Raw genomic sequence first — 55,651 nt, forward strand, 5'->3', positions numbered from 1 at the left:
GGTCGGCCGCCGGCCAACTCGCCTGCGATCTGCTGATCTGTCCGCCGACCACACTTTTGATCCCGCTTGGAGAGGCGCTTGCCGGGAGCCCGATCGCACTGGGCGGCCAGGACTGCCACTGGGCCGAGAAGGGCGCCCACACAGGTGATGTCAGCGCCGCCATGCTGGCCGATGCCGGCTGTCGTTTCGTCATAGTCGGCCATTCCGAGCGGCGCGCCGATCATGGCGAAACCGATGCCGCCGTGCGCGACAAGGCCCGTGCCGCCCTGGCCGCCGGCCTCACGGCTATTATCTGTCTGGGCGAGATCGAGGCCGCCCGCGAGCGCGGCGAGACGCTGGCCGTCGTTGAAGGGCAGTTGAACGACTCCCTGCCGGAGCAGGCCTCGGCGGCGAACACCGTCATCGCCTACGAGCCGGTCTGGGCGATCGGCAGCGGCCGGACGCCGACGGTGGAGGAGATCGCGCGGGTTCATGGCCATCTGCGGCGCAAGCTTCAGGACCGGATGTCGGACGGCGATCGGGTCCGCATCCTCTATGGCGGGTCGGTCAAGGCGGCGAACGCGGCCGAAATTCTCGCGATCGACGAGGTGGACGGCGCGTTGATCGGCGGCGCCAGCCTCAAAGCCGACGAGTTTTGGGCGATCGCCCAAAGTTGCGGCTAGCGAAACCGGGCCAAAGACAGTACATAACCGCCGGATCCCAATTCGATGTGTTGCAACCGCTAGCTTGGCGGACGCGCCGGAGCGGAAGAAAGAGTATGGAAACAATTCTCCTAGTCATCCATTTGGTGCTGGCCGTCGCGCTGATCGGTGTCGTGCTGCTGCAGAAGAGCGAGGGCGGCGGCCTCGGCATTGGCGGCGGGGGCGGCGGGGGCGGCATGTCCGGCTTCATGTCCGGACGTGGCTCGGCCAACCTGCTGACCCGCGCCACCGCGATCCTGGCCGCCTGCTTCATGGTCACCAGCCTCGGCCTAGCTTGGCTCGTCAGCGGTCCCCGCGAGCCGGCGTCGATCTTCGATACGCCCGCAGCCGTCACTGAGGAACCAGCTGAAGCGCAGCCGCTGCAGGAGCCGGTGGCGCCGGTCGAGCCCGCGGAACCGCAATCGAGCGACCCGAGCGTCCCGCTCGGCCAGTAGCACATTCCGTGCATCAGAAGTTTTTTCGGGTCGGCGAGGATCAGGGCTTGCCGATGACCGTCAGTTCGTATGATAAGTGAGGTCCATGACGCGGTTCATTTTCATTACCGGCGGCGTGGTCTCCTCACTCGGCAAAGGTCTTTCGGCGGCGGCCCTCGGGGCGCTGCTGCAGGCGCGCGGGTTCAAGGTCAGGCTGCGGAAGCTCGATCCCTATCTGAACGTCGATCCGGGCACCATGAGCCCGTACCAGCATGGCGAGGTCTACGTCACCGACGACGGTGCGGAAACCGACCTCGACCTCGGCCATTACGAGCGCTTCACCGGTGTCGCGTCGCGGCGCAGCGACAATGTGACGGCGGGCCGGATCTATTCCACCGTTCTCGCGAAGGAGCGGCGGGGTGACTATCTGGGCGGCACGGTTCAGGTCATTCCGCACGTCACCGACGCGATCAAGGAGTTCATCCGCGCCGACATCGTCGACGAGGATTTTGTGCTGTGCGAGATCGGCGGCACCGTCGGCGATATCGAAAGCTTGCCGTTCCTCGAGGCCATTCGCCAGCTCGGCAACGAGCTCGGGCGCGAGCGCGCGCTGTTCCTTCATCTGACGCTCGTTCCCTGGATTCCCTCGGCGGGCGAGCTCAAGACCAAGCCGACGCAGCATTCCGTCAAGGAGCTGCTTGGCGTCGGAATTCAGCCCGACATCCTGCTGTGCCGCTGCGATCGGGAGATTCCGCCCGACGCGCGGCGCAAGATCGCGCTCTTCTGCAACCTGCGGCCGGAAGCCGTCATCCAGGCACTCGACGTCGATACGATCTATCAGGTCCCGGTCGCCTATCACAGCCAGGGATTCGATCGCGAGGTCTGCCGGCATTTCGGCATCGAGCCGCCGGCGCCGGACCTCGGAGGCTGGCATCGGGTCGTCGAGCGGGTCCGGGCGCCGGAGGGCGAGGTCTCGATCGCCGTAGTCGGGAAATATACCTCGCTGCCGGATTCCTATAAATCGCTGGCGGAAGCGCTTGCCCATGGCGGCATCGCCAACAATGCCCGGGTCAAGCTGGACTGGATCGATTCGGAGATCTTCGAGTCAGGCGACGCGATCCAGCGGCTCGAGAATGTCAACGGCATCCTGGTGCCCGGCGGCTTCGGCGAGCGGGGCACCGAGGGCAAGGTGATGGCGGCGCGTTTCGCCCGCGAGCGCAATGTGCCCTATTTCGGGATCTGCTTCGGAATGCAGATGGCGGTGATCGAAGCGGCGCGCAATCTGGCCGATATTCCGAACGCGGGGTCGACCGAGTTCGGGGCCAATGCGGACCCGGTCGTCGGGCTGATGACCGAATGGATGCGCGGCAATGTGCTGGAGCGTCGGAGCGACGCGAGCGATCTTGGCGGGACCATGCGTCTCGGTGCATATGACTGCGTCCTGCAGCCGGGCAGCCTCGTTCACAAGATTTACGGGGCAGACCGGATCAGCGAGCGTCACCGTCACCGCTACGAGGTGAACATCCATTACAAGGATCGGCTGGAAGCAGCCGGCCTGTTGTTCTCCGGGCTCTCGCCGGATGGGGTGCTGCCGGAGATCGTCGAGCTTCCCGGCCATCGCTGGTTCGTCGGCGTGCAGTTCCATCCGGAGCTGAAGTCGCGGCCGTTCGAACCGCATCCTCTGTTCACCTCATTCATCGAGGCGGCGCTTGCGCAGTCGCGTCTCGTGTAACGGAAGGCGGGTACGACGCTCATGACCGAACCGCATCACGTCCAAGTCGGCCCCCTTTCCATCGGCAACGACCGGCCGCTGGTGCTGATCGCCGGCCCATGCGCCCTGGAATCCAGAGCCCACGCGCAGGAGATGTGCCACGCTTTGACCGAGCTGACGGGCAAGCTGGGTATCGGTCTGATCTACAAAACCTCCTTCGACAAGGCGAACCGGACGAGCCTGTCCGGCGCGCGCGGCGTCGGCATGGCGAAGGGGCTGCCGATCCTCGCGGAGTTGCGCGAAAGCTTCGGCTGTCCGGTGCTGACCGACGTGCATGCAGCCGATCAATGCGCGCCGGTCGCGGAGGCGGTCGACGTCCTGCAGATTCCGGCCTTTCTCTGCCGGCAGACCGACCTGCTTGTCGCCGCGGCGGAAACCGGCCGGGCGATCAACGTCAAGAAGGGGCAGTTCCTGGCGCCCTGGGACATGAAGCAGGTCGCCGCCAAGATGGCGCAAGCCGGCAACCAAAAAATTCTGCTGTGCGAGCGCGGCGCCAGCTTCGGCTACAATACGCTGATCACCGATATGCGCAGCCTGCCGATCCTTGCCGATACGGGCTATCCGGTCGTGTTCGACGCGACGCATTCGGTGCAGCAGCCGGGCGGGCAGGGCAGCTCGAGCGGCGGGCAGCGCGAGTTCGTGCCGGTCCTAGCGCGCGCCGCCGTCGCCGTCGGCGTCGCCGCGGTGTTCATGGAAACGCATGAGGATCCGGACCGCGCGCCGAGCGACGGCCCCAACATGATGCCGCTGAAACAGATGCCGGCGCTGCTGCAGACCTTGCTGGAATTCGACAGGTTGGCGAAGGCAAACCCAGTCTAGCTCCGCCGACCAACCGGGGAGGCCGTCGATGATCGAGCAGTTCCGCGCCATGGCGCGCAACAATGTCTGGTCGAACCACCGGCTGCTGAATGCGTGCGCGAAGCTCTCCGATACGGAGTATCGGGCGAAGCGGGTCAGCTTCTTTCCCTCCATTCACCTGACCTTGAACCATATCCTGATTATCGACTGGTATTACATCGACGCGCTTACCCGCGGCGGGAAAGGGCCGGCGCTCTACGCGGACCAGGAGCCCTTTGCGCAGTTCGCGGATCTCGCCGAGGCGCAGCGTGATTCCGACCTGCGCCTCGTCGGCTTCTGCGACGGGCTGGACGATGCGGCGGTCGGCGGCACGGTCGAGCTGGTCCGCTCCGAGGGGCGGCGCTATGTCGAGACGACGGACCGCGTGCTCTGTCATCTCTTCACCCACCAGACCCATCACCGGGGGCAGGTGCATGCGATGCTGTCCGGCACCAGCATTGCGCCGCCGCAACTCGATGAGTTCTTCCTGGCCCAGGACGCCGGGCTGCGCGCCGAAGAAATGCGCGCTCTCGACTTCATCGAACCCACATTGTGACTGAAAGAGGGACACCATGACCGCGATCATCGACATTCACGGGCGGGAAATTCTCGACAGCCGAGGCAATCCGACCGTCGAGGTGGATGTGACGCTGGAGAGCGGCGCCTTCGGACGGGCCGCCGTGCCGTCCGGTGCCTCGACCGGTGCCCATGAGGCGGTCGAGCTGCGCGACGGTGACAAGGCGCGCTATGGCGGCAAGGGTGTCATGCAGGCGGTCGATGCCGTCAACGGCGAGATTTTCGACCTGCTGTCGGGCATGGATGTCGAGGATCAGGTGCATCTGGATGAGCTGATGATCCGGCTCGACGGCACGCCGAACAAGTCGCGGTTGGGCGCGAATGCCATCCTCGGCGTCAGCCTGGCGGCGGCGAAGGCGGCGGCGGAGGAGGCGGGGCTGCCGCTCTTCCGTTATGTCGGCGGCACTCAGGCCCGCACACTGCCGGTGCCGATGATGAACATCATCAATGGCGGCGCCCATGCGGACAATCCAATCGACATCCAGGAGTTCATGGTCATGCCGGTGGCCGCCGACAGCATGGCGGACGCGGTGCGCATGGGCGCGGAGGTGTTCCATGCGCTCAAGAGCCGCCTCAAGGACGCCGGGCACAACACCAATGTTGGCGACGAGGGCGGCTTCGCGCCCAATCTGGCGAGCAGCCAGGAAGCCCTCGATTTCATCATGCAGGCGATCGAGCGGGCCGGCTACAAGCCGGGCGAACAGGTCGCCCTGGCGCTCGACGCCGCCTCGACCGAGTTCTTCAAGGACGGCAAATACAATCTTGCCGGCGAAAGCAAGACCCTCGATGCCGACGGCATGGTGCGGTTCTACGAGGATCTCGTCGGCCGTTATCCGATCGTCTCGATCGAGGACGGCATGGCCGAAGACGACTGGCAGGGCTGGGCGGCATTGACGCACACGATCGGCGATCGGGTCCAACTCGTCGGCGACGACGTCTTCGTCACGAACCCGGCGCGCCTGCGCGACGGGATCGCACAGAACGTCGCCAACGCGATTCTCGTGAAAGTGAACCAGATCGGGACGCTGACGGAGACGCTGGAGGCGGTGGAGACCGCGCATAAGGCCGGATATCGGGCCGTCCTCTCCCACCGCTCGGGCGAGACGGAGGATGCGACCATCGCCGACCTTGCGGTTGCCACGAATTGCGGTCAGATCAAGACCGGCTCGCTGTCGCGCTCTGATCGATTGGCGAAATACAATCAACTCCTGCGGATCGAGGAACAGCTTGGGGCCGCCGCGCGCTATGCGGGTATGGCCACTCTCCGCCGCAATTCATGAAAATCGTGCTGTCTCAGCGGGCTGGCGGCTCGCCGAGACCGCTTTACGCTTGACGGCAGTGATTCGGTCATGATTCGCTGATCCGCGATGGTCATCATCCAAGAGCTTCGCCAACGCGCGCGGCTGATCGCCTTACCGGTGGTCGCCGCCTGCTTTGTTGCTTACTTCCTCTATCACGCCGTGCAGGGCGATCGCGGAATCATTGCCTGGATCGTGCTTAGCCAGCAGATCCGCGATGCGGAGGCGACGCTTGCGGATATCGCGGCGGAGCGGAGGGTCCTCGAGCGCCGGGTCGAGCTACTTCGACCGGAGAGCCTCGATCCGGACCTCCTGGAGGAGCGCGCAAGGGCCGTACTGAATTTCGCGCGTCCCAACGAGTTGATCATTCTACTCGACGACGATACCTCGCCGTAAAGCTGCCGGCCAATCCGGCAGATCAACCCAATCCGTCAATTAACTATAATCAAGTTAATTTGGCTTTTCCGTATTGTTTTCAAAGTTTTAACTCAACTTTAAGCATACTTGCCTTTGTTATCGCCACGTACTAGTTATGAGCAAAGACGCGCCGTACGGGATTTACGCCCTCACGTGAGGGGGCAAGACGGACGCCGACGGGAGGATTCATGGCTGCGACCGCCAAGCGCAAAACCAAATCGACGCCTAAAACTGCCGATTCCGGTCAGCTGCTGAAGTATTACCACGACATGCTGCTGATCCGGCGGTTCGAGGAGAAGGCGGGGCAGCTCTACGGCATGGGCCTGATCGGCGGTTTCTGCCACCTCTATATCGGCCAGGAAGCGGTCGTCGTCGGAATGCAGGCTGCCATCACCGAGAACGACACCGTCATTACCAGCTATCGCGACCATGGGCATATGCTGGCCTGCGGCATGGACCCGAAAGGGGTGATGGCGGAGCTGACCGGCCGGCGCGGCGGCTATTCGAAAGGCAAGGGCGGCTCCATGCACATGTTCAGCCGCGAGAGGAATTTCTTCGGCGGCCACGGCATCGTCGGCGCGCAGGTGCCGATCGGCACCGGTCTCGCCTTCGCCCATCGCTATCTGGAGAACGGGAATGTCTGCCTGACCTATCTCGGCGACGGCGCGGTGAATCAGGGGCAGGTCCACGAATCCTTCAATATGGCGGCGCTTTGGAAGTTGCCCGTCATCTACGTCATCGAGAACAACAAGTACGGCATGGGAACGAGCGTCGCGCGTTCCTCGGCGCAGCAGGATCTCTACCGGCACGGCCAGGCCTATGGAATTCCGGGCGAGCAGGTCGACGGCATGGACGTGCTGGCCGTGAACGCGGCCGGCGACAAGGCCGTGGCGCATGTCCGAGCCGGCAAGGGCCCTTATATCCTCGAAATGCTGACCTACCGGTATCGCGGGCACTCGATGTCCGACCCGGCGAAGTACCGGACCAAGGAGGAGGTCAGCAAGATGCGCCAGGAGCACGATCCGATCGATACGCTGCGCAAGCATCTGCTCGAGGGCCAGCATTCCGACGAAGCGGGTTTGAAGAACATCGACCGGGAGATCCGAGAAGTGATCTCCGCGGCGACCGAGTTCGCGCAGAACAGTCCCGAACCCGACCCGTCCGAGCTCTATACCGATGTCCTCGCGGAAGCGTGACGTGCGGAAGAGCCGCCGCATGACGCCGCCGTCGCGTCTCGTTTTTCTGCAAGGGGAGTAAGATGCCGATCAAGGTTCTGATGCCGGCTTTGTCGCCGACGATGACGGAAGGCAATCTGGCGAAGTGGCACAAGCAGGAAGGCGACGCGGTTCAGCCGGGCGACGTGATCGCCGAGATCGAGACCGACAAGGCGACGATGGAGGTCGAGGCGGTCGACGAGGGCAAGCTCGGCAAGATCCTGGTGCCGGAGGGCAGCGAGGGGGTGAAGGTGAACGCGGTCATCGCCCTGCTGCTCGAAGAGGGCGAGGAGGAAAGCGCCCTCAAGGACGGTGGGAGCCAGAATGGCGCCAGTCAGTCGGGGCCGGTGGTTTCGACGACGGCGCCTGAGAGGCCCGCCAGCGACGAGGGGCAGCCCGGCCCGGATCGCCCCGTCGACGCGCAGCCGCCTCAGGTCAGGCCCGCCTCGCCACTCGCCAACCGGCTGGCCGAGGTTGGTACGGAGGAAGAGCCGTTCCGCGGCGAGACCGTCACCACGACGGTCCGTGAGGCGCTGCGCGACGCCATGGTCGAGGAGATGCGGCGCGACCCCTCGGTGCTCCTGATGGGCGAGGAAGTCGCGGAGTATCAGGGCGCCTATAAGGTGAGCCAGGGACTGCTCGAAGAATTTGGCCCGAAGCGGGTGGTCGACACGCCGATTACGGAACATGGCTTTACTGGGCTGGCCGTCGGCGCCGCCTATTACGGCCTGCGGCCGATCGTCGAGTTCATGACCTTCAACTTCGCCATGCAGGCGATGGATCAGATCATCAATTCGGCGGCGAAGACCCGTTATATGTCCGGCGGTCAGATGGGCTGCCCGATCGTCTTCCGCGGTCCGAACGGTGCCGCGGCGCGGGTCGGGGCGCAGCACTCCCAGGAATATTCGAGTTGGTACGCCCACGTCCCGGGCCTGATCGTGGTTGCCCCCTATTCGGCGGCGGATGCCAAGGGCCTGCTGAAATCCGCCATCCGCAATCCCAATCCGGTGATCTTCCTGGAGAACGAGATTCTCTACGGCCAGAGCTTCGAGGTGCCGAAGGACCCCGACTTCACGGTTCCGATCGGCCGGGCCAAGGTCGTTCGCTCTGGCGCCGATGTGACGATCACGGCCTTTTCCATCCAGGTCGGCCAGGCGATAGCGGCGGCCGAGCGGCTTGCCGAGGAAGGCATCGATGCCGAGGTGATCGACCTGCGAACCATCCGTCCGATGGATACCGCCACCATCGTCGAATCGGTCAAGAAGACGAACCGGCTGGTGAGCGTTGAGGAGGGATGGGCCTTCGCCGGAATCGGCGCGGAGCTTGCCGCCGTGATGATGGAGCAGGCGTTCGACTGGCTCGACGCCCCGGTAGCGCGAGTTACGGGGGCCGACGTGCCGCTGCCCTACGCCGCCAATCTGGAGAAGCTGGCGCTGCCGCAACCCGACGATATCGTCAAGGCGGCGCGCGCCGTCTGCTACCGGTCCTGACGCCGGCGAGCCCATCCGCGAACCCACCCGGGGAGCCCACAAGGGGAAAGAAATGCCGATCAAGGTTCTGATGCCGGCTTTGTCGCCGACGATGACGGAAGGCAATCTGGCGAAGTGGCACAAGCAGGAAGGCGACGCGGTTCAGCCGGGCGACGTGATCGCCGAGATCGAGACCGACAAGGCGACGATGGAGGTCGAGGCGGTCGACGAGGGCAAGCTCGGCAAGATCCTGGTGCCGGAGGGCAGCGAGGGGGTGAAGGTGAACGCGGTCATCGCCCTGCTGCTCGAAGAGGGCGAGGAGGAAAGCGCCCTCAAGGACGGTGGGGGCGTGGCGGCGCCCGTCGAAACGCCGAAAGCCGCACCGCCCGAAGAACCGAAGCCGTCGCCCGAACCAGCGAAAGCGGAGGCCCCGGCGCCAGCCCCAGCCCCAGCTAAAGCAGGTGCACCGGAGAGTGCCCCGGCTCCGAGGCATGATGGTGAAGACCGTGTCTTCGCGAGCCCGCTCGCCCGCCGCATGGCCGCCCAGGCCGGGCTGGACCTGACCGGTGTAACCGGCAGTGGACCGAATGGCCGAATCGTCAAGACGGATATCGACGCGGCCCTAAGTCGGCCAGAGACCCGCGCAGAAGCGCGCCCCGAGCCGGCCCCGGCGGAGGCTCCGGCCGCCGCACGCGAGGCGGGGCTGCCGGCATTCACCGAACAGCCGAACAGCAACATGCGCAAGGTGATCGCCCGCCGGCTGAGCGAGGCGAAGCGCGAGGCGCCGCATTTCTATCTGACCATCGATTGCGAGATCGATGCGCTGCTGAAGATTCGCCAGGATCTCAACGGCCGCGCCGACGGGAAGTACAAGCTGTCGGTGAACGATTTCGTGATCCGCGCCTCGGCGCTCGCGCTCCGCCAGGTTCCGGCGGCGAACGCCTCCTGGACCGAGGCGGCGATCCGCCTTTACCAGTCGGCCGACATCTCGGTCGCCGTCGCGATCCCGAACGGGCTGATTACGCCCGTCGTCCGCAACGCCGACGCCAAGGGTCTCGCCGAGATCGCGAACGAGATGAAGGACCTGGCCGGCCGCGCCCGTGAGGGCAAGCTGAAGCCCGAGGAGTATCAAGGGGGGACCTTCAGCGTCTCGAATCTCGGGATGTACGGAATCCGCGAGTTCTCGGCCGTCATCAATCCGCCGCAGGGGGCGATCCTCGCGGTCGGCGCCGGCGAGCAGCGGCCGATCGTCCGCGACGGTTCGCTGGCCGTCGCGACGGTCATGAGCTGTACCCTCTCCGTCGATCACCGGGTCGTCGACGGGGCGACCGGCGCCGAGTTTCTCGCCGCCTTCAAGAGGTTGATCGAAGATCCCCTGACGATGCTGCTGTAGGAGTTGCGTGCGATGGCCGATACGTCCTTTGACCTCATCGTGGTCGGCGGCGGCCCCGGCGGCTATGTCGCCGCCATCCGCGCCGCCCAGCTCGGCATGAAGACGGCGGTGGTGGAGCGCGAGCATCTCGGCGGCATCTGCCTGAACTGGGGTTGCATCCCGACCAAGGCGCTGCTCCGCACCTCGGAGATCTCGCACCTGCTGCATCATCTCGACGAATATGGCTTCAGCGCGAAGGACATCGCCTTCGACATGTCAAAGATCGTCAAGCGCAGCCGCAAGGTCGCCGGGCAGTTGGCGAACGGGGTCAAGCATCTTCTGAAGAAGAACAAAGTCACGGTGTTCGACGGCCATGGCCGGCTGAACGGTCCCGGCAAGCTGGCGGTGACCAAGGACGGGAAGCCGGTCGCCGATTTGACGGCCAAGCATATCATCCTGGCGACCGGCGCGCGGGCCCGGACCATGCCCGGGCTCGAGCCCGACGGCAAGCGGATCTGGACCTATAAGGAGGCGATGGTCCCCGATCGCATGCCGAAATCGCTGCTGGTGGTCGGCAGCGGTGCCATCGGCATGGAGTTCGCCAGCTTTTATCGCGATCTCGGCGCCGAGGTGACGGTGATTGAAGTGATCGACCGCATCCTTCCCGCCGAAGACGAGGAAATCTCGGCCTTCGCCCGCAAGGCCTTCGAGAAGCAGGGCATGAAGATCATCACCGGCGCGATGGTGAAGGGAATGAAGGCGTCCGGCGACTCGGTGACGGCGACGATCGCCCACGGCGATAAGACGAGCGATGTCACCGTCGAGCGCGTCATTCTCGCCATCGGCATCGTCGCCAATGTCGAGGAACTCGGCCTCGAGGGCACGAAGGTCCAGGTCGACAAGGGCCGCATCCTCGTCGACGAGTGGTGCCGCACGGGCGAGCCCGGCGTCTACGCGATCGGCGACGTGGTCGGCCCGCCCTGGCTGGCGCACAAGGCGAGCCACGAGGGCGTGCTCTGCGTCGAGCGGATCGCCGGAATCGAGGGGGTGCATCCGCTGGATCGGACGAAAATCCCCGGCTGCACCTATTGTCGGCCGCAGATCGCCAGCGTCGGCCTGACTGAGGCGGCTGCGAAGGCGGCGGGCCACGAACTCAAGATCGGCCACTTCCCGTTCGTCGGCAATGGCAAGGCGATCGCGCTGGGCGAGCCCGAGGGAATGGTCAAGACCGTATTCGACGCGAAGACCGGAGAACTGCTCGGCGCCCATATGATCGGCGCGGAAGTCACCGAGCTGATCCAGGGCTTCACCATCGCGCGGACGCTCGAATCTACCGAGGCCGAGTTGATGCACACGATCTTCCCGCATCCGACGCTCTCGGAAATGATGCATGAGAGCGTGCTTGACGCCTATGGACGCGCGATCCACTTCTAGCTCCATGGAAGGCCTATCCGCATGAGTGCGCTCGACCCGAGGGCCAAGCTCCGCCACCCTGAGAAGGCGGACCGGCCCGCCACGCCGATCCCGCGGAAGCCGGACTGGATCCGCGTCAAGGCGCCGACCTCGCACGAGTATCACGAAACCCGGCAGCTGATGCGGCGGCTCGGTCTGAATACCGTCTGCGAGGAGGCGGCCTGTCCGAATATCGGCGAATGCTGGAAGCAGAAGCATGCGACGGTAATGATCCTCGGCAGCGTCTGCACCCGCGCCTGTGCCTTCTGCAATGTCGCGACCGGCCGGCCGGACCAGCTCGACCCGCATGAGCCGGCGCATGTCGCCGAGGCGGTCGGCGCATTGGCCTTGAGCCATGTCGTGATCACCTCGGTCGATCGCGACGACCTGCCGGACGGCGGGGCAGGGCATTTCGCCGAGGTCATCCGGCGCATTCGCGAGAGCGCGCCAGGTACGACGATCGAGGTGCTGACTCCCGATTTCCTGCGCAAGCCGGGCGCGATCGAAACCGTCGTCGAGGCCCGGCCGGACGTCTTCAATCACAATCTGGAGACCGTGCCGCGGCTCTATCGGCCGGTGCGTCCGGGCGCCCGCTACTTCCAGTCGCTGAAGCTCCTGTCCCATGTGAAGGAGATCGACCCGGCGATGTTCACCAAATCGGGGCTCATGGTCGGCCTCGGCGAGGAGAAGGAGGAAGTGCTCCAGGTGATGGACGATCTGCGCACGGCCGATGTCGATTTCCTGACGATCGGGCAGTATCTGCAGCCGACGCCGCGCCATCATCCGGTCGCCCGCTTCGTCACGCCGGAGGAGTTCGGGCAGTATCGCACGCTGGCTCTTGGCAAGGGCTTCCTACTCGCGGCCGCATCGCCATTGACCCGCTCCTCCTACCACGCCGGCAGCGATTTCGAGAAACTACGCGCTGCGCGAAAAGCCCGGCTGCACGAGCAAACCGCCGCCGAATAGGTCAATTTTCATGCCGACTCACGCGGAACAGCGGCTGCTGCCCTACAAGCCAGAAGATCTCTTCAATCTCGTCGCCGACGTCGAGAGCTATCCGGAGTTCCTTCCCTGGTGTCTCGCCGCGCGCGTCCGCAAGCGTGAAGGCGACACGGTCGAGGCCGACCTGGTGATCGGCTTCAAGATGGTGCGCGAGCGGTTCACCAGCCGGGTTCATCTGAACCGCCCGGAGATGCGGATCGACGTCGCCTATACCAAGGGGCCGTTCCGGTATCTGAACAACCACTGGAAGTTCGACCCGGGGCCGGATGGAGGCTGCCTCCTCGATTTCTATGTCGATTTCGAGTTCCGCTCGGCGCTGCTGCAGAAGATCATCGGCACCTTGTTCAACGAGGCGGTGCGCCGGATGGTCGCGGCCTTCGAGGCGCGCGCACGCCAGCTCTATGGCCCGCCGGCCGGCAACCCGGTGTCACGGCCCGCCTGAACAGCCCCCTTCACAGTTCCCGTCGCCGCGAAATACACCCGGCCCTCGACGCGCTCAAGTTGGCTGGGCCGGTGGCTCTCGGCCGAGAGGGCGGCAGCCTGCCCTGTCGCGACCGCGGCGATTACGCTGTCGAGGGCATCGCCCCCGGGATCGTCGAGTACCCGCTCTTCCAACTTCGCCGCCAGGGGCATTAGGGCGCCGCGAGCGACGAGTTCGTCCAGAATGCGCTGACGGGCCTCTCGGAGCAGGGGATCCCGCCCCTTGTAGGAGGGATAAAAGCGCATCGCTTTCAGCGTCGAGGCCGGGCAGATTTCGAAGAGCCAGGGCTTGCCTTCGATCGGCGCCTGCATTGGTAAGATGCAGGCGGATTCCTCCTGGACCAGCGGTGCCAGAAGATCGCGGATACCGTAGTAGGTTTGGCGATAGAGGCGCAGATTGTAGGCGGCGAAAGGCACCCGGGATACGCGATCCGTCGCGCGCTTCAGCTCGCGGCCGCCCGCGACTCCGCGACAGGCTTGGCGAAACGCGTCGGCCGTCGGGTAGCGCATGGCAAAGTTCCTGACATAGTCCTCCCAGCGCATTCCCCCGATGAACGGCGCCGCCAGGCTGAACGGGAAGTCGAGCCCGAAGGCTGCATTCTTCTGCTGGGCGATGAACCGGGCGAGGGCGGCGAGGCAGACCGCCCGCCCGACGCCCGATCCGGGAAGCTCCGCTCCCGGCCGGCAGCTCTCGATGTAAAGACTGTCATACTCGAAGCGGCCGGCGGCGACCCAGATCGCCCGACCGGCAGCTTCGGCGCCGCTGAAATCTACACCGAAAATTTCCATGCCGATCCCGGCAGTTCCGTTCATTGCCTCAGTTGGGCCTCAGCTGGCAGCGCAGAAGCGCGAACGCTGCTTCGACCGAAGCCAAGCGCACCGCTTGGCGGTCGCCGGTGAAGTGATGGCGCTCGACCATCGTCGGAACGCCACCGCGGGCGCAGCCGAGGAACACCAGCCCGACCGACTTCTCCGGCGTGGCGCCGCCAGGACCGGCGATCCCGGTGACCGCCACGGATACATCAGCCCGGGCGTTGCGCAGTGCGCCGTCGGCCATGGCGCGGGCGACTTCGGCGCTGACGGCGCCGTGTGCCTTCAGCAGATCCACCGGAACGCCGAGAAGATCGGTTTTCGCCTCGTTCGAGTAAGTGACGAAGCCGCGCTCGACCACGTCGGAGGATCCGGCAATCTCGGTCAGGATGGCAGCGACCAAGCCGCCGGTGCAGGATTCGGCCGTCGCCACGCGCAGACCCGCCTGCCGGTATGCGGTGAGCAGCGCCTCCGCGTCACCAATCAGGCTCTCCGGAACATCCATCCTAGAGCACCCAGTTATCGAGCAGCAGTAGAACGGCTCCGGCATAGAGCGCAGCGAAGATATCATCCATCATCACGCCCCAGGGCCCGGCCACGCTCCGGTCTGCCCAGCGCGCCGGCCAAGGCTTCAGGATATCGGCGATGCGGAACAAGATGAAGGCGAGAACGTAGAACAGCGGATTCAAGGGCACGACCGCGAGAGTCAGCCACTGGCCGGCCACCTCATCGATCACCACCTGCCCCGGATCGTCGATGCCGCTGCGCTCGATATAGATGCCCGAGGCCCAGAGACCGGCCGTAAAGGCCGCGATCGCCGCAATCACGAGGCCAACCCAACCCGCATGGAGATGGATCGCCCAGCCGATGGGCAGGGCGACGGCCGACGCGAACGTCGCCGGCGTGTATGGCATGAACCCGCTGCCGAACCAGGTCGCGGCCAGGCATGCCGGATGCCAGAAGCTCAGGTTTTCCGGCGGCGACGTCAGGCGCATGATAATCTTTCGGATCAGGTGGCGGCGGGCAGGGTGACGGTCGCGACGGCCTGGGCCGCGATTCCTTCGCCGCGGCCGGTGAAGCCCAGGCCTTCGGTCGTTGTTGCCTTGACGCTGACCTGCCGGGACGGAAGCGCGAGAATGCCGGCAATCCGGTCGACCATCGCCTGGCGATGCGGCGCCACCTTCGGCCGCTCGCAGATCAGCGTCACGTCGAGGTGAACGATCCGGCCGCCGAGGGCGGCGACCTGCTCGCTCGCGAAGGCGAGAAATTGGGCCGAGTCCGCGCCGCGCCAACGCGGGTCGCTGGGCGAAAAATGCTGCCCGATGTCGCCTGCACCTACGGCGCCCAGAATCGCGTCGGTCAGGGCGTGCAGCCCGACATCCGCGTCCGAATGCCCCTCGAGACCGCGGTCATGGGGAACTCGAACGCCGCAGAGCGTGACGCCGGTGCCCGACCCGAACCGGTGCACGTCGAATCCCGTGCCTGTACGAAACTCCATAGCCGCGCCCGTCAATAGCCGTTCGGCGCGCAATAGATCGTCCGTCGTCGTAATCTTCAAGTTTTCTTCGGCCCCATGGACCAGCGCAACCGGCAGCCCGGCGGCTTCCGCCACCGCGGCATCGTCCGTCAGCCCTGCGCCTGCCTGGGACCGGTGCGCCGCCAGGATCTCGGCATAGCGAAAGCCCTGGGGCGTCTGGGCGCGCCAGAGCTGTCTCCGGTCCAGGGTCTCTGCCACCGTGAGGTCGCCGGCCGCACGCTTGACCGTATCGGCGAGGGGAACCGCCGCGATCGCCCCTGGGGCGCGATCCAGCGCCGCAAGAGTCCGGTCAATCGTCCCGGCGTCGACCAGGGGCCGGGCGGCATCGTGGATCAGCACCCGCTCCGGCGCCATGGGTGCCAGGCTTTCAAGACCGTTCAGAACGGACTGCTGGCGATCGGCGCCGCCGATCACGGGGTCCAGGAGGGAAAGACCGGCGGTTGCCGCGTCATAGCGCTCCCGGTCGTCGGAATGGATGATAGTCCGGACCGCGGAAATCTGCGGGTGGGCCGCGAAGGTCTCCAGGCAGTGACGGATCACCGGCCGGCCGGCCATCGGCTGGTACTGTTTCGGTGCCTCGCCGCCAAAGCGTTGACCGCGTCCGGCAGCGACGACCAGGGCGACGGATATGGACATTGGACCTCATACTTCGACGAGCTCAACATGAGGTTCTCATACTGGGCTCGTCGAAGTATGAGGACCGGCTCGAAAAGCTTTGGGCAGCAAGTACTAGTTTGCGGGGCAGCGTTTGCCAAGGGCAGGATTGGCAAGGTCTGACGGCATGCACCTTCTGGCAGCGGAGAGGACCAAGCTGTATAACCTCCGCCTATGAGCAGTGCTCTTGCCCTCAACCTGTCGGCGCTCGCGGCCCTCGTCCCGGCGTTTCTGCTCTCGCTCCGCCGCGACGGCGGGCGGGATGGTCTCTATTGGGTGGTGTTGGCCATCGCCGTCGCGGGACCGTTAACCTTGACCGTCGCCCGGCTGTCGCATGGCTGGATGACCGGCTTCTCGGTCGCGGTTTGGATCAGCATCGCGGCTACCATGTTGCTGTTCGCAGGTCTCGTCCTGCTCAACCGGGAAGCATGGCGGCTGACGCCGTTGCTGCTGCCCTATCTCCTTCTTCTCGGCGTCGGCGCCACGCTGTTCAGCCGTACGGCATCCGCGCCTTTGACCATGCCGCTGTCCGCCGTCTGGCTCGATCTGCATATCCTGATATCGGTGGCGACCTATGGCCTATTGACGCTCGCCGCGATCGCCGGGCTCTCGGTTTTCTTCCAGGAGCGGGCGCTGAAGCGGAAGCGGCCGACGGCCCTCTCGGATATTCTGCCCTCCGTGGCGGACGGCGAGGCGTTGCAGGTCGCGCTGCTGCGCGCCTCGGTCGTCGTGCTCGGCGCCGGCCTCGTCAGCGGGGTGGCGACACAGTTCCTCGCGACGGGCCGCCTGCTCGAGTTCGATCATAAGACGCTGTTCTCGTTGCTGGCCTTCGCCACGATCGCGGGCGTTCTGGCGGTGCATCACCGGACCGGCCTGCGCGGCCGCCGGGCCACCCGGATCGTGTTGCTGGGCTATCTGTTCCTCACGCTTGCCTATCCAGGCGTCAAGTTCGTTTCGGACGTCCTGCTCGCTGCGGATGGGCAATAACCGAGCGGTGCTACAGAAGCCTATGTCCCCCGCAATTCTCGGCCCCGATCCGAACCTGCTGCATCCTGTCCCGGAACACCCTCGTATCATGTTCGTCAAGAACCTGACGGACCTGCCGAATATCCAGATCGGCGATTTCACTTATTACGACGACCCTGAGGGGCCAGAGGCCTTCCGCCGCAATATCCTCTATCATTACGAATTCACGGGAGACCGCCTGAAGATCGGCAAATTCTGCGCGATGGCCACGGGAACCAAATTTATTATGAACGGTGGCAATCACCGCATGGACGGGATTACCACGTTTCCGTTCCCGATCTTCGGCCCCGATTGGCGCAACCGGTTCGAGGGTGAGTTCAACTTCCGTCGCCGAGGCGACACGACGGTCGGTAATGACGTCTGGATCGGCTACGACAGCTTGGTTCTGCCTGGTGTCACAGTCGGCGACGGGGCCATCATCGGGGCTCGATCCGTTGTCGCCGGTGACGTCCCGCCCTATGCGATCGTTGCCGGAAACCCGGCGCGGGTCGTCAGGATGCGCTTTGACGAGAAGCGCATCGCCCGACTTTTGGAGCTTCGGTGGTGGGACTGGGACGTCGGCGAGATTACGCGCCACATCTCCATCCTCAGCGCAGGTAGGGTCGAAGATCTGCCGACACTCCGCTGAGCCTTCGGGGCTGGAACATGGAAGGGGCGGGAGAGCACAGGGGGAGTCCTTCAGACGGCCGGATCCCGTTTGCATTATCGCAGGAAGCCGGTAAAAAGGCGGGGTAAGATGATTTTTTGTGCAGAAGCGTGGGATGCCTAGAAAATGGGCATAAAAATTGGCTCAATCGATATCGCCGATCCGGTGATCCTCGCGCCCATGTCGGGCGTGACGGACATGCCGTTCCGCCGTCTGGTGAAGCGAAGCGGGGCGGGGCTGGTCGTGTCGGAGATGATCGCCAGCCAGGCGATGATCCGCCAGTCGCGGCAATCGATGAAGATGGCGACCAACTGCGCCGAGGAATTCCCGATGGCGGTGCAGCTTGCCGGCTGCGAGCCGGAGGTCATGGCCGAGGCGGCGAAGCTGAACCAGGACCGCGGCGCGGCGATTATCGACATCAATTTCGGTTGCCCGGTGAAGAAGGTTGTCAACGGTCATGCCGGATCGGCGCTGATGCGCGACGAAGCCCATGCCGCCCGGATTCTCGAGGCCACGGTGAAGGCCGTGCCGCTGCCCGTGACCCTGAAGATGCGCACCGGCTGGGACGACCGGAACCGCAACGCGCCGAACCTCGCGCGGATCGCCGAAGCCTGCGGCATCCAGATGGTGACGGTGCATGGCCGGACTCGCTGCCAACTCTATAACGGCAGCGCCGACTGGGGCTTTGTCCGTCAGGTGAAGGAGGCCGTGCGTATCCCGGTCATCGTCAATGGGGACATCAACAGCTTTGCCGACGTCGTCCGGGCGCTAGAGGAATCCGGCGCCGACGGCGTGATGATCGGCCGTGGCTGCTATGGGCGCCCCTGGTTCCTGCGGCAGGTGATCCATTACCTGCGGACCGGCGAGATGTTGCCGGATCCGCCGCTGGACGAGCAGCTTGCGACGGTGCTCGCGCATTACGAGGACATGCTGCTGCATTACGGCGCCGAAACCGGCTCGCGGATCGGGCGCAAGCACGTCGCCTGGTACAGCAAGGGCCTGACAGGTTCCGCCGAGTTCCGAGCCTCCGTCAATCAGACGAGCGATCCGCGGCGGGTCAGGGAACTGATCCACGCCTTCTATGCGCCGCTTCTCGATCGCAAGGCCGCAGCCTGATGGCGCAGCGGGCGGTTCCTCTCGTCAAGCCGGCTCCCTCATCGCCACCCCCGGGATCGCCTCCGGTGACGGTCGAGTCCGCCGCAATCCTGAATGCGCTGCCGGAGCCGGTCTTCGTCATCGACGAGGCCGGCTGCTTTCGCGCCGTCAATCACGCCGCCGAGCAGTTCTTCGACAGCGGCGCGGCCGCCCTAGTCGGCCGGCGCATCCGGGACCTCGTTCCCGCGGACAGCCCATTGATCGCGCTGATCGATCAAGTCCGCGCCACCGGCAGCAGCATGTCGGAATACGGCATCACGCTGGAGACGCCGCGGATCGGTTCGCACGTGATCAGTGCCGGTGCGGCGCCAATCGCCGAGGCACCGGACTGCGTCGTGGTTTCCGTGCAGCAGCTCACGATCGCGCACAAGATCGATCAGCAACTGACGCATCGCGGGGCCGCGCGGTCGGTCACGGCGATGGCGGCGATGCTGGCGCATGAGGTGAAGAATCCGCTATCCGGCATTCGTGGCGCGGCACAACTGCTCGAGCGGAACGCGAGCGCCGACGACCTGCAACTCACGCGCCTGATCTGCGAAGAGGCGGACAGGATCGTCGGCCTCGTCGATCGTATGGAGATGTTCTCCGATCAGCGGCCGATCGAGCGCAGCGCCGTCAACATTCATCAGATCCTGGAGCACGTCCGGCGTGTGGCGGAAAGCGGCTTCGCCCGCGGCCGGCGCATCATGGAGTCCTATGACCCCTCGCTACCTCCGGTCTACGGCAATCGGGATTTGCTGATCCAGGTCTTCCTGAACCTGGTCAAGAACGCGGCGGAGGCGACCGCGGAGACGGACGGCGCCATTATTCTGACGACGCGCTATCAGGACGGCGTGCGTCTCGCGGCGCCGGGAAGTCAGGCACGGGTGCATCTTCCGCTGCTGATCAGTGTGCAGGACAATGGGGGCGGCGTTCCCGAGGATCTGCGCCCGCATCTGTTCGATCCGTTCGTCACTTCCAAGATAGGCGGGAAGGGGCTTGGCCTCGCCCTTGTCGCCAAGATCGTCGGCGACCATGGCGGGGTGGTCGAGTTCAACGGTGAACCGCGGCGTACAGTTTTCAGCGTAAGGCTTCCGATGGCGCCCGTTTCGAGGGAGCTGGAATGACAGCAACAATCCTCGTCGCCGATGACGACCGTGCGATTCGCACGGTACTGGACCAAGCGCTCGGTCGGCTGGGCCATCAGGTCCGCGCCACCGGCCATGCCGCGACCCTGTGGCAGTGGGTCAACGACGGGCAGGGCGATCTGGTCATCACCGACGTTCTGATGCCGGACGAGAACGGCCTCGACCTCATTCCGCGCATCAAGAAGCTGCGGCCGAACCTGCGGGTGATCGTGATGAGCGCACAGAACACGCTGCTCACCGCGGTGCGGGCGACCGAGCGCGGTGCGTTCGAGTATCTGCCGAAGCCGTTCGACCTTCGCGAACTCGTCGGCGCGGTCGAGCGTGCGTTGAACCAGCCGCACAGCGTCGCTGCCGGGGAAGCTGCGCCCGCCGACGAGGAGGCGCTGCCGCTGATCGGTCGCTCGCCGGCCATGCAGGACATCTATCGCGTCCTCGCCCGCCTGATGGCGACTGACCTGACGGTGATGATCACCGGCGAATCCGGGACGGGAAAGGAGCTGGTGGCGCGCGCGCTTCATGATTTCGGAAAGCGGCGCGCTGGGCCGTTCGTCGCCGTCAATATGGCGGCGATTCCCCGCGAGCTAATCGAGAGCGAACTGTTCGGCCATGAGAAGGGGGCCTTCACCGGTGCGTTGACCCGCAGCTCTGGCCGGTTCGAGCAGGCCGCCGGCGGGACGCTCTTTCTCGACGAGATCGGCGACATGCCGCTCGAAGCCCAGACCCGCTTGCTGCGTGTCCTGCAGCAAGGAGAATACACGACCGTCGGCGGCCGCCTGCCGATCCGGGCCGACGTTCGGATCGTCGCCGCCACGCACCGCGCCCTGCCGCAGCTCGTCCGTCAGGGGCTGTTCCGTGAGGATCTGTTCTATCGCCTGAACGTCGTTCCGATCCGGCTGCCGCCGCTGCGCGAACGCGCCGAGGATATCGCCGATCTCGTGCGTCATTTTCTCGCCGAGGCGCGAGCCGACGGGTTGCCGCCGAAATCGCTCGATGCGGCCGCGCTGGAGCGGCTCAAGGCCTATATGTGGCCGGGCAATGTGCGGGAGCTGGAGAATTTGGTGCGGCGCTTGGCGGTGCTGTACAGCGAGGACGTGATCGGACTCGACGCGATCGAGGCGGAACTCGCAGAGGCGCCGACCGCATCGCTGCCGCTGCCAGCCGGTGAATCGCTCGGCGCTGCCGCCGAACGCCAGCTGCGGGAGTACTTTGCGGCGCATAAGGAAGGCCTTCCGGCCGCTGGCCTCTATGATCGGGTTCTGCGCGAGGTCGAGCGGCCGCTGATCGCGCTTACCCTCGAGGCGACGCGGGGCAACCAGATCCGCGCGGCGCAGCTCCTCGGCCTCAACCGTAACACATTACGTAAGAAAATCCGGGAGTTGGACATCCGTGTGGTCCGGAGCATAAAATAGGTGATCCGAGTGGCGATCCTATTGATGCATCAGAAATCACGCCCGCAGAGGGCGCGACCGTAGCCGGCCCGGCCGTGACTAGCGACATCGCCGCGTCACCCGTCAAGATGCTCCGACGGCTCACGCGTTGGGGGCGGAGCGTCAGGCTCGAGCGGAAGCTCGCGGTCACGCTGCTGGTTGCCGCGTTGCTGTCGGGCTTCGCGACCTACCTGGCGCTGACCGGTGCGTTCGGGATCGCGCCGAAGCCCGATACGATTCTGCTTCTGCTGCTGTTGAACCTCGTCGTCCTGCTGCTTCTCGGGACGCTCGTGGCGCGGCGGCTCGTCATGCTCTGGATGGAGAGGCGGAGCGGTCTTGCCGGCGCCCGGCTTCACGCGCGCCTTGTCCTGCTGTTCAGCTTGGTCGCGGTGACGCCGACGATCATCGTCGCCACCTTCTCCGCCTTGTTCCTCAATCTCGGTATGGAGGCCTGGTTCAGCGAGCGCGTCCAGACCGCCGTGCGGGACTCGCTGATCGTCGCCAAGGCCTATCTGGAAGAGCACCAGCAGCGGATCGGCGCCGAAGCCTTGGCGATGGCCAACGACTTGCGCCGGGAAGGTCCGATCCTGCTGACCAACCGCCAGCGTGTCGAGCAGGTGATGGAGCTGCAGTCGACGCTGCGCTCGCTCACCGAGGCGGTCATCATCGACGAAGAGCGTCAGATCCTCGCCCACGCCGGCTACAGCCTGATGCTCGAGTTCGACCTCGATCTGCCTGAGTGGGCGCTCGATCGAGCCCGGCGCGGCGAGGTGGTGGTTCTGCCGAGCGATACCGAGGACCGCGTTCGCGCCCTGGTGCGGCTCGACGATTACGCCGACACTTTCCTCTATGTCGGCCGCGTGGTGGACGGCCGCGTATTGAACCATCTCGACAAGACGGAAGGGGCCGCGCAGCTCTATGAACGGCTGGAGGGACAACGGTCCGGATTGCAGATCACCTTCGCCCTGATCTTCTTTATCGTCGCCCTGCTTCTACTGTTCGCGGCGATCTGGGTCGCGCTGATCTTCGCCACTCAGCTGGTTCGGCCAATCAGCAGCCTCTTCGCAGCGGCACAGCAAGTGAGTACGGGCGACCTGTCCGTGCGGGTCCGCGAAGGCTCGAAGAACGACGAGATCGGCTCCCTCAGCCGTGCCTTCAATCGGATGGCCGCGCAACTCGAGAGCCAGCGCGGCGATCTGATCGATGCCAATCGCCGGCTCGAGGAGCGCAGCCGGTTCACCAAGCTGGTCCTCTCCGGCGTCTCGGCGGGCGTGATCGGTCTTGACGTGCATGGCCGGATCAACCTTCCGAACCGGTCCGCGTCCGAGCTGTTGGGTACCGATCTGGGAAGCATGGTGGGGCAGGACCTAGCGGCGGTGACCCCCGAGATGGCGGAACTCGTGGAGGCGGCGCGGGTCCGCCCGAACCGCGTCGCGACGAGCCAGATCCGGCTGCTGCGCGGTGCCCATACACGGACGTTGCTGGTCCGGGTGGTCGCCGAAGTCGGCGAGGCTGGCCTCAGGGGCTTCGTCGTCACCTTCGATGATGTGACGGAGCTCCTGTCGGCGCAGCGCAAGGCGGCATGGGCGGACGTGGCACGGCGCATCGCGCACGAGATCAAAAACCCGCTGACGCCGATCCAACTCTCCGCCGAGCGCCTCAAGCGGAAATATCTGAAGGAAATCAAGAGCGATCCGGAGACCTTCACCGTCTGCACCGATACGATCGTGCGCCAGGTCGGCGATATCGGCCGCATGGTTGATGAATTCTCGTCCTTCGCCCGGATGCCGTCGCCGGTCATCCGACCGGAGAATCTCGTTCACCTCTGCCAGCAGGCCATATTTCTTCAGCAGAGCGCCCACCCAAAAATCGCCTATTCGATGGAGTTTCCCGACGGCCCGGTGGCGGTACCGTGCGATGCGCGCCAGGTCGGGCAAGCGCTGACGAATTTGCTGCAGAACGCCGCCGACTCCATTGAGGCGCGGAAGAAACGGCCGGATACGCCTCTGCCCGTTGGCCAAGTTCTGGTCCGAATCACCCAGGAACCCGAGCAAGTCGTAGTGGCGGTCGAGGACAATGGTCGTGGACTTCCCGCGCAAGAGCGGGAGCGGCTCACCGAGCCCTATGTGACGACGCGGGCTAAGGGCACCGGTCTGGGACTGGCGATCGTGAAAAAGATCATGGAGGATCATGGGGGTGATCTGATATTGGACGACCGGGACGGTGGCGGAGCATCCGTCAGGCTCGTTTTCCGTGCCGCCGCCGCCCCGATCGAAACCGAGGACCCGCTTCCCGAGCGACAGACCGAACCGTTGGCCCATGGCGTTTGACATTCTGATCGTTGACGACGAGGCCGATATCCGGCTCCTGATCGCCGGCATTCTCGCGGACGAAGGCTTCCAGACCCGCGAGGCCGCCGACAGCATCTCGGCGCTCGAGGCCGTTCGCGCGCGCCGGCCGAGCCTCGTCATTCTCGACATCTGGCTGCAGGGCAGTCCCATGGACGGCATCGAGGTGCTCGAGGCGGTGAAGCGCGAGCATCCGTCCACCCCGGTGGTGATGATCAGCGGCCATGGCAACATCGAAACCGCCGTCGCCTCCATCAAGCGGGGCGCCTATGACTTCATCGAGAAGCCGTTCAAGGCGGACCGGCTTCTTCTCGTCGTCGAACGCGCGATCGAAGCGGCTCGGCTCCGGCGCGAGAACGAGGAGCTGCGGCTTCGGGCAGGCGGGGAGGCAGAGCTCCTCGGCGACTCCTCGGCCATCAATCAGGTCCGGCAGGCAATCGACCGGGTGGCGCCGACCGGCAGCCGTGTGCTGATCACCGGGCCGGCGGGAGCCGGCAAGGAGGTCGGGGCGCGATTGCTGCACCGGCGGTCGAAGCGGACAGGGGGCGCCTTCGTCGTTCTGAATTGCGCGACGATGCATCCCGACAGGCTCGAGGTCGAGCTGTTCGGGACGGAAGGCGATGCCAGCAGTGACACACTGGTCAAAATTGGAACGTTCGAGCAGGCGCATGGCGGCACGCTTCTGCTGGACGAGGTAGCCGACATGCCCCTCGAAACCCAAGGGAAGATCGTGCGTGTCCTTCAGGATCAGAACTTTCAGCGGGTCGGGGGCAGCACCCGGGTCGAGGTCGACGTCCGCGTCATTGCCTCGACCAATCGCGACTTGGCCGCCGAGATGGCGGCGGGACGGTTTCGCGAGGACCTGTTCTATCGGCTGAACGTCGTGCCGATCCGTATCCCTCCGCTGCGCGAGCGGCGCGACGACATCCCGATCCTGGTACGCTATTTCCTCGCGCGCTCGGCCGAGGTCGCCGGACTTCCGGCGCGGACGATCGGCAGCGACGCAATGATCGCCTTGCAAGGCTATGACTGGCCCGGCAATGTGCGCCAGCTTCGCAACGTCATCGACTGGCTGTTGATCATGGCGCCGGGCGAGGCCGGGGACGTCATTCGCGCGGACATGCTGCCGCCGGACATCGGCAGCATCGCGCCGGCCACGCTTCGCGCTGACGACGGCGGCGAAGTGATGTCCCTGCCGCTTCGCGAGGCGCGGGAGGTCTTCGAGCGCCACTATCTGGATGCGCAGATGACGCGGTTCGGCGGCAATATTTCACGCACCGCGGCTTTCATCGGCATGGAGCGCTCAGCGCTGCACCGCAAGCTCCGGTCGCTTGGCCTCGGCGCTGCGGAGCGGCCGTTGAAATCGGAAGGTTGATTACTTTGCGTGTCGATTCTCAACTTGCCGCGGACATGTTCTCATGAAGGTGATCGTCTGTGGCGCCGGACAGGTCGGTTCCAACATCGCCCGCTATCTCGCGAGCGAGGGGAACGATGTCACGATCATCGACACGGAACCGGCTCTCGTCGAGAAGATCAGCAACAGTTTGGACGTCCAGGGCGTCGTCGGCTTCGCCTCGCATCCGGACGTGCTTGAGCGTGCCGGTGCCCGGGATGCCGACCTGATCATCGCGGTGACCTTTTACGACGAAGTCAACATGATCGCCTGCCAGGTCGCGCACTCGCTGTTCGACGTGCCGACAAAGATCGCCCGGGTGCGGCAGCAGAATTACCTGCAGCCGATCTGGGCCGATCTTTTCAGCCGCAACCACCTGCCGATCGATGCGATCATCTCGCCCGAGATGGAGGTCGCCCGGGCGATCAATCGCCGGCTGGCGATCCCGGGCGCCTTCGACGCAATTCCGTTGTCCGACGGCAAGGTCAGCCTTATCGGCGTGCGCTGCGACGCCGAGTGCCCGATCATCAACACGCCGCTGCGACACCTGACGGCACTGTTCCCCGACCTGCATATCACGGTCGTCGGCATCATCCGCAACGATCGCAAGATCGTGCCGACGGGGGAGGACGAGATGCAGGTCGGGGACGAAGTCTATTTCGTCGCCGATAGCGCGCACCTGACCCGTGCGCTCGCCGCCTTCGGGCATGAGGAGCGAGAGGCGCGCCGTCTGATCATCGTCGGCGGCGGGAATATCGGCTTGTTCCTCGCGGAGACGATCGAGGAGGAGCATCGCGACGTCGATGTCAAGCTGATCGAGCTCGACCGCAAACGCGCCGAGTTCGTGGCGCAGACGCTCAGTCGGGTGGTCGTGATTCAGGGCGATGCGCTGGATGTCGAGATCCTGACCGAAGCCAACGTGAAGGCGACGGAGACGGTCATCACCGTCACCAATGACGATGAGGTCAACATCCTGGCCTCGCTGCTGGCCAAGCGGTTCGGCTGCGAGCGCTCGATCACGCTGATCAACAAGACGACCTACGCGCCCTTGATGGGCAGCCTGGGGATCGATGCCGTGGTGAGCCCGCGCGGCATCACCGTTTCCACCATTCTCCAGCATGTTCGCCGCGGCCGCATACGCTCGGTCCACTCGCTGGGCGAAGGGTTCGGCGAGATCATCGAGGCGGATGCGCTGGAGACCTCGCGGCTCGTCGGGGTGCCGTTGCGCGAGGCGAAGCTGCCGCCGGGCGTGATCATCGGGGCGCTGGTCCGCGACGGCGCGGTGATCATTCCGCGCGGCGATACCGTTGTTCGGATCAACGACCGGGTCGTGCTGTTCGCCGCGGCCGATGCGGTCCGGAAAATCGAGAAGATGTTCTCTGTAAGACTGGAATTCTTCTAAGAAGGGATCGTTGCCGATGCCGCGTCTTGCCTATGTCAATGGCCGCTATGTTCCGCATGCGCAGGCCGCTGTCCATATCGAGGATCGGGGATATCAGTTCGCCGACGGCGTCTATGAGGTGGTGCCGGTCTATCGCGGAATCCTCGTCGATGAGGAGCCGCATCTCGACCGTCTCGACCGGTCGTTGTCGGAACTCCGGATCGCTTGGCCGATGTCCCGCGAGGCGCTGCGGCTCATCCTTGGCGAACTCATCCGCCGCAACGGGCTGACCAACGGACTCGTCTATCTGCAGATGACGCGGGGAACGGCGCCGCGCGATCATAAATTCCCAGCCGCCAGCGAAACCGCGCTCGTCATCACCACGAAGCGCCAGAATCCGATCTCCGAAGCGGTGCTGGCCGAGGGCGTTTCGGTCATCACGATTCCGGACATTCGCTGGCGACGCTGCGACATCAAATCCATCTCGCTGCTTCCGAACGTCCTCGGCAAGCAGCAGGCCGTCGAAGCGGGGGCCTATGAGGCTTGGCAGGTCGATGACGACGGGTATGTGACAGAAGGCACCTCGACCAACGCCTGGATCGTCAGCGCCGAGGGGCAGTTGGTGACGCGCGGGGTCGAACACGCGATCCTCAACGGCATCACCCGGCGCTCGCTCCTCGACCTAGTACGCGAGGCCGGCATCGCGCTCGAGGAGCGCCGGTTCACCGTCGCCGAGGCAAAGGCCGCGCGCGAGGCCTTCCTCACCAGCAGCAGTTCCTTCGTGCTGCCGATCACGCGCATCGACGACAGTCCGGTCGGCAGCGGCAAGCCGGGCGCCCTGACCAAGCGTTTGCGCGAACATTACGTCAGCCACATCACCCACGCCGAACGCAAAAAAGCCCTGGCATGAACTGCGAGCCCATGGCTTCGGTGCTGCGCCGGCCGCGCGCCATCCTGTTCGACTGGGACAATACGCTGGTCGATAACTGGCCCGTGATTCAGGATGCGCTGAACACGACGCTGACGGCGATGGGGCATACGCCCTGGACTCTGGCGGAAACGCGGGATCGCGTCCGCGCCTCGCTCCGCGACAGCTTCCCGCGGATGTTCGGCGATCGCTGGCACGAAGCGGAAAAGATCTATTACGACACGTTTGCCGCCAATCACCTGCGGCGGCTGCAGGAGATGCCGGGCGCCGGCGCCATGCTGGCGGGATTGGCGGCCCGCGGTCTCTACCTCGCCGTCGTCAGCAACAAGCAGGGCCGTTTCCTCCGGCTCGAGGCCGATCAATTGTCCTGGACCGGCTATTTCGGCCGCCTGATCGGCGCCAAGGACGCCCCGCGCGACAAGCCGGCAGTCGAACCGGTGGACTTGGCTCTGTCGGGCAGCAGAATCCCGCGCGGCGCCGATGTCTGGTTCGTCGGTGACACGGACATCGACATCAACTGCGCCGTTGGTGCCGGCTGCGTGCCGATCCTGATGCGTGCCGATCCGCCAGAGGATCATGAGTTCGTCCAGAACCGCCCAGCTCGGCATGTCGCCGATTGCGACGCACTGACGGCACTGGTGGACAGTTTTTAGCGTCCTGCCACGAACGCCTCACAGCACCAGCGGTTTCCCTGTCCGAAAATCTGTGATACCGATTTACCGGGCTCCAGCGGGAACTTCATGACCCCCAGAAGTGTTTCGCCGGATGCCTCTCGGTAGTAATTTCGGGCCCCGACTCGGGCTCCAAAAAAGACCGGGCCCCAAAAAACAGCAGAACATAAGGGGAGCCTATGGCCGCAGAGAAATCGCAGAACGTTCAAGACGTCTTTCTGAACCACATACGCAAGAGCAAGATCCCGGTAACGGTATTTTTGGTCAATGGTGTGAAATTGCAGGGAATTGTCACTTGGTTCGATAACTTCTCGGTGCTGCTGCGACGCGATGCGCATTCGCAGCTTGTCTATAAGCACGCCATTTCGACCATCATGCCGGCCGGTCCGATTCAGCTCTTCGATCCCGCCAAGGAGGCGGAAGAGGCATAGAGTTGGGGCGCTCCCGGAACACGGATAAGACACCGCACGGCACCGCCGCAACCCAGACGACGGCGGGCCAGACAGCAGCGGGATCGGGGAAAGCGCTCGTGCTTTCCCCCGTTCTCCGGGACGGCATGCAGCCGGGCCGGCCGGCCGAGGCGCGGCTGGCAGAGGCTGTGGGTCTTGCACGTGCCATCGATCTGACCGTCGTACATGCGGAAACCGTCCGTCTGAGCCGGCGTCGGCCCGCCACCTTGTTCGGCAGGGGCGCCGTCGAGACCTTCCAGGAACTGATCGCCGCCGAGGAGATCGGGTTGACCGTCGTCGACGCATCGCTGACGCCCATCCAGCAGCGCAATCTCGAGCGCGCCTGGAGTTGCAAGGTGATCGATCGAACGGGCCTAATTCTCGAGATCTTCGGTGAGCGGGCCCGGACGCGGGAGGGTCAGCTTCAAGTCGAGTTGGCCGCGCTCACCTATCAGCGCAGCCGACTGGTCCGGTCCTGGACCCATCTCGAACGGCAGCGCGGCGGTTTCGGCTTTCTCGGCGGTCCGGGCGAATCTCAGCTCGAAATGGACCGGCGCCTCATCGGTGACCGCATCACGAAGATCAAACGGGATCTGGAGGAGGTGAAGCGGACGCGGGCGCTGCATCGCCGTGCGCGGCGGCGGGTGCCCTACCCGGTGGTGGCCCTGGTCGGCTACACCAACGCAGGCAAGTCGACCCTGTTCAATCGCCTGACCCGGGCGGAAGTGATGGCGCAGGACCTGCTGTTCGCGACGCTCGACCCGACCATGCGGGCGGTGCGCCTGCCTTCCGGCCGGGATATCATCCTTTCGGATACTGTCGGGTTCATCTCCGATCTGCCGACCGATCTTGTCGCCGCGTTTCGGGCGACGCTCGAAGAAGTGCAGGAAGCGGACATCGTCATCCATGTCCGCGACATTTCCCATCCGGAGACGGCGGCGCAGAAGCAGGACGTCGATGCCGTGCTGCAGGACCTCGGGCTGGATCCGGCGCTCGCCGACGGGCTGATCGAAGCCTTGAACAAGATCGATCTGCTCGAACCAGCCTCGCGCGAGCAGCTGGTCTCGCAAGCAGAGCGTGAGCCGGATCAAATCCCGATCTCGGCGGCCATGGGGGAGGGATGTCCCGATCTGCTGGCGGAAATCGATCGGCGCCTCGCCGCGGCCCGCCAGGTGGCAGAGTACCGGCTCGGCCACGACGAAGGCAGCGCGATCGCTTGGCTCTACGATCACGGCGAGGTCCTCGGGCGCCGCGAAGATGAAGCCTTTTCCTACCTCCGGGTCAGCCTCGACCCTGCGGACATCAGCCGGTTCGAGCGGATGCGTGCTCGACTGAACGCCTAAAGCGCCCGTTCGACGATCGAAATCATGCTCCCGGACATCCAGACGGTGACCCGGCTGATCGAGGAGGTCGCCGCAACCGAGATCCTGCCGCGCTTCAACCGCCTGGCGGCCGGCGAGGTGCGGGAGAAGGGGCCCGGCGACCTCGTGACCGTTGCCGACGAAGCCGTCGAGGCACGTCTCACGCCATTGTTGGCGGCGCTCGTGCCGGGCAGCGCCGTCATCGGCGAGGAGGCCGCCGCGGCCGATCCGGCGATCCTGGCGCAGTTCTCGCGGCAGCGGGAGGTATGGGTGATCGATCCGCTCGACGGGACATCGAATTTCGCCGAAGGACGCCCCGTCTTTGCGGTCATCGTCGCCTTCGTCCGCGACGGTCGGACGGTCGCCGGCTGGATTCACGATCCCATCGGCGCCGTCACGGTGACGGCCGCGGCGGGAGAGGGCGCCTGGTGCGGCGACCGTCGACTGACCGTCGCCGCAGCACCGGCCGTGCCGGCGGAGATGACAGGCACGCTGCTCGCCGGCTTCTTCGGCGCGCCCGACCTCGGCCGTCGAATTCAGGCGCGGCGCGACCAGGTGCGGGCGCAGCGGAGCCTGCGTTGCGCCGGCCAGGAATATCTCCGCCTCGTCGAGGGGAGAATGCATTTCACCTTGTTCACGCGCCTGATGCCCTGGGACCACGCCGCCGGCGTGCTGATCCATGCGGAGGCGGGCGGGCACAGCGCCTATCTCGACGGCGGCGGCTACCGTCCGGCGCAGTTCGACGCGCCCGGCTTGCTGCTGACACCGGATCCGGCAAGCTGGCAGGCGCTCCGCGATCTTTTGCTCGGCGACTGAAGCCGGTACCATGGCGCTCCAATTTTGCGAAGACAGAGGACGATGATGGCGAAGAAGGTGACGTTTCTGGGCCTCGGTGTGATGGGATTCCCGATGGCCGGTCACTTGGCGGCGGCGGGTCACGAGGTCGCGGTTTATAACCGAACGACCTCTCGGGCCGAGGCCTGGGTTGCCAAGCATGGAGGACGGCAGGAGCGGACGCCCGCGGCGGCGGCGAAAGGAGCCTCCCTCGTCTTCGCCTGTGTCGGCAATGACGATGATCTTCGCAGCATCGTGTATGGCGAAACGGGCGCGCTCGCCGGTATGGAGAAGGGCGCCGTCTTCATCGATCACACGACCGCGTCGGCGGAGGTCGCGCGCGAGATCGCGGCAGCCGCGGCGGAGTCCAACCTGCATTTCCTCGACGCGCCCGTCTCAGGCGGCCAGGCCGGCGCCGAGAACGGCAAGCTGACGGTTATGGTCGGCGGCGAGCCGCCGATCTTCGAGCAGGCCAAGCCTGTGATCGACAGCTATGCGCGCTCCTGTGTCCTGATGGGTCCGGTCGGGTCGGGGCAGCTCACCAAGATGGTCAATCAGATCTGCATCGCCGGCCTGTTGCAGGGCCTGTCGGAGGGCATGAACTTCGCCCAGCGTGCCGGTCTCGACGGCAAGCGCGTCGTCGAGGTGATCTCGAAGGGCGCCGCACAGTCCTGGCAGATGGATAACCGGGCTCTGACGATGCTGGAGGGCGAGTTCGATTTCGGCTTCGCCGTCGATTGGATGCGCAAGGATCTCGGCATCTGTCTCGCCGAGGCCAAGACCAACGGCGCCCGGCTGCCGGTCACCGCGCTCGTCGACCAGTTTTACGCCCAGGTTCAGGCACGCGGCGGCCAGCGCTGGGACACCTCCAGCCTGATTCAGTTGCTGGCGAAGGACTGATACTGGCGACGAACTAGCGCCGCTTAATCGCGCTCACCACCCTCGGTCCGTTTGGCCTGCTGCCACAAGGCCTCCATCTCGTCGAGCGTGGCGTCGGCCGGCGTTCGGCCCTGGGCGGTCAAGGCATCCTCGATCTGTCTGAAACGCCGATCGAACTTTCCGTTTGCGCGGCGGAGCGCGGCTTCGGGATCGAGCGACAGATGCCGCGCGAGATTGACACAGGCGAACAGCAGGTCGCCGACCTCGTCCTCCAGCCGTTCGGGCTCGGCGTCCGCAGCCATTTCAGCGGAAATCTCGCCGAGTTCCTCGGCGATCTTCTCCAGCACGGGTGCGGCCATCGGCCAGTCGAAGCCGACCCGAGCCGCTCGCTTCTGCAGCTTTACGGCGCGGGTGAGGGCGGGCAGGCCGGCGATCACGCCGTCGAGGACGCTCGCGGCGCGCCCGGCCGCCTCTGCCTCTGCCCGCCGCTCGTGCGCTTTTTGTTCCTCCCAGGCCCGGGTCTGCGCCGCAGCGGACTCTATCGTTGCCGCGCCGAACACATGCGGATGGCGCCGAACCATTTTTTCCGAGATTGCGTCGGCGATCTGGCCGAAATCGAACGCGCCGCGCTCGCGCGCCATCTGGGCGTAGAACACGACCTGGAACAGCAAATCGCCAAGCTCGTCCTTGAGCGCCACCATGTCGCCTTGCTCGATCGCGTCGGCGACCTCGTAGGCTTCCTCGATGGTGTGGGGTGCGATCGTCGCGAACGTCTGCTCCAGATCCCACGGGCAGCCGCGCTCCGGATCGCGCAGTCGCGCCATGATGGCGAGCAGGCGCTCGATCGGCGCCCGTCGCCGATCGCCGGACGGATGGGTATACGAGTGATCGGTCATCTCTGGCCTGTGCTTCGTCGCTCTAAGGAGGACAGGACAATACGGAAGATCGGCGCTCGGACGAAGAGGAGTCTATGGACGCTGACCTCGTGCCGACGTTCAGAACCGAATATGCGCATAATATATATTATGGAAAATAGACTCAGATTCTTGAGGCGCCGATTCCCCTCGATACTCGAAACCGAAGTAGCAACGCGATAGGGTGCGCCATGAAACAAGCCCAAGTACTTGCACCGGCCGATGCTTAGCTTAAACCGACCGCCATGTGACGACGGCGTCGTCCGCAGTGCACCGGATACGCCCGGCTGCGCGGAGCGGGCGAAGCCGTGGGTACTGGCCGCGACGATCCTCGGCTCGAGCATGGCGTTCATCGACGGCTCCGTGGTCAATGTCGCGCTTCCAGCCATCCAGGCCGACCTCGCGGCCTCCGTCAGCGGGGCGCAGTGGGTCGTCAACGCCTATATGCTGATGCTGGGGGCGCTGATGCTGGTCGGCGGATCGGCCGGCGACCGCTTCGGGCGGAGGCGCATTTTTGCCTTGGGGATCATCATCTTCACGGCCGCATCCGTGGCCTGCGGACTAGCGCCGAACACCACTGCCCTGATCGCCGCTAGGGCAGCGCAGGGTGTCGGCGGCGCGCTGTTGGTCCCGAGCAGTCTCGCCATCATCGGCGCATCGTTTCCGAAAGAAGAGCGCGGCAGCGCCATCGGCACCTGGGCCGGCTTCTCGGCCCTTACCACCGCCTTGGGGCCGGTGCTCGGCGGCTGGCTGGTGGACGCGCTGTCCTGGCGCATGATTTTTTTCATCAACCTGCCCCTCGCCCTCATCACGCTGGCGATTGCATTTCGATATGTGCCCGAAAGTCGAGACGAGACGAACGATGCGGGCGTGGACTGGCGCGGCGGGCTGCTTGCGACGCTCGGACTCGGCGCCGTTGTCTATGGCTTGACCATCGCGTCTGACCTGGGTTGGGCGCATCCGGCCGTGTTCGGTGCGTTGCTTGCAGGTGCATTGGCCTTGGCTCTGTTCGTCCGGTCCGAGGCTCATGCACCCTCACCCATGATGCCGCTCGGCCTGTTCCAGTCGGCGACCTTCAGCGGCGCCAACGCGTTGACGCTGCTGCTTTATTTTGCGCTGAGTGGCGCGTTATTCTTCCTGCCGTTCAACCTGATCCGGCTCCAGGGCTATTCCGCCACGCTCGCGGGCGCAGCCTTCCTGCCGTTCACCCTGATCATGGGCGGGCTGTCGCGCTGGTCCGGCGGGCTGTTCGATCGCTTCGGCGCGAAGTGGCCGCTGATCATCGGCCCGGTCATCACGGCGGCCGGGTTCGCATTGTTCGCCCTGCCCGGCATCGGCGGATCCTACTGGACGACGTTCTTCCCGGCGATGGTGTTGCTCGGGCTGGGGATGGCCGTCAGCGTCGCGCCGTTGACCACGGCCGTGATGGACGCGGTGGCGGAGCGCCACGCGGGCGCAGCCTCCGGTATCAATAACGCCATCTCGCGGGTTGCCGGCATGCTTGCGGTTGCGCTGCTGGGGGCCGTCGCGGTCGGCGTATTCGAGGCGGCGCTCGACGAGCGCGTGGCCAAACTCCAGCTCTTACCCGAAGTCCGTCAGGCACTCGAGGCGGAAGTGCCGAGGCTGGCCGAAGCAGAGGTGCCGCCGCAGGTCGACGGCGCGGACCGCACGGTGCTGGCGCGGGCTTTGGACGAGTCCTTCCTGCAGAGCTTTCGCGTCGTGATGCTCATCGCCACCGGACTGGCGCTCGCAAGTGCGCTGTGTGCCGCCTTGACGATCAGGACGTCGCGCGACCGAATAGCTCGTCAGTCCGGGATCTCGACGACTAGGCCGTCATAGCCCGGCTCCACGCCCTGCGGACAACGCGCCGCGAGATCGTCATAGTCGATCATATGGTTCAGGTGGGTCAGAACCGCATGCTTCGGCTTCAGCCGATCGATCCAGCCGAGGGTTTTCTCGAAATGCGCATGGGTCGGATGCGGCTCGTAGCGCAGGCAATCGACGATCCAGAGGTCCAGGCCGGTCAGTTCGGCGAACGCCGCTTCAGGCAGGTCCACCACATCGGTCGAATAGGCCATGCGGCCGAGACGATAGCCGAGAGTCACGGTGCCATAGCCATGCTGCTGTTCGAACGCCGTCACCGGGATATCGTTGATCGCAAACGGCCCGGTGATCTTGCGGACCTCGAGGAACGGCTTGTACAGAACGCCGGAGCCCTGTTCCGACTGGCGGAAGATGTAATCGAAGCGATGGCTGAGCACGGCCATCGTCTCGGCGACGCCATAGGCCGGTATCGGCGGCGCCTCCAGATTCCGCCGCAGAAAGCGCAAATCGTCGATTCCGTGGCAGTGATCGGCATGGTCATGGGTATAGAGCACGGCGTCGATCCGCGTCGCTCCGGCATCGAGAAGCTGCGCCCGTAGGTCGGGCGAGGTATCGATCAGCACTGTGGTGTCGCCCTGCTCCACCAGCACCGACACGCGGCGCCGGCGGTTCTTCGGATTGTCCGGGTTGCACCGCCCCCAATTGCCGCCGATCAGAGGAACGCCGCCGGAGCCGCCGCAACCGAGAACCGTGACCCGCATCAGCCGCCCGGCGCTCCGCTGGCGGGCGCATGCGCCTTGCCGAACAGGCGGAAGAAGTTCGCCGTGGTGGTTCGGGCGAGCTCGTCGACGGTAACGCCGCGCAGCTCGGCCACGCGCGCCGCCGTATGGACGACGAACGCCGGCTCGTTTCGCTTGCCGCGATGCGGCATCGGCGCCAGATAGGGCGAGTCGGTTTCGACCAGAAGCCGGTCGGCAGGTACATCCCGCGCGATCTCCCGCAGCGCCTCGGCATTCTTGAAGGTCACGATGCCGGACAGCGAGATGTAGAACCCCAATTCCAAAGCTTTTTCCGCGAGTTCCCGGCCGGAGCTGAAGCAATGCAGCACGCCGGTCAGCCTTCCACCGTCGGTTCCCTCGGTGAGCAGCGCCGCCATATCCTCGTCGGCATCTCGCGTATGGACGATCAAGGGCAGCCCGGTTTCGCGCGCGGCCTTCATATGGGCGCGAAAGACCGCCTGCTGCTGGTCCCGCGGGCTGTTATCATAATAGTAGTCCAAGCCGGTTTCGCCGATCCCGACCACCTTGGGGTGCGCCGCCAATCCGATGAGACGCGCCGCGTCGACATCCCCCGCATTTTCCGCTTCGTGCGGATGGACGCCGACCGAGCAGTAGACATTGTCGTAGCGCTCGGCGATGCCGAGGACCTGTTCGAACTCGTTGAGGCGCGTGCAGATGGTCACGAGCGTTCCGACGCCCTCCCCCTCCGCTCGCGAAACAACGACGTCAAGATCGTCGTTGAAGTCCTTGAAATTCAAATGACAATGGCTGTCGACAAGCATCAGCGCCCCGTCTTTTGGGAATCGTCGTCCTCGGGCTTGATATAACGTGGGAAAATGGGTTCCGGTTTCGGCAGGGCCGTTCCCGGCGCCAAGGCGCCGTCCGGTCCCAGCGACGCGAAGGTCCGGCCCTCCGGAGCTACGGCGAGCTGGTCGAGCAGTCGAGCACAGGACTCCGGCATCACGGGCTGAGTCAGAATCGCCAGGTGACGGATCGTTTCCGCCAGCGTATAGAGCACCGTGTTCATGCGCGCGGGATCGGTCTTGCGCAGGGTCCAGGGCGCCTGCTCGTCGACATAGCGATTGGCGTCGCCCACCACCTGCCAGGCCGCCTCCAGCCCGCGGTGGAAGGCCTGTTCGCCGAAATCGGCGCGGAGCCGGTCGAACAGTTCCCGCGCCGCCGTCAACAGCGCCTCGTCCGCCGCCTTCAAGGCATTTGGCCGAGGCACCGCCGCCTCGCAGTTCTTGTGGATCATCGACAGGACGCGTTGCGCCAGATTGCCGAAATCATTCGCCAAGTCGCTGTTGATGCGGTTGATCGCAGCCGTCCGGCTGAAGTCACCGTCATTCCCGAACGGCACTTCGCGCAGCAGGAAATACCGGATCTGGTCGAGCCCGTACTCGTCGGCCAGCACAACCGGGTCGATGACGTTGCCTACTGACTTGGAGATCTTCTGCCCCTCGTTCGTCCACCAGCCATGGGCGAACACGCGCTTTGGCGGCTGCAACCCTGCCGCCATCAGGAAGGCCGGCCAGAAGATCGCGTGAAACCGCAGAATATCCTTACCCACCATGTGAAGATCGGCAGGCCAAAAGGTTGAATAATCTTTATTCTCCGTATCGGGGTATCCGACCGCCGTAATATAGTTGGTGAGCGCGTCGAGCCAGACATACATGATGTGATCCGGGTCGTTCGGAACCGGAATGCCCCAACGGAAGGTCGTCCGGCTGACCGAGAGATCCCTGAGCCCGCTCCTGACGAAGCTGATCACCTCGTTCCGGCGGCTCGCTGGACCTATGAAGCCGGGATTCTGCTCATAGAAGGCCAGCAGCCGCTCCTGCCATGCCGAGAGCCGAAAGAAGTAGGACGGCTCCTCCACCCACTCCACCTCGGCCCCGGAGGGTGCGATCTTCTTGCCGCCCGGCCCGTCACGCAGCTCGCTCTCGTCATAGAACGCCTCGTCGCGCACGGCGTACCATCCGGCGTAAGAGCCAAGATAGATCTCACCCGCCTCCTTCAGTCGCGTCCACAGCGCCTGGCAGGCGCGGACATGGCGCTCCTCCGTCGTCCGGATGAAGTCGTCGTTCGAGAAGTTCAACGTCTTCGCCAAGTCCCGGAAATTCAGCGACACCTTGTCGGTAAAGGCCTGCGGATCCATGCCGGCCGCCTGGGCCGATTTCTCGACCTTCTGGCCGTGCTCGTCCGTCCCGGTCAGGAACTTGACCCGGCGACCGTCGAGCCGCATGAATCGGGCGAGCACGTCGCAAGCAAGGGTCGTGTAGGCGTGGCCAATATGCGGCGCGTCGTTGACGTAATAGATCGGCGTGGTGATGTAATAGGGTTGTGGCCCCACGATTTCCGGTCTCCTGCAGAGGCGGCGCGGATGCGACCGGCAGGATTGCCGAGCCGGCTCGAAGGGCGCGCCTGCGAGATGACGCCCGTTTAGGACCGGGCCAGCCCCTCGATCTCAAGAAAGGTACCGACCCAGGCCTGCTTGCGATCGAGATTGACGTCCTCGACCGCAGCGAACAGGCGGGCCATCTTTTCCCACAGGTCGAGCCACTGATCAAGGCTGCGCCGTTCGAGCAGCTGTTGCATGCAGGCCGCCTCCCCCGGCAGGATTTCCGCCGCCGGCGCGCCCGACGCTCCGGCGCAGATCATCCGCCCGAACCACCGGCCGAGCAGGTCGGTCGCCGTGCGAAAGGCGGTTTCGCCGCCCTGTTTTGCAAACCGGTCACCGAGACCATGAAGACGTGTCCCCTCGAGATTCGGCAGAGACAGCAGCAAGCCCGCCACCTCGCGATACAAATCGATCCCGCCTTCCGCCGCAAGGTCGACGGCCCGTCCGATGCTTCCTTCTGCCAGACCGGCGAGGACCGTCCGATCCTGGTCGGCAAGGTCGGGGCGATATCGGCCGAGCAGCTCAACGACCGTCGGGTCGGGCAGCGGCCGAAGCGGAAGACGGCGGCAGCGCGAGCGGATGGTGGGCAGCAGGCCGCCGGGCGCATGGCTGACCAGGAGCAGGAGCGCATTTTTAGGCGGCTCTTCAAGAATCTTCAACAATGCATTGGCCGCGCTTGGGTTCATCTCGTCGGCACAATCGACGATTACGACCCGCCACCCGCCCTCGGCCGGGGTCAAACGCAAGAAGCTGCCGATCTTGCGGACATCCTCGACGGTGATTCGAGTGCGGAGCCGACCCTTGTCGTCGATGCTCCGTTCGGCGGTCAGAAGGTCCGGATGGCCGCCGCTGGCGACCCGGCGGAAGACGGGATCTTGCGGATCAAGCTGCAGGTCGCCGCCGGCCCCGAAGAGGCCGCCGTCGGCCAGCACGAGGCGGGCGAAGCGATAGGCCAGCGTGGCCTTGCCGATTCCGCGAGGGCCGGTGAGCAGCCAAGCATGCGGCATGCGCTCCGATCGCCAAACCTGCAGCAGCGCCGTCTCCGCCGGCTCCTGCCCCAGCAGAACGGGGTTCGCGCGCGGCTCCGGTACGTCCGGCGTGCTGCCCGCCTCACTCATTGGATCGCTCATGGAATTGCGATACCGAACCGCTCGCGGACTGCGGCGCGAATGGCCGACTGCACGGACTCCACATCGCGGCTCGCATCGACGACGACGCAGCGGCGAGGTTCCTCGCGGGCAAGCGTGAGGAAGCCCTCGCGAAGGCGTTGGTGAAAGGCCTCGTCCATTCGCTCATATCGCGTTTCGGCATGCGTGCGCGTTGCCGTGCGGCGCAGCCCCTCCTCCGCCGGCAGGTCGAGGATCAGCGTCAGATCGGGGGCGCCATCGTCTACGACCTGACGATAGAGCATTTCGATGATCTCGCGGTCAAGGCCGAGGCCAAACCCCTGATAGGCGCGCGTCGAATCGGCGAACCGGTCGCACACCACCCAACGCCCGGCGGCAAGTGCCGGCGTGATCGTCTTCGTCAGGTGATCGCGGCGCGCGGCAAAATGCAGGAGCGTCTCGGTTAGCGGATCCCATCGCCCTGCCGCGCCTTCCACCAAGAGCGCGCGGATTTGCTCAGCCCCCGGGGAGCCGCCAGGCTCCCGGGTCAGCAGAGGATCGAGCCCGGCTTCCTTGAGGGCCTCGACAAGGTGCCGCGCCTGAGTGGACTTGCCCGCCCCCTCACCGCCTTCCAAGGTAATGAAGCGCGGCGGAGAGGCCTGCTTGCCTGTCATGTCTTCAACACCCGCGCGGTCGGTCCGCGCCCCGTATCACACACGCATTGTGCTCCTGACCCTACGCGTCAGTTCGTGGCGCTGGCCGATTCGCTCGTCGCATCGGCGGCGACGTCGTCGGAACCGTCGCCGGGAAGCAGGAGATATTTGACTGCGGCGGCAATCCGGCCGACTGGCCCCAGACGGTCGACGGCGGCACCGGCAAAGACCGGCGTTTCGACCGGCTCAAGCCCCGGAGCGCTGATCACCAGCGTGCCGATCTCCTGACCGGGTTCGATCGGCGCCGGGATGGGGCCGTCGAACCGGGCGACCACCTGTATGTCGTCGTGATCATGCCGCGGCAGCGTGGCAACGAGGTCGGTGTTCACCACGAAGGGCACCGTCGCCCCCTCGCCGAGCCAGACCGGCGCCTCGGCGATCGGCTCCCCGGCCTTCACGAGTGTGTAATTGTCGAACTCGCGGAAGGCCCATTCGACGAGCCGGGCGGACTCGTCGGCCCGCGACTGCATTCCGTCAAGCCCATGCACGACGACGATGACCCGTCTCCCATTGCGCTCGGCCGAAGCGGTCAGGCCATAGCCGGAAATCTCCGTATGGCCGGTCTTCAAACCGTCCACCCCAATGTTCCGATAGAGCAGCGGATTGCGGTTGCCCTGCGTGATATCGCTGTAGGTGAACTCGCGTTCCGAAAAGATGGCGTAGTGGTCCGGGAAATTCTCGATGAGATGCTTGCTCAAAATGGCTAGATCCCGCGCGCTCATCTGATGCTCAGGGTCGGGCCAACCGGTCGCATTGGTGAAATGGCTGTTCTCGAGTCCGAGTTCCCGCGCCTTCTCGTTCATCAGCTCGACGAAGTTCGCCTCTGTCCCGGCAAGCCCTTCCGCGATGACGATGCAGGCGTCATTCCCCGACTGGACGATAATGCCGCGGAGCAGGTCCTTCACCGAGGCCCGAGTGTTCACCTCGACGAACATCTTCGATCCGCCCTTTCGCCACGCCTTCTCGGAAACCAAGAAGGTATCGTCGAGCGACAATTCACCCGCCTTCAACCGCTCCAACACCAGATAGATCGTCATCAGCTTGCTCATGGAAGCCGGGTACATCGGCTCATCGGCGTTCTTATCGAACAGCACGGCACCGGTGTTGAAATCGACGACGATCGCCTGGCGGCCAGCCGTTTCGATCGCGCTGGCCTTCCCGGGGAGAATGGTCAGAGCGGTGGCCAGGAGCAAGCCCGAAAGGGCGGCGCCGACGGAGTGGCGAATGGCGCAGGACGGAAGGTTTCGAAGTTTCATCTTTTCTTCCACTGAAGGTTCGAGGAGTCTCGGCGGAGCAGCAACCGGAAACCCATCACTGCACCACGATTCGGGCATCGGAATGGCCGGCGCGGATCACCTGCTCGAGCAACCTGTCCGCCTTGTCGACGCCGTCGATCGGGCCAAGCCGGACGCGAAAGAACTGTTGCCCGCCGACGAAGGCGGAACTCACCTTGGCCGGCCCAAGCGAAGACAGCAGCGCGCTCAACCGATAGGCATTTTGGTAGTTGGCGAAAGCACCCGCCTGAATGAAGAGCTGCGTCGGCCAGACCGGCTGTATCGACAGCCGGGCATCGGGCACTGTCGGATCGAGGGCCGACACCTGCGTCGGGGGCAAGGGCTCGGCCTTCGTTTCGGCTGGCTGAACGGGCGTTTGGGTATCGGTCCGGGTATCGGGCGCGGCCGGATCGAAGGCCGACATCTGCGTCGCGGGCAAAGGCTCGGCCGCTATCTCTGGCGGTTCCGACGGCACGGACGGTTGGGACGCCGCTGGGCTGGGGGAACCGCCGGGCGGCGGCAGCACCTCGCTCGCGACCGCGATCGCCGGCGCCGCCTTCGGCGTCATCTCTTCCGGGCCTGCGGCCGCATACTGCCCACCACTCTGCTGCATTGCCAAGGCGAGGCTTTCCTCGGGCATGATCTCGACCCGCACCTTCGCCGTACCCTGCTGCTCGAATCCCAAGAGCTGAGCCGCACGGCGGGAGACATCGATGATCCGGCCGTGGGCGAACGGTCCGCGGTCGTTCACCCGGAGCGTCAAAGCGCGTCCGTTCTCCAGATTCGTGACACGGACGACGCTGGGCAGCGGCAGCGTCCGATGTGCCGCCGTCAGGCCGTTCATATCATAGCGTTCGCCGTTCGCGGTGAGTCTGCCGTCGAAGCCCGGCCCATACCAGGACGCCACTCCGGTTTCTTCATATTCATAGTCGACAGCCGGATAGTACCAGACGCCGCCGATCTTATAGGGGTTGCCGATCTTGTATCGGCCCACGGCCTCTTCCGGCGGCGGCGTGGCCACCGTTGGCTGGTCTACCGGGAGCGTGGTTTCGGCACAGCCCGTCAGTCCGATGGCGAGCAAGAGTCCGATGGCTCGAAGAAGCGAAACCGCAGAATGCCCCATGTCGTGAGCGCCCCCCTGAATGCTCACTGAAAGCTCACTGAACGCCCCCCTACGGAGCCGGCTGCATTTCCCCTATACGATCGGCGAGATGGCCGACGGCAGTCGCGAAGTAGGTCGACCGATTCCAGCGGAGAATGACTTTGTAGTTGGAATAAACCATAAAAGCCGGCCCATCGGAACCACCCGGCATCACGATCGAACCGGGAAAATGCGCCGTCGGCAGATTGCCGCCGTCCGCCTTCCGCACGCCGAGCCTCTGCCACTCCCTCAGAGGCTTCTCGATATCGACGCCGACGAGATCCGGATCGAAATTCGCGGGCAGCCGGACTGGGCGCCCCCAAATCCGATCCGGATGCCAATTATAGGACGAAAGGTAATTGGCGATGGACGCGAAGACGTCTGCTTTGGTTCCCCAGATGTCGCGCCGGCCGTCTTTATTGTAATCGACGGCGAACTGGCGAAAACTCGACGGCATGAACTGACTCTGCCCCATCGCGCCGGCCCAGGAACCCTCCATCGCGGCCGGGCTGATATGGCCTTCATCGAGGATTTGAAGCGCGTCGAGCAGTTCCTTGCGAAAGAAATCGCTGCGCCGCCCGTCATGCGCCAGCGTCGCGAGCGCCGACACGACGTCGAAGCCGCCGGTGAGTCGACCGAAGTCGGTTTCGACGCCCCAGAGCGCCACGATGAAACGGGGTTGCACGCCGTATTTGGCGCCGATCTCCTCCAGGAGCGCGCGGTGTTCCGCCAGCATCCGCTGACCGAGCTTCACCCGGCTTTCCGGAACGACGCGCTCGAGATACTGATCGAAAGTCAACGTGAATTCGGGTTGGCTTCGATCCAGCTCGATCACCCGGGGAATCGGCTGGACGTCGGCCAGTGCGGCTTGCAGCGTCGTCGGCGCAATCCCCCTGCTCAGCGCCTCCTGCCGCAGCCCCTCGAGCCACGCGCCGAAACTCTGCGTCTCCGCCGCCGCCAACCCGGCCCCGAGGAGATTGCCGCAGAACAGCGTCGCAAAAAACATCATGGTCGTGCCCCCGAAGCGCCGTTTCGTTCCAGCGGGTGGCACATGTGAGAACAGTATCACTGACAATCCCCTGCCAAGGCGAGCGAATAGGAACCGGCGGGTTCTTGTGCCATAGCCACCGTTTCCGCGCAAACGCGAATGCGGATTCCGAGTCGCTTTCTCAATGAAAAATGCGCTACGGGGAAAAAGACGTTACGGATTCGCGCCAGGGAAAAGACTGTCAGTGTATCCCAGCCAATAATAGGCAACGAGGCCGATCCATTCCCTCGTGCCGATGCTCAAGGCGGTCAGGCCTGCCGTCAAATCAGGTGACCGAAAGAGGCGATATTCGCCGTCCGTCATGTAGTCCACCGGGTAGGGGACGACCGGCCAGCCCTGTTGCCGGAAGATCCCGACCGAGCGCGGCATATGGAACGCGGAGGTGACGAGAAGCCAGGTCTCGTCCGGACTCGGCTTCGCCAAGGCCTTGGAATATAATGCGTTCTCATAGGTATTGCGCGAATCCCGCTCGAAGATGATCCGGTCGGTATCGAGGCCGAGCTCAGCCATCAACCCGCGCGCGGCGTCGGCCTCCGGGTTCGTGGGATCGACCAATGCGTTGTCGCCGCCGGTATAGATCAGCGTCGTCTCCGGAAGGCGCCGCGCGAAGCCGGCCAAGGCGAACAGGCGCTCCGCATGCTCGTTCAGGCTCGCCTGCCCCCTCGCCTCCAACAGACGCGCGCTGATGCCGCCGCCGAGAACGACGATGCCGTCCAGCTTCTCCGGGATCGGGGCAGCGGGGAACCGCTCTTCCAAGGGTATCAGGAGCCACTGCCCCACCGGCACGACGGTGACGGCCAATGCGGCCGCGGCGATCACGGCGACCACCCACCGGCCGAAGCGGCGCCACCGCGTAAACAGCATAAAGGCGCTGCCGCACAGGGCCAGCACCAGAAGATTGCCGGGTGCGGCCAGAATCCAGAACAGCTTCGAGATGACAAATGTCATTGCAACTTTGCGGGAGCCCCCGGAGCAGATCCGCCATTTCCTCAAGGATGATCCGAAGCGGACGGCGGTGCCGGTATATTCGCCATCACCGTGGTCGAATACCACCGCCATTTTTCTAGAATCGACGGATGACGAGGATTGCCTGGTCGACAAAATGACCGCCCAGGGAACCATTCGCCATAGGTCGCGGTTTTTCTTTCGACAATTTCATCCAAGGCTTGACGACCGCTACGCGCCGGGGCTGCCGCGGCAATCAGGCCGGTAATTTGAGACAGGAGGTAAGCATGGCCACGCGAGATCTAGGATCGGGCGGTGCCGGATCCGACCCCTCGAAATCGACGACCGGCACATCATCGGCCGCACAGGCCGAATCCGGCTCGACGGCCGGTGCCGGGACGGAATTGCGGGATGAGACCCGCCGCTTGACCGAGCAGGCCAAGGAGCGCGCGCAATCCTATGCGAGCGAGCGCAAGGAAATGGCCGCGAAACAGGTCGGCGGCGTGGCGCAGGCCCTGCGCAGTGCGGCCGACAACCTGAAGCAGCAGGATCAGCCTTATCAGCAGTACGCTGCGAACTACATCACGCGCGCCGCCGACAGTCTCGATCAATTCTCGAACGCGCTTCGCGATCGCGATTTCGGCTCGCTCGCCAGTCAGGCGCGGGACATGGCGCGACAGCAGCCCGGCCTGCTGATTGGCGGGTCGGCGATTGCCGGATTCCTGGTCGCGCGTTTCGCAAGGGCCTCCGCCGAGCATAGCAAGAGCCGGCACGGATCCTACGGCAACTCGGATTACAGCGGCACGGCCGGGACCGACCGGCTGGGAGCCGGCGGCACCCAAGGCGATACGGCCGACGGTAGCATTCATGGCAGCAGCGCTACCGTCGGCACGGCCGGCGTCGGGGGTGCGCCGGGAACGACGGCATCCTCATCGGGAGGACGCTCGTCAGAAGGAGGGACGCGGTGATGCAGCCGCCGAAGCAGGAACGCTCGCTGATGGAGCTGTTCACGGATCTGACTCAGAACACCTCCGAGCTCGTGCGTCAGGAAATTGCGCTGGCGAAGGCGGAAGCCTCCGAGAAGATGTCGCAGGTCGGCAGCGCGGTGGCGTCTCTCGCCGTCGGCGGCCTGTTGGCTTTCGCCGGCCTGTTGATCCTGCTGCAGGCCTTGGTCGTCGGTCTCGCCGAGTTCATGGAAGGGTGGCTCGCGTCGCTCATCGTCGGCGGCCTCGTCGCCCTGATCGGCATCGGCCTTCTGCAAGCAGGGCGCAGCGCCCTGAAGGCGCAGAATCTGTCGCCGCGGCGTACGACCGAGTCGCTCCGCCGGGACAAGGACATGGTCAAGGAGCAGATGTGATGAGCACGCAAGACAACCGGGCGCCAGAAGATATCGAGGGCGAGATCGAGCATACCCGATCGGAGATGCGGGAAACACTGGATGCGATCCAAAGCAAGCTCACCCCAGCACAGATGATGGATGAAGCCATGACTTACTTCCGCAATGGTCCCGGCGAGTTCGCCTCGAATCTGGGACGTGTCGTCCGGAACAATCCGGTGCCCATGGCTCTTGTCGGTGTGGGCCTAGCCTGGCTCGCCGTCTCGAGCAGCCGCCGCGCCTCGGAGTCCGATCGCGACGAGTATGACTATGACCAGGAAGGGTATGACTACACCTCGGCCGGCGTCGGCGCCTATCCCGCGATGAAGGAATCCGACTATACCAGCACCGGCGGGGCCTATCGCGCGAGCTGGGCCGGTTCCGCCGATTATGGCTCCGCAGGCGCCGCCTATGCCGGCGGAAGTGAAGCATATCGAACCGCCAGTGGTGATTACGCCCAGGGTGATTACGCCCAGGGTGATTACGGCGGTGACTATGGTGGCGATTACGGTGAGCCGTCCTCATATTACGCCGGCTCATCTCATGAGGAGCGCGGCAGGATGAGTCGGCTGGCCGACACCGCCCGTGGCCGGATGAGCCGTATCGGCGGCATGGCCCGCGACCGGGGACAGCGCGCTCGCGAGGGCCTCACCGGAATGGCGGAGCAGCAGCCGGTCATGATGGCGGCGGCTGCGTTCGTGATCGGCGCGGCGCTTGGCGCCCTGCTACCCTCGACCCGACGCGAGGACGAGTTGATGGGCCAAACTCGCGACAACCTCAAGCACCGGGCGGCGGCGGCCGGTCGCGAAGGGATCGACCGGGCCGGACGCGTAGCCGAGGAGACCTGGACCGCAGTCGGGGACGAGACGCTCAACCAAGGCCAAGGCGTTACACACGACGGCGGCGGAACGTCGGGCGGTTCGACGACGAGCGGCCGGTCGACGTCTTCTTCGGCCTCATCGACCGCCAGCAAATCCTCCGCGGGCGCGAGCGCCAGCGTGAAGTCCGGCGGTACAGCAGGGACGACACCGGGTTCGACAGCCGGCGGCACGTCATCCGGAACGACGCCAGGAAAGAAGGCCCCGGATACCAAGCCGGTCTAGACAAACCGCAGCCGGCGGGCAGCGTCAGATGTTCGCCGGCTGTGGCTACGACAAGCCAGTTATCCGCTGAGCCCGTCCCGTCGAGGCGGTAGGTAGCCACCCGGGCGTGTTCTCCCGCCCTCACTTGGAGAATTCCATGGCCAGACGGAGACGAAAGGCATCTGCCGAGGATCGGGCCGAAGGCCGTCACGCGACGCAGCCAAGTGATATTCCGGCGAAGGGATGGCGCCAGATCGCGCTTCGCGTCAAGGACGAGCTGTCGACGGACAATATCTCCATCATCGCCGCCGGCATTGCGTTCTACGGCCTACTTGCGATCTTCCCGGCGATCGCCGCTCTGGTCTCGATCTACGGCCTCATCGCCAATCCCGCGGACATCCAGAATCACCTGTCCGCGCTCAGCGCCGTCATGCCGGCGCAGGCCTGGGACATCCTGAACCAGCAGCTCAGCGCGGTTGCGAGCGGCGCCACCGGGCGCCTCACCTTCGGCTTTCTCCTCGGCCTTGTCATCACGCTGTGGAGCGCCACCTCCGGGATCAAGACGCTGATGACCGCCCTCAACATCACCTATGACGAAGAGGAGACCCGCGGCTTCATCAAATTCAACGCAATCGCCTTGCTGATGACCTTGGGGGCGATCCTGTTCGCCATCGTCGCCATCGGCCTCGTCGTCGTGCTGCCCGCGCTGTTCGCCGCAATCGGCCTCGGCCAGACCATGGAGTCGCTGCTGTCGATCTTGCGCTGGCCCCTGCTCGCCCTCGCAGTCATCCTCGTGCTCGCGGTCATCTATCGCTATGCGCCCGACCGGGACACGCCGAAATGGCGCTGGGTGAGCTGGGGGTCGGTCGTGGCGACGGTCCTCTGGATCGTGGCGTCCGTCCTGTTCTCGTTCTATGTCTCGAATTTCGGCAGCTATAACGAAACCTACGGATCGCTTGGCGCCGTCGTCATTCTCCTGATGTGGTTCTATATCAGTGCCTATCTCGTGCTGCTCGGAGCCGAGCTGAACGCGGAGATGGAGCATCAGACGACCAAGGATACCACCCGAGGGCCAGAGCAGCCGATGGGCAAGCGGGACGCCTATGTCGCCGATACAGTGGCCGATTCCCGCTGAGCCGCGACTGCCTTCAGTCCCCCCGCACAAGCCCCCGGCAGCATTTCCGCATTGCGCCGGCGGTATGGGAAGAATCCGGCCGCGTTCCGACTTGACGCTCCGGCGAAGCCTGCGATAAGTGGCGCACGCGACGAGCGACCGACGATCCGATCGATGGGCGTCGGTGATCGGGCATGGATGGGTGGCCGAGTGGTTGAAGGCACCGGTCTTGAAAACCGGCAGGGGTTCACGCCCCTCGTGGGTTCGAATCCCACCCCATCCGCCACTATTTTAGATTATCTCATTGTTTATTCTGGCTTTTTTATTCACACGTCAGCATTGTTCCCACAAATGACCCCACATTTCGAATTGGATGCTCAGACTCGTCTCGGGTATTGAGCCTGGCCTCGCAAAAGAAATCATCCGCGACCAGCACATCCGGTTTCTGGCTTAGGCAGAGCATCGGTTTAACGGCGGCACTCGTAGCCGTTTCCGGTGTTAATTCAACTGACCATTGTAGATGCCACCCCACAAGCAGGTGCAGGCCTGCATGATCGTGCGAACCGGCACCATATCGGTCGGACGTACGAGGAATGCGAAACAGATGTCTTCCGGCTGAAGGGTGCCACTCGACGGCGGTGCAAAGGACCTATCACGGACTGCGATCTACCCGTAGTCTTGCCTTCCGCCGATGCTTGGACCTATTCCCATTCCGGAGAGCAACAGGATCGGATGATAGCAAACCAGGATCGGCAATCAGAGAGGCGACAAGTGGAGAGGCTGCGCAAGCAGCGTGCCGTCCTCTCGGAGTTCGGAAGGCACGCGTTGCGCACGGACAACCTCGACGCGCTGCTGCAGGAGGCGACGGCGCTCGTCTCTGAGGCCATCGAGGTCGAACTCGTCAAAGTCCTTGAACTGCTGCCCGATGGCGAGGCCATGCTGGTGCGCGCCGGGGTGAACTGGAAGCCCGGCGTCGTCGGCCATGCGACCCTTGGTGCCCATGAGCGTTCGCCGGGCGGGTATGCGCTTCAGCAGGACCAGGCGGTGATCTCGCGGGACGTGGCGACGGAGGAACGCTTCGAGATTCCGGCCCTGCTGGTGGACCACGGCGTCAAGAGCATGGTCAACGTCGTCATCCGCGGCGAGCGGGAGGCGTTCGGCGTTCTGGAAGTCGATTCCCGCCGGCACCGGGACTTCGACGAGGACGATATCAGCTTTCTCCAGAACTACGCCAACCTGCTGGCGTTCGCCGTCGACCGTCTGGCGTCGCACCGCGAACTCGCGGAGGCGGAGGAAACCGGGCGTATCCTGCTGCGCGAGCTCCAGCACCGGGTGAAGAACCTGCTCGCCAACATCCGCGCGCTCGCGCGACGAATACGCGCTGAAAGCATCAGCCTCGATGAGTTTGGGGCGGCCTTCGACAGCCGGCTCGGCGCGCTCGCCCGTACCCAGGATCTGCTGACGTGCGGCCCAGGTGGTGCGGCCGACATCCGCGACATCCTGCGCCAGGAGCTGGCGGCGCACGGTGCGCGGGAGGGAGAGCGGCTCACGCTGCAAGGACCCCGTGCGATGCTGCAATCGAACATGGCACAAGCCCTGGGCATGGCGTTCCACGAACTCGCGACGAACGCGGTCAAATATGGTGCGCTCGGCGGCGAAGACGGGCGGATCGACATATCCTGGACCGTTGAACCATCGGATGGCGGCACTCGGATGTTGATCCGATGGCGCGAGCACGGTATCGAGATCAAGGGCGATCCGTCGAGGCGAGGGCTCGGCTCGGAGGTAATCGAGGAGACCGTGCCCTACATGCTCGGCGGGACGTCCGCGCTGATGTTTCACCCCGACGGGGTCGAGTGCACGATCCGGTTTCCTGTTCCGAAGGGTTCCGCGTCGGCGTGACCCGCACCCGGCGGCACGCGAGCGGAGCTCTATGGGATGGCGCAAGGACTTGATGGTTTGAGAATTCTCGTCGTCGAGGACGAGTACTTCGTGGCGCTGGAGGTCAAGGAGATTGTCCGGGAGCTCGGCGCCGAAGTCGTCGGGCCGATCGGCCGTCTGGAGCCGGCACGGGACGTGGCGCGGCGAGAGACGTTCGATGGCGCCATCCTCGATGTGAAGCTGGACGGCGAGGTTATCTATCCGCTCGCGGACGAGCTTCTGGTGCGCGGCGTGCCGCTCATTCTGACAACCGGCTACGATGCCGCGAGCCTGCCGGAGACGTACCGCCGCTTGCCCCAGCTGCGCAAGCCACTCGAGAATCAGGCGCTGCAACGGATGGCGGAGAGCACGTTTCGGCGGTTGTGAGCCAGAGGAATCGGCAGCCAACGCTGAACCACTGCGCGGCTTTCGAGCTGCAGAGCTGACTCTCCGAACGGACTGTTCGGATAAGAAGAGCGGCGGGAGTGAAACCCGCCGCTACCAATCAGTCCGCCTCGAGGGTTAGCTGGCCTTGACTTCGATCTTCTTCACCCGCGCCTGCGCCTCGGGTGTCTTCGGCAGGGTGACCGTCAGCACGCCTTTCTTGAATTCGGCGTTGGCCTTATCGGTATCGACACCGGGGGGCAGCGGAATCGAGCGGTAGAACGAACCATAGGAGCGCTCGGAGAGATAATAGCCCTTCTTGTTCTCCTCCCGCTCGGCCCTCTTCTCGCCCTTGATGGTCAGGACATCGTCCGTCACTGCGACGTCGACATCCTTCTCCTCCAAGCCCGGAAGCTCCACCGAGACCTCGACCTTATCCTCCGTCTCGGCAACGTCCGCATGCGGACCGGTCATGCCCCAGCCCCGATCGAGAGTGCCGAAGGGCTGGTCGAAGCGCTTCCAGAAGTTCTCGAAGATTCGGTTGACGTCCCGCTGCAGGGCCAGGACCGGATTGTCGTCCTCGCGTCTCGCAAGGTCGGTTCCCTTGTCGCCCCACGGGATCAGGTCTCTGATCTGCATGGTTGCGCCTCCTTTGCAATCAAGCCGCCTTGACCTGGATCTTCCGCGCCTTGGCGGGCTCGGCCTTTGGCAGTACCAGGCGCAGAATGCCGTCGCTCTGCGACGCCTCGATGCGATCTTGGTCTATATCCTCGGAGAGCGTGAAGACCCGCTCGTAATCGCCTTCGGCGTACTCGGCATAGATCTGCCGGTACCCTTCGTGCTCCTGGTCGCCCGCATGGCCGTGGATGGTCAGCAGCCGCTTCTCCAGAGTGATGTCCACCGCGTCCGGCGCGACCCCGGGCATTTCGGCGAGCAGAATGATACTCTCCTCGGTCTCATAGATGTCGGTCCGCGGCACGAACACCGCCCGTGCGTGCGTCCGCTCACCGCCATCGATCGCACGGGGAACCTTCTGCTCCACCGTCTTGAGCTGTTTGTCAGTCTTGTTCAGTTCCTTGGCCATGGTGTCATCCTCCCTTATGCAGCCTTGATCTGGATCTTCTTCGGCCGATCCGCCTCCGGTCGCTGCAACTCGATCTCAAGCCGGCCGTCGGCGAAGCGCGCCTGCACCTGGTCGGGATCAACCCGGAAGGGCAACTGCACCGACCGCGAGAAGCTGCCGTAGGCCCGCTCGCGACGGTGCCAGGCGGCGTTCTCGCCTTCCACCTTCGGCTCCCGCTTGCCCTGCAGTGTGAGCGTATCCTCACGCACTGTGACATCGACATCGTCGCAGGACAGGCCGGGGAGTTCGGCGGTCACAACCACGCTGTTCTCGCCAAGCCAGAGGTTGATCGGCGGGAACGCCTGGGCGGTCGCCGTGCCAAGCCCGGACAGCAAACGGTTCATATCGTCCTGCATGTGCCGCATCTTGAGAAACGGGTCGAGCCCGAAGCGGCTGAGTTCCGACAACATCATCTGCATCCTCCTTCGGTTCGTTCGCTACCAACCGGTGTCGGGCGGGGCCATGCAGGCGCACGCCCGGTCAGGGGATGCCGACGCGAGTCGCGGCAAGCTGGGAGAAGATGGCATGACAGGCGGAGCCGCCGGGAGCGCTCGCTATGTCGGGCCGACTGCGGTCGCTCGCCAAGCTCGCGAGATGCGAGAGAGAGGGTTTCGGGCAACAACACCGGACCACATCCTCCTGTCGCGAAGCGATATGAACCGCACTCCGGCCCACCATACGGTCAAGCCTTCGTTCCCCGTGCCAGGACCCAAAATCGGCATCCGGCAAAGTTGATGTGGGTGCGGCAGATGCCCGTTCAAGAGGGCGTCAGAACCCTTGGGCTAAGAAATTCGGTAATGATTGCAAATCTCTATGAAGGCTGAGCACCGGGACAGGTGGCGCCGTTCGCCATGCGGGTGGTGCCGCGGCGAGCACGATGACTGGTGCATGATGGTGTGAAAGGTCGGACGTGAAGCACTCGGCGATCGTTGCGGTCTGCAACCCGGCGCTAGGGCGACGGACCGGGGAGCCGCACCCCCGATCCGCCGCTGGCAATCAGGCCGCTACGCGTGGCGGTGTCCGATGCATCAGCCATAGTCTCCAGGCAGTCACCGCCACGACGAGCCCGCCCACGACGATATGAGTCCAGAGCGCGGCTGCGATGCCGGCAAAACCCAGGAGCCAGGGCGAGACCACGACCCAGGCGCCAAGCAGCAGGCTGCCCCATTCCTCCCACTCGGCGAACGCCTGGATCGCGGCCAAGGCGAGGCCCGCGATCACTGCGGCGCTCAGCCAGGCGTTCCAAGCGGAAGCCGTGGCGTCCGCAAATCCCAGGAGCCACGGCGCGAGAAACAAAGCAACCGCCAGCACGAGATTGCTCCAGTCCAGAAGTTCTTCTTTCCGTTTCGTCAGGTTCGTCATGATTGACCTCCATTCTCCTGAATGTTGCCAAAAGTTCACGGCATGAGCCGATCCTTGCACCGGGTCGGCTCAAGGTCCGGCCGCCGCAGCCTGCGCGAGCGGCTGGACCGGAAACAGGATCTTGAGGAGCAGGCTCAGTGCCATGCACGCCGCGGCTTCGTCCCAGCGGCTCAGGTGCGGTGGATCGAGCCGCTCCTCGCACACCGTCGCGACCAAACTGATCCCAAGAGCTGCGAGCAGTAGAAAGAGGCTCAAAACCGCCGGCACCAGCTCCCACGGGTAGAACGAGGCGAGGCAGAGGCAAAGCGCCACCGCGAGTCCGCACCGGATCAGAGAGTCGATGTTGGGATCGGTGGGATCGCCGTTCCTCGATCCTTGCCAGTCGCGTGGATCATAGACGTTCATCGCTGTTCCTCCCCTGCATCCCCAGGCGCCACGATCCCCCAGCCCTCGACCGTGTTTTCTGGCTCATCGAAGCCATCAGCACGTCTCGACTTCATCCACCGGCGCAGGAGGTCGTCGCGAAGCCGCTCAGGGTCGAGGCGCGCCGCGGCGATCTCCCTCAGGGCGATCACGGTCCAGTGGTCGCGCCCGGGCTCCACCAGCGGCTCGGCACCATGTTCGAGAGCGCCGACACGCTCGGCCGCGAGCAGCACCAGCTCGTATGGGTTGGTGATGACATTACGGCAATCCTCGACGGTGATCCGCGCCATGGCGCACCTCCGTCACGCCGCCAGCGGCCGAGTACTCGCCGACGGTTGGGTCGCCTCCTCGCCCGGCTTCTCGGGAAGCCGATCCAATGCCCACCCGACAGAGGTGGCCCTGGACTTGTCGACGTACGGGCAGACGCAGCCCTTGAAGAGACTCGGCTCCCGGACAAAGACCGTAAGCCCCTGGCGTCGAGCATAGGCGATCGCCGCTTCCTTGCTCGGGAACTTTAGCTTTACCTGCTGCAGCGTGTCCGTGCCGCCAGTCCAGCCCATGAGCGGCTCGATGAATGGTGCCGCGCGCGGCTCGAAGGTGAGCACCCAATGGCGGCTATTCGCCTTGCCCGCGGTCGTCGTCGCGCGTGCCGGCCGGTAAATCGAGGCAACGGTGCCGGGCGGAAACGATGACCCTCTCAGACGCGGGCCAACGTCATTCGCCGACACGCGCCCGGCTGGACCTTCCAATGCTCCCATGCCACGCATTTGGATGCCGTAGCAGGAGACATACTCTCTTGGATCAGTTCGATCGTCCTCTCTTCTCGCTTGCATGGCCTACCCCTCCCCTTCAATAGGGCGAAGGACCAACGCTCTGCGGGCCATACGCACCCGCCGGAGCGCTCGATGAGATTCCCTAGCCACCACTCTACAATGGGCAGCGGCCCGAGCCAGCGGCAGCCGACGGGTCGTCGATCACCTTGGCAAACCCAAGGACGAAACTGTCGGCGCCGCTGGCTGGAGCCTCGTCAGGCCGCCTTCTGCTCGATTGCCTTGGGCTTACCACCGGTGCCGCCGGTCCCGATCGCGATCCGGCGCGGCTTCATCTCTTCCGGCACCTCCCGCACGAGATCGATGGAGAGCAGACCGTTCTCCAACTGGGCGCCGGTCACCTTGACGAAGTCGGCCAGGCTGAAGCGCCGTTCGAACGCACGGGCCGCAATGCCCTGATGCAAGTATTCAGCGCCGTTCTCCGACGCCTTCTGGCCACCCACAAGAAGCGTGTTCTGCTGCTGGGTCAGCGTCAATTCGTTCAGCCCGAAGCCCGCCACCGCCAGGGTAATGCGATAGGCGTCCTCACCGGTTTTCTCGATATTGTAGGGTGGATAGTTGTCGCTCGGCTCCGACTGCAGCGTCGACTGGACCAAGTCCATCATCCGGTCGAATCCGATGGCGGACCGATAGAGCGGAGCAAAATCGAAGTCAAACGTCCTCATAGCCACATCCTCCTTTGAGCAACATGGATACAAGCGACACCGGGCACCGGGTGCCCGGCTCAACCATGCCGAATCCCTTGTGAGCTTTCGGCGATTTTCGATTTGGGAGGCGCTGTCACTGTGTCAAGATCTCCTTCCGCCAATTCCACACTTTCCGGTGGCCTACCGAGCGCCCTCGCTGTCCCGATACTCCGCGTCAGACCGCGCGCAGTAGCGGCGCCTGGTCCGCTGCGAGCCGCCGGTAGAGCTGGAGGTAGTCCTGCGCCATGCGGCGGCTGGAGAAGCGCCGCTCGAACGCCTGCCGGACACGCGCCCTGTCGAGTCCATCGAGGCGCGCGAGCGCGGCAAGCGCCCCCGTCTCGTCCTCGACGACGAAGCCGTTGACACCATCCTCGACGATCTCGGGTACCGAGCCGCGGTCAAACGCGATGACGGGTGTGCCGCAGGCCATCGCCTCGATCATCACGAGGCCGAAGGGCTCTGGCCAATTGATCGGGAAGAGCAGCGCCATCGCGCCGCCCAGGAATGCGGCCTTGTCACGTTCCGAGATCTCGCCCACGAACTCGACACCGGGCTCGCGTAGCAGCGGCTGGACGACCGTCTCGAAATAGACTTGGTCCGCCTCATCGACCTTGGCCGCGATTCTGAGCGGCAGGCCGGCCGCCCGTGCGATTCGGATTGCGGCGTCCGGCCCCTTCTCGGGCGAGATCCGGCCGAGGAACGCAAGATAGCCGTCATGCCTGAGGGATGGCCGCAGTCCGCTATCGGGTAGCCCGTGATGGACCGTGCCGGCCCAGTTTGCGAAGGGGGCCGGTCGGCGCTGGCTATCCGAAATGGAGACGAACGATGCGTCGGGAAAGGCCCGGAACAGGGGGGCAATCTCCGGCAGGTCGAGCCGGCCGTGAAGCGTGGTCAGGAACGACACGCCTCGGCCCTGGAACACGGGAAGGTGCAGGTGGTCGATGTGGAAGTGGATCACATCGAACGCATGCGCCCGACATGCAACTTCATGGATCATCAGAACGTGTGGCGCCAGAGGATCCCGGACGGTGTGATCAAGCCGGAGCGCCCGCGGAACGATAGGCTCGAGTTTGGCGCTAGTCTGGCTGTCGCCACTGGCGAACAGGGTGACATCGTGGCCGAGCGCCACGAGTTCTTCGGTCAGATAAGAGACGATCCGCTCGGTTCCGCCGTAGAGTTTCGGCGGCACGGCTTCGGCGAGCGGGGCGACTTGGGCAATGCGCATGTCCAACCTCCTCCATCTCAAGGAAACCGGGCAAAATCTAGGTGCAGTTGCGGCGTTGTTGAAGAGATGCGCGGTACAAGGACGCGCGGGAGAAAGCGCTACCCGGCACGCCGCGGCGCCCCCATCCGATGTCGGCGACTGTCATGGCGGCCCCGATCAGGATCGCGGGTGCGAACCCCAATGCACCGCCGTCAATGCCACAACCCCGTAATATGCCAGCTCGGGGCGCGCCGGTGCGGAATGAAGCGGTCCGGGATCACCATCGGCCACCCCTCCTCGTCGATCCGATCCGAACGCTGCTCCAGCGATAAGAGGCGGTTGATCCGTTCCTCCGTCGTGGGATGCGTCCGCAGC

Annotated in this window: 59 protein-coding genes and 1 tRNA gene (2 of these 60 cut by a window edge); 36 read left to right on the plus strand and 24 right to left on the minus strand. The window is 64.8% G+C overall.

Going from position 1 to position 55,651, the window contains the following annotated elements:
• The 13 genes from tpiA to DT069_RS02535 all read left to right on the plus strand — a co-directional run.
• Positions 1 to 662, plus strand: partial view of a triose-phosphate isomerase gene (gene tpiA, locus DT069_RS02475; RefSeq protein ID WP_119458660.1) — the 3' portion only. It extends 118 nt beyond the left edge of the window; 662 of the gene's 780 nt are visible here — the last part of the coding sequence; the start codon falls outside the window, past its left edge; its stop codon occupies positions 660 to 662.
• 95 nt (positions 663 to 757) lie between these two features.
• Entirely contained in the window at positions 758 to 1,135 is a 378-nt protein-coding gene (gene secG, locus DT069_RS02480; protein ID WP_119458661.1) for a preprotein translocase subunit SecG, read from the plus strand.
• Between the two features lie 85 nt (positions 1,136 to 1,220).
• Positions 1,221 to 2,846, plus strand: coding sequence for a CTP synthase (locus tag DT069_RS02485; RefSeq protein ID WP_119458662.1), 1,626 nt, complete (start codon positions 1,221 to 1,223; stop codon positions 2,844 to 2,846).
• 21 nt (positions 2,847 to 2,867) lie between these two features.
• Positions 2,868 to 3,704, plus strand: a complete 837-nt coding sequence (gene kdsA, locus DT069_RS02490; protein ID WP_119458663.1) for a 3-deoxy-8-phosphooctulonate synthase — start codon at positions 2,868 to 2,870, stop codon at positions 3,702 to 3,704.
• Positions 3,705 to 3,732: 28 nt separating this feature from the next.
• Positions 3,733 to 4,278 carry a DinB family protein gene (locus DT069_RS02495; RefSeq protein ID WP_119458664.1) on the plus strand — a complete coding sequence of 182 codons (546 nt, stop codon included), beginning with the start codon at positions 3,733 to 3,735 and terminating at the stop codon, positions 4,276 to 4,278.
• Positions 4,279 to 4,294: 16 nt separating this feature from the next.
• Positions 4,295 to 5,578, plus strand: a complete 1,284-nt coding sequence (gene eno / locus DT069_RS02500; RefSeq protein WP_119458665.1) for a phosphopyruvate hydratase — start codon at positions 4,295 to 4,297, stop codon at positions 5,576 to 5,578.
• A gap of 87 nt (positions 5,579 to 5,665) precedes the next feature.
• The gene (locus tag DT069_RS02505; RefSeq protein ID WP_119458666.1) at positions 5,666 to 5,992 is read left to right on the plus strand and encodes an FtsB family cell division protein; all 327 of its coding nucleotides are present in this window, start codon (positions 5,666 to 5,668) and stop codon (positions 5,990 to 5,992) included.
• 209 nt (positions 5,993 to 6,201) lie between these two features.
• Positions 6,202 to 7,209 carry a pyruvate dehydrogenase (acetyl-transferring) E1 component subunit alpha gene (gene pdhA, locus DT069_RS02510; protein ID WP_119458667.1) on the plus strand — a complete coding sequence of 336 codons (1,008 nt, stop codon included), beginning with the start codon at positions 6,202 to 6,204 and terminating at the stop codon, positions 7,207 to 7,209.
• Positions 7,210 to 7,271: 62 nt separating this feature from the next.
• Positions 7,272 to 8,717 carry a pyruvate dehydrogenase complex E1 component subunit beta gene (locus tag DT069_RS02515; protein WP_119458668.1) on the plus strand — a complete coding sequence of 482 codons (1,446 nt, stop codon included), beginning with the start codon at positions 7,272 to 7,274 and terminating at the stop codon, positions 8,715 to 8,717.
• Between the two features lie 52 nt (positions 8,718 to 8,769).
• A complete protein-coding gene (locus DT069_RS02520) occupies positions 8,770 to 10,089 on the plus strand; it encodes a pyruvate dehydrogenase complex dihydrolipoamide acetyltransferase (protein WP_119458669.1) in 1,320 nt (439 codons plus the stop codon).
• A 12-nt stretch (positions 10,090 to 10,101) separates the two neighbouring features.
• A complete protein-coding gene (lpdA, locus tag DT069_RS02525; protein WP_119458670.1) occupies positions 10,102 to 11,502 on the plus strand; it encodes a dihydrolipoyl dehydrogenase in 1,401 nt (466 codons plus the stop codon).
• A gap of 21 nt (positions 11,503 to 11,523) precedes the next feature.
• Entirely contained in the window at positions 11,524 to 12,486 is a 963-nt protein-coding gene (gene lipA / locus DT069_RS02530) for a lipoyl synthase (protein ID WP_119458671.1), read from the plus strand.
• Positions 12,487 to 12,496: 10 nt separating this feature from the next.
• Positions 12,497 to 12,964, plus strand: a complete 468-nt coding sequence (locus DT069_RS02535) for a type II toxin-antitoxin system RatA family toxin (protein ID WP_119458672.1) — start codon at positions 12,497 to 12,499, stop codon at positions 12,962 to 12,964.
• Here the strand turns inward: DT069_RS02535 and DT069_RS02540 are convergent.
• Genes DT069_RS02540 through DT069_RS02555 form a run of 4 tightly spaced genes read right to left on the minus strand, consistent with a single transcriptional unit; the run spans position 12,922 to position 15,985 of the window.
• Positions 12,922 to 13,815 (minus strand): DUF429 domain-containing protein, encoded by an 894-nt coding sequence (locus tag DT069_RS02540; RefSeq protein WP_119458673.1) that lies wholly within the window; start codon positions 13,813 to 13,815, stop codon positions 12,922 to 12,924. The genes DT069_RS02535 and DT069_RS02540 overlap by 43 nt on opposite strands.
• Before the next feature lie 4 nt (positions 13,816 to 13,819).
• Entirely contained in the window at positions 13,820 to 14,317 is a 498-nt protein-coding gene (locus DT069_RS02545) for a CinA family protein (protein ID WP_119458674.1), read from the minus strand.
• 1 nt (position 14,318) lies between these two features.
• Positions 14,319 to 14,807, minus strand: coding sequence for a phosphatidylglycerophosphatase A family protein (locus DT069_RS02550; RefSeq protein WP_119458675.1), 489 nt, complete (start codon positions 14,805 to 14,807; stop codon positions 14,319 to 14,321).
• Positions 14,808 to 14,821: 14 nt separating this feature from the next.
• A complete protein-coding gene (locus DT069_RS02555) occupies positions 14,822 to 15,985 on the minus strand; it encodes a bifunctional 2-C-methyl-D-erythritol 4-phosphate cytidylyltransferase/2-C-methyl-D-erythritol 2,4-cyclodiphosphate synthase (RefSeq protein WP_119458676.1) in 1,164 nt (387 codons plus the stop codon).
• Between the two features lie 192 nt (positions 15,986 to 16,177).
• On the opposite strand from DT069_RS02555, the gene DT069_RS02560 reads away from it, so the two are divergent.
• The 14 genes from DT069_RS02560 (at position 16,178) to DT069_RS02625 (ending at position 31,649) form a co-directional block, all read left to right on the plus strand.
• A complete protein-coding gene (locus tag DT069_RS02560) occupies positions 16,178 to 16,990 on the plus strand; it encodes a cytochrome C assembly family protein (protein WP_119458677.1) in 813 nt (270 codons plus the stop codon).
• 22 nt (positions 16,991 to 17,012) lie between these two features.
• Positions 17,013 to 17,657 (plus strand): CatB-related O-acetyltransferase, encoded by a 645-nt coding sequence (locus DT069_RS02565; RefSeq protein ID WP_119458678.1) that lies wholly within the window; start codon positions 17,013 to 17,015, stop codon positions 17,655 to 17,657.
• 144 nt (positions 17,658 to 17,801) lie between these two features.
• Positions 17,802 to 18,791, plus strand: coding sequence for a tRNA dihydrouridine synthase DusB (dusB, locus tag DT069_RS02570; RefSeq protein WP_119458679.1), 990 nt, complete (start codon positions 17,802 to 17,804; stop codon positions 18,789 to 18,791).
• A gap of 65 nt (positions 18,792 to 18,856) precedes the next feature.
• Positions 18,857 to 19,936: a two-component system sensor histidine kinase NtrB gene (locus DT069_RS02575; protein ID WP_425449944.1), complete on the plus strand. Its 1,080-nt coding sequence runs from the start codon at positions 18,857 to 18,859 to the stop codon at positions 19,934 to 19,936.
• A complete protein-coding gene (gene ntrC / locus DT069_RS02580) occupies positions 19,933 to 21,366 on the plus strand; it encodes a nitrogen regulation protein NR(I) (RefSeq protein ID WP_119458681.1) in 1,434 nt (477 codons plus the stop codon). Before DT069_RS02575 ends, ntrC begins: the two co-directional genes overlap by 4 nt.
• 74 nt (positions 21,367 to 21,440) lie before the next feature.
• A complete protein-coding gene (locus DT069_RS02585; protein ID WP_425449945.1) occupies positions 21,441 to 23,714 on the plus strand; it encodes a sensor histidine kinase NtrY-like in 2,274 nt (757 codons plus the stop codon).
• Positions 23,704 to 25,107: a nitrogen assimilation response regulator NtrX gene (ntrX, locus tag DT069_RS02590; RefSeq protein WP_119458683.1), complete on the plus strand. Its 1,404-nt coding sequence runs from the start codon at positions 23,704 to 23,706 to the stop codon at positions 25,105 to 25,107. The genes DT069_RS02585 and ntrX overlap by 11 nt, the downstream gene beginning before the upstream one ends.
• A 43-nt stretch (positions 25,108 to 25,150) precedes the next feature.
• Entirely contained in the window at positions 25,151 to 26,527 is a 1,377-nt protein-coding gene (trkA, locus tag DT069_RS02595) for a Trk system potassium transporter TrkA (protein ID WP_119458684.1), read from the plus strand.
• A gap of 16 nt (positions 26,528 to 26,543) precedes the next feature.
• Positions 26,544 to 27,416: a D-amino-acid transaminase gene (gene dat / locus DT069_RS02600; RefSeq protein ID WP_119458685.1), complete on the plus strand. Its 873-nt coding sequence runs from the start codon at positions 26,544 to 26,546 to the stop codon at positions 27,414 to 27,416.
• On the plus strand, positions 27,413 to 28,087 hold the full coding sequence (locus DT069_RS02605) for an HAD family hydrolase (protein ID WP_119458686.1): 675 nt from the start codon (positions 27,413 to 27,415) through the stop codon (positions 28,085 to 28,087). Before dat ends, DT069_RS02605 begins: the two co-directional genes overlap by 4 nt.
• A gap of 197 nt (positions 28,088 to 28,284) precedes the next feature.
• Complete coding sequence (hfq, locus tag DT069_RS02610) at positions 28,285 to 28,536, plus strand: RNA chaperone Hfq (protein ID WP_119458687.1); 252 nt, start codon at positions 28,285 to 28,287, stop codon at positions 28,534 to 28,536.
• Positions 28,537 to 28,634: 98 nt separating this feature from the next.
• A complete protein-coding gene (gene hflX, locus DT069_RS02615; RefSeq protein ID WP_425449946.1) occupies positions 28,635 to 29,897 on the plus strand; it encodes a GTPase HflX in 1,263 nt (420 codons plus the stop codon).
• Positions 29,898 to 29,921: 24 nt separating this feature from the next.
• Positions 29,922 to 30,731, plus strand: a complete 810-nt coding sequence (locus DT069_RS02620; RefSeq protein ID WP_119458689.1) for an inositol monophosphatase family protein — start codon at positions 29,922 to 29,924, stop codon at positions 30,729 to 30,731.
• A gap of 42 nt (positions 30,732 to 30,773) precedes the next feature.
• The gene (locus DT069_RS02625) at positions 30,774 to 31,649 is read left to right on the plus strand and encodes an NAD(P)-dependent oxidoreductase (protein WP_425449947.1); all 876 of its coding nucleotides are present in this window, start codon (positions 30,774 to 30,776) and stop codon (positions 31,647 to 31,649) included.
• Positions 31,650 to 31,672: 23 nt separating this feature from the next.
• Here DT069_RS02625 and mazG read toward each other — a convergent pair whose 3' ends face one another.
• Positions 31,673 to 32,524: a nucleoside triphosphate pyrophosphohydrolase gene (gene mazG / locus DT069_RS02630; RefSeq protein ID WP_119458690.1), complete on the minus strand. Its 852-nt coding sequence runs from the start codon at positions 32,522 to 32,524 to the stop codon at positions 31,673 to 31,675.
• 228 nt (positions 32,525 to 32,752) lie between these two features.
• Here mazG and DT069_RS02635 point away from each other — a divergent pair, with 228 nt between their 5' ends.
• Positions 32,753 to 34,381 carry an MFS transporter gene (locus DT069_RS02635; protein ID WP_425449948.1) on the plus strand — a complete coding sequence of 543 codons (1,629 nt, stop codon included), beginning with the start codon at positions 32,753 to 32,755 and terminating at the stop codon, positions 34,379 to 34,381.
• Here the strand turns inward: DT069_RS02635 and DT069_RS02640 are convergent.
• The 9 genes from DT069_RS02640 to DT069_RS02680 form a co-directional block, all read right to left on the minus strand.
• Positions 34,348 to 35,127 carry an MBL fold metallo-hydrolase gene (locus DT069_RS02640; protein WP_119458692.1) on the minus strand — a complete coding sequence of 260 codons (780 nt, stop codon included), beginning with the start codon at positions 35,125 to 35,127 and terminating at the stop codon, positions 34,348 to 34,350. The two genes, DT069_RS02635 and DT069_RS02640, sit on opposite strands and share 34 nt — an antisense overlap.
• Entirely contained in the window at positions 35,127 to 35,927 is an 801-nt protein-coding gene (locus tag DT069_RS02645; protein WP_119458693.1) for a TatD family hydrolase, read from the minus strand. Before DT069_RS02645 ends, DT069_RS02640 begins: the two co-directional genes overlap by 1 nt.
• Positions 35,927 to 37,501, minus strand: coding sequence for a methionine--tRNA ligase (metG, locus tag DT069_RS02650; protein WP_119458694.1), 1,575 nt, complete (start codon positions 37,499 to 37,501; stop codon positions 35,927 to 35,929). Before metG ends, DT069_RS02645 begins: the two co-directional genes overlap by 1 nt.
• Positions 37,502 to 37,587: 86 nt before the next feature.
• Positions 37,588 to 38,664 carry a DNA polymerase III subunit delta' gene (locus DT069_RS02655; protein WP_119458695.1) on the minus strand — a complete coding sequence of 359 codons (1,077 nt, stop codon included), beginning with the start codon at positions 38,662 to 38,664 and terminating at the stop codon, positions 37,588 to 37,590.
• Positions 38,665 to 38,672: 8 nt separating this feature from the next.
• Positions 38,673 to 39,326 (minus strand): dTMP kinase, encoded by a 654-nt coding sequence (tmk, locus tag DT069_RS02660; RefSeq protein ID WP_119458696.1) that lies wholly within the window; start codon positions 39,324 to 39,326, stop codon positions 38,673 to 38,675.
• Positions 39,327 to 39,394: 68 nt separating this feature from the next.
• Entirely contained in the window at positions 39,395 to 40,621 is a 1,227-nt protein-coding gene (locus DT069_RS02665) for a D-alanyl-D-alanine carboxypeptidase family protein (RefSeq protein WP_119458697.1), read from the minus strand.
• A gap of 55 nt (positions 40,622 to 40,676) precedes the next feature.
• Positions 40,677 to 41,762: a septal ring lytic transglycosylase RlpA family protein gene (locus DT069_RS02670; protein ID WP_119458698.1), complete on the minus strand. Its 1,086-nt coding sequence runs from the start codon at positions 41,760 to 41,762 to the stop codon at positions 40,677 to 40,679.
• 49 nt (positions 41,763 to 41,811) lie between these two features.
• Positions 41,812 to 42,789 carry a lytic murein transglycosylase gene (locus tag DT069_RS02675; protein WP_119458699.1) on the minus strand — a complete coding sequence of 326 codons (978 nt, stop codon included), beginning with the start codon at positions 42,787 to 42,789 and terminating at the stop codon, positions 41,812 to 41,814.
• Positions 42,790 to 42,981: 192 nt separating this feature from the next.
• Positions 42,982 to 43,776 carry a YdcF family protein gene (locus DT069_RS02680; RefSeq protein ID WP_162912932.1) on the minus strand — a complete coding sequence of 265 codons (795 nt, stop codon included), beginning with the start codon at positions 43,774 to 43,776 and terminating at the stop codon, positions 42,982 to 42,984.
• Between DT069_RS02680 and DT069_RS24505 the strand changes: the two genes are divergently transcribed.
• From DT069_RS24505 to DT069_RS02715, 8 genes are all read left to right on the plus strand, one after another.
• Positions 43,763 to 44,041, plus strand: coding sequence for a hypothetical protein (locus DT069_RS24505; protein WP_162912933.1), 279 nt, complete (start codon positions 43,763 to 43,765; stop codon positions 44,039 to 44,041). The genes DT069_RS02680 and DT069_RS24505 overlap by 14 nt on opposite strands.
• Positions 44,042 to 44,060: 19 nt before the next feature.
• A complete protein-coding gene (locus DT069_RS02685; RefSeq protein WP_119458701.1) occupies positions 44,061 to 44,741 on the plus strand; it encodes a hypothetical protein in 681 nt (226 codons plus the stop codon).
• Complete coding sequence (locus DT069_RS02690) at positions 44,741 to 45,130, plus strand: phage holin family protein (RefSeq protein ID WP_119458702.1); 390 nt, start codon at positions 44,741 to 44,743, stop codon at positions 45,128 to 45,130. Before DT069_RS02685 ends, DT069_RS02690 begins: the two co-directional genes overlap by 1 nt.
• Complete coding sequence (locus tag DT069_RS02695) at positions 45,130 to 46,251, plus strand: DUF3618 domain-containing protein (protein ID WP_119458703.1); 1,122 nt, start codon at positions 45,130 to 45,132, stop codon at positions 46,249 to 46,251. The genes DT069_RS02690 and DT069_RS02695 overlap by 1 nt, the downstream gene beginning before the upstream one ends.
• Positions 46,252 to 46,387: 136 nt before the next feature.
• Positions 46,388 to 47,365 (plus strand): YihY/virulence factor BrkB family protein, encoded by a 978-nt coding sequence (locus DT069_RS02700; RefSeq protein WP_119458704.1) that lies wholly within the window; start codon positions 46,388 to 46,390, stop codon positions 47,363 to 47,365.
• A 175-nt stretch (positions 47,366 to 47,540) separates the two neighbouring features.
• Positions 47,541 to 47,630: transfer RNA gene (locus tag DT069_RS02705), tRNA-Ser, on the plus strand.
• Between the two features lie 539 nt (positions 47,631 to 48,169).
• Positions 48,170 to 49,246: a sensor histidine kinase gene (locus DT069_RS02710; RefSeq protein ID WP_162912934.1), complete on the plus strand. Its 1,077-nt coding sequence runs from the start codon at positions 48,170 to 48,172 to the stop codon at positions 49,244 to 49,246.
• A gap of 36 nt (positions 49,247 to 49,282) precedes the next feature.
• Positions 49,283 to 49,651, plus strand: a complete 369-nt coding sequence (locus DT069_RS02715) for a response regulator (protein WP_119458706.1) — start codon at positions 49,283 to 49,285, stop codon at positions 49,649 to 49,651.
• A gap of 135 nt (positions 49,652 to 49,786) precedes the next feature.
• On the opposite strand, the gene DT069_RS02720 is transcribed toward DT069_RS02715, so the two are convergent.
• From DT069_RS02720 to DT069_RS02765, 10 genes are all read right to left on the minus strand, one after another.
• Positions 49,787 to 50,287: an Hsp20/alpha crystallin family protein gene (locus tag DT069_RS02720; protein ID WP_119458707.1), complete on the minus strand. Its 501-nt coding sequence runs from the start codon at positions 50,285 to 50,287 to the stop codon at positions 49,787 to 49,789.
• 19 nt (positions 50,288 to 50,306) lie between these two features.
• Positions 50,307 to 50,732 (minus strand): Hsp20/alpha crystallin family protein, encoded by a 426-nt coding sequence (locus DT069_RS02725; protein ID WP_119458708.1) that lies wholly within the window; start codon positions 50,730 to 50,732, stop codon positions 50,307 to 50,309.
• 14 nt (positions 50,733 to 50,746) lie between these two features.
• Entirely contained in the window at positions 50,747 to 51,184 is a 438-nt protein-coding gene (locus tag DT069_RS02730; protein WP_162912935.1) for an Hsp20/alpha crystallin family protein, read from the minus strand.
• A gap of 583 nt (positions 51,185 to 51,767) precedes the next feature.
• The gene (locus DT069_RS02735; RefSeq protein WP_119458710.1) at positions 51,768 to 52,133 is read right to left on the minus strand and encodes an SPW repeat protein; all 366 of its coding nucleotides are present in this window, start codon (positions 52,131 to 52,133) and stop codon (positions 51,768 to 51,770) included.
• A gap of 69 nt (positions 52,134 to 52,202) precedes the next feature.
• On the minus strand, positions 52,203 to 52,538 hold the full coding sequence (locus tag DT069_RS02740) for a hypothetical protein (protein WP_119458711.1): 336 nt from the start codon (positions 52,536 to 52,538) through the stop codon (positions 52,203 to 52,205).
• Positions 52,535 to 52,846 carry a DNA-directed RNA polymerase subunit omega gene (gene rpoZ / locus DT069_RS02745; RefSeq protein WP_119458712.1) on the minus strand — a complete coding sequence of 104 codons (312 nt, stop codon included), beginning with the start codon at positions 52,844 to 52,846 and terminating at the stop codon, positions 52,535 to 52,537. The genes DT069_RS02740 and rpoZ overlap by 4 nt, the downstream gene beginning before the upstream one ends.
• A 12-nt stretch (positions 52,847 to 52,858) precedes the next feature.
• Positions 52,859 to 53,389 carry an ETC complex I subunit gene (locus tag DT069_RS02750; RefSeq protein WP_425449949.1) on the minus strand — a complete coding sequence of 177 codons (531 nt, stop codon included), beginning with the start codon at positions 53,387 to 53,389 and terminating at the stop codon, positions 52,859 to 52,861.
• Between the two features lie 194 nt (positions 53,390 to 53,583).
• A complete protein-coding gene (locus DT069_RS02755; protein WP_119458713.1) occupies positions 53,584 to 54,051 on the minus strand; it encodes an Hsp20 family protein in 468 nt (155 codons plus the stop codon).
• A 196-nt stretch (positions 54,052 to 54,247) separates the two neighbouring features.
• Positions 54,248 to 55,297 (minus strand): glycosyltransferase family 4 protein, encoded by a 1,050-nt coding sequence (locus tag DT069_RS02760; protein ID WP_119458714.1) that lies wholly within the window; start codon positions 55,295 to 55,297, stop codon positions 54,248 to 54,250.
• Positions 55,298 to 55,488: 191 nt separating this feature from the next.
• Positions 55,489 to 55,651: the 3' end of a zinc metalloprotease HtpX gene (locus DT069_RS02765; protein WP_119458715.1), read on the minus strand. 800 nt of this gene lie beyond the right edge of the window; 163 of the gene's 963 nt are visible here — the last part of the coding sequence; the start codon falls outside the window, past its right edge — the gene reads right to left on this strand; its stop codon occupies positions 55,489 to 55,491.

The organism is Virgifigura deserti, from assembly GCA_003576685.1.
Lineage (GTDB): Bacteria > Pseudomonadota > Alphaproteobacteria > Dongiales > Dongiaceae > Virgifigura > Virgifigura deserti.

Bases quoted from the DNA above. Each gene is read 5' to 3' on its own strand.
- tmk (WP_119458696.1), bottom strand. From the start codon at position 39,326: ATGACAGGCAAGCAGGCCTCTCCGCCGCGCTTCATTACCTTGGAAGGC.
- lipA (WP_119458671.1), top strand. From the start codon at position 11,524: ATGAGTGCGCTCGACCCGAGGGCCAAGCTCCGCCACCCTGAGAAGGCG.
- DT069_RS02720 (WP_119458707.1), bottom strand. From the start codon at position 50,287: ATGCAGATCAGAGACCTGATCCCGTGGGGCGACAAGGGAACCGACCTT.
- DT069_RS02535 (WP_119458672.1), top strand. From the start codon at position 12,497: ATGCCGACTCACGCGGAACAGCGGCTGCTGCCCTACAAGCCAGAAGAT.
- DT069_RS02640 (WP_119458692.1), bottom strand. From the start codon at position 35,127: ATGCGGGTCACGGTTCTCGGTTGCGGCGGCTCCGGCGGCGTTCCTCTG.
- mazG (WP_119458690.1), bottom strand. From the start codon at position 32,524: ATGACCGATCACTCGTATACCCATCCGTCCGGCGATCGGCGACGGGCG.
- DT069_RS02495 (WP_119458664.1), top strand. From the start codon at position 3,733: ATGATCGAGCAGTTCCGCGCCATGGCGCGCAACAATGTCTGGTCGAAC.
- DT069_RS02520 (WP_119458669.1), top strand. From the start codon at position 8,770: ATGCCGATCAAGGTTCTGATGCCGGCTTTGTCGCCGACGATGACGGAA.
- DT069_RS02755 (WP_119458713.1), bottom strand. From the start codon at position 54,051: ATGAGGACGTTTGACTTCGATTTTGCTCCGCTCTATCGGTCCGCCATC.
- DT069_RS02505 (WP_119458666.1), top strand. From the start codon at position 5,666: ATGGTCATCATCCAAGAGCTTCGCCAACGCGCGCGGCTGATCGCCTTA.
- dusB (WP_119458679.1), top strand. From the start codon at position 17,802: ATGGGCATAAAAATTGGCTCAATCGATATCGCCGATCCGGTGATCCTC.
- DT069_RS02750 (WP_425449949.1), bottom strand. From the start codon at position 53,389: ATGCAAGCGAGAAGAGAGGACGATCGAACTGATCCAAGAGAGTATGTC.
- DT069_RS02690 (WP_119458702.1), top strand. From the start codon at position 44,741: ATGCAGCCGCCGAAGCAGGAACGCTCGCTGATGGAGCTGTTCACGGAT.
- DT069_RS02655 (WP_119458695.1), bottom strand. From the start codon at position 38,664: ATGAGTGAGGCGGGCAGCACGCCGGACGTACCGGAGCCGCGCGCGAAC.
- DT069_RS24505 (WP_162912933.1), top strand. From the start codon at position 43,763: ATGACAAATGTCATTGCAACTTTGCGGGAGCCCCCGGAGCAGATCCGC.
- DT069_RS02560 (WP_119458677.1), top strand. From the start codon at position 16,178: ATGAGCAGTGCTCTTGCCCTCAACCTGTCGGCGCTCGCGGCCCTCGTC.
- ntrC (WP_119458681.1), top strand. From the start codon at position 19,933: ATGACAGCAACAATCCTCGTCGCCGATGACGACCGTGCGATTCGCACG.
- DT069_RS02645 (WP_119458693.1), bottom strand. From the start codon at position 35,927: ATGCTTGTCGACAGCCATTGTCATTTGAATTTCAAGGACTTCAACGAC.
- DT069_RS02730 (WP_162912935.1), bottom strand. From the start codon at position 51,184: ATGATGTTGTCGGAACTCAGCCGCTTCGGGCTCGACCCGTTTCTCAAG.
- DT069_RS02625 (WP_425449947.1), top strand. From the start codon at position 30,774: ATGATGGCGAAGAAGGTGACGTTTCTGGGCCTCGGTGTGATGGGATTC.
- DT069_RS02665 (WP_119458697.1), bottom strand. From the start codon at position 40,621: ATGAAACTTCGAAACCTTCCGTCCTGCGCCATTCGCCACTCCGTCGGC.
- DT069_RS02725 (WP_119458708.1), bottom strand. From the start codon at position 50,732: ATGGCCAAGGAACTGAACAAGACTGACAAACAGCTCAAGACGGTGGAG.
- dat (WP_119458685.1), top strand. From the start codon at position 26,544: ATGCCGCGTCTTGCCTATGTCAATGGCCGCTATGTTCCGCATGCGCAG.
- lpdA (WP_119458670.1), top strand. From the start codon at position 10,102: ATGGCCGATACGTCCTTTGACCTCATCGTGGTCGGCGGCGGCCCCGGC.
- secG (WP_119458661.1), top strand. From the start codon at position 758: ATGGAAACAATTCTCCTAGTCATCCATTTGGTGCTGGCCGTCGCGCTG.
- DT069_RS02620 (WP_119458689.1), top strand. From the start codon at position 29,922: ATGCTCCCGGACATCCAGACGGTGACCCGGCTGATCGAGGAGGTCGCC.
- DT069_RS02715 (WP_119458706.1), top strand. From the start codon at position 49,283: ATGGCGCAAGGACTTGATGGTTTGAGAATTCTCGTCGTCGAGGACGAG.
- DT069_RS02670 (WP_119458698.1), bottom strand. From the start codon at position 41,762: ATGGGGCATTCTGCGGTTTCGCTTCTTCGAGCCATCGGACTCTTGCTC.
- pdhA (WP_119458667.1), top strand. From the start codon at position 6,202: ATGGCTGCGACCGCCAAGCGCAAAACCAAATCGACGCCTAAAACTGCC.
- DT069_RS02700 (WP_119458704.1), top strand. From the start codon at position 46,388: ATGGCCAGACGGAGACGAAAGGCATCTGCCGAGGATCGGGCCGAAGGC.
- DT069_RS02685 (WP_119458701.1), top strand. From the start codon at position 44,061: ATGGCCACGCGAGATCTAGGATCGGGCGGTGCCGGATCCGACCCCTCG.
- DT069_RS02760 (WP_119458714.1), bottom strand. From the start codon at position 55,297: ATGCGCATTGCCCAAGTCGCCCCGCTCGCCGAAGCCGTGCCGCCGAAA.
- DT069_RS02695 (WP_119458703.1), top strand. From the start codon at position 45,130: ATGAGCACGCAAGACAACCGGGCGCCAGAAGATATCGAGGGCGAGATC.
- DT069_RS02740 (WP_119458711.1), bottom strand. From the start codon at position 52,538: ATGAACGTCTATGATCCACGCGACTGGCAAGGATCGAGGAACGGCGAT.
- rpoZ (WP_119458712.1), bottom strand. From the start codon at position 52,846: ATGGCGCGGATCACCGTCGAGGATTGCCGTAATGTCATCACCAACCCA.
- DT069_RS02565 (WP_119458678.1), top strand. From the start codon at position 17,013: ATGTCCCCCGCAATTCTCGGCCCCGATCCGAACCTGCTGCATCCTGTC.
- DT069_RS02675 (WP_119458699.1), bottom strand. From the start codon at position 42,789: ATGATGTTTTTTGCGACGCTGTTCTGCGGCAATCTCCTCGGGGCCGGG.
- trkA (WP_119458684.1), top strand. From the start codon at position 25,151: ATGAAGGTGATCGTCTGTGGCGCCGGACAGGTCGGTTCCAACATCGCC.
- DT069_RS02680 (WP_162912932.1), bottom strand. From the start codon at position 43,776: ATGACATTTGTCATCTCGAAGCTGTTCTGGATTCTGGCCGCACCCGGC.
- DT069_RS02485 (WP_119458662.1), top strand. From the start codon at position 1,221: ATGACGCGGTTCATTTTCATTACCGGCGGCGTGGTCTCCTCACTCGGC.
- hfq (WP_119458687.1), top strand. From the start codon at position 28,285: ATGGCCGCAGAGAAATCGCAGAACGTTCAAGACGTCTTTCTGAACCAC.
- DT069_RS02515 (WP_119458668.1), top strand. From the start codon at position 7,272: ATGCCGATCAAGGTTCTGATGCCGGCTTTGTCGCCGACGATGACGGAA.
- DT069_RS02735 (WP_119458710.1), bottom strand. From the start codon at position 52,133: ATGACGAACCTGACGAAACGGAAAGAAGAACTTCTGGACTGGAGCAAT.
- kdsA (WP_119458663.1), top strand. From the start codon at position 2,868: ATGACCGAACCGCATCACGTCCAAGTCGGCCCCCTTTCCATCGGCAAC.
- ntrX (WP_119458683.1), top strand. From the start codon at position 23,704: ATGGCGTTTGACATTCTGATCGTTGACGACGAGGCCGATATCCGGCTC.
- DT069_RS02550 (WP_119458675.1), bottom strand. From the start codon at position 14,807: ATGCGCCTGACGTCGCCGCCGGAAAACCTGAGCTTCTGGCATCCGGCA.
- DT069_RS02545 (WP_119458674.1), bottom strand. From the start codon at position 14,317: ATGGATGTTCCGGAGAGCCTGATTGGTGACGCGGAGGCGCTGCTCACC.
- eno (WP_119458665.1), top strand. From the start codon at position 4,295: ATGACCGCGATCATCGACATTCACGGGCGGGAAATTCTCGACAGCCGA.
- DT069_RS02605 (WP_119458686.1), top strand. From the start codon at position 27,413: ATGAACTGCGAGCCCATGGCTTCGGTGCTGCGCCGGCCGCGCGCCATC.
- DT069_RS02540 (WP_119458673.1), bottom strand. From the start codon at position 13,815: ATGAACGGAACTGCCGGGATCGGCATGGAAATTTTCGGTGTAGATTTC.
- DT069_RS02555 (WP_119458676.1), bottom strand. From the start codon at position 15,985: ATGTCCATATCCGTCGCCCTGGTCGTCGCTGCCGGACGCGGTCAACGC.